Here is a 56,443-nt window from a genome sequence, read left to right as displayed (position 1 = left end):
TCGGGTCGCCCTCGACTTTCCAGATGCCGTCTTCCTGACGCAGTTCCGCGTCGTTGCAGAGCACCGAGACGCGTCCCATCAGATCGAGCACAGGATCCTGCGGCGCGGGTTTGCCGTCGTGCAGGACGCGTCCTTCCAGTGCGTAGCCCTGGCCATCGACCTCGTAGGCGGCGTCGGCAGTCACGGCGGAGACGACCATCATTTCCATCAGCGTCAGTGTGCCGGTCTTGTCCGAGCAGATCCGCGACACGGAGCCCAGCGTTTCGACTGCGGGCAGATGCCGGATGATGGCGTGGCGCTCCGCCATGCGCTGCACGCCGATGGCGAGCGTGATCGTGATGATGGCGGGCAGGCCTTCCGGAATGACCGAGACGGCAATGCCGACGACCGCCTGGAAGATGTCGACGAACGGCAACCGCTCGATCCAGTGACCGTAGGCAAATACGAGCGCGCTGACCACGAGAATGACGGCGGTGATCGTATGGCCGAACTTCGTGATCTGGCGCAGCAGCGGCGTTTCGAGCTTGTCGACGGAAGCCAGCATCTGGTTGATGCGGCCCAGTTCGGTGTTGCTGCCGGTTGCGACGACTACGCCAGTGGCGCGCCCCGACACGACGAGCGTGCCCGAATACGCCATGCTGTGGCGGTCGCCGACGGTCGCATTCGCGGCGGCGGGATCGACCGACTTGTCGCTCGGCACCGATTCGCCCGTGAGCGCCGCTTCTTCCGTGCGCAGGTTCTTGATCTCGACGAGCCGGAGATCGGCCGGCACCTTGTCGCCCGATTCGAGCAGCACGATGTCGCCGGGGACGAGATCTTCCGATGCGATCATGCGCGCCTCGCCGTCGCGCAGCGTTCTCGCTTCGGCGGACAGCATGTTGCGAATCGAATCGAGCGCCTTTTCGGCCTTGCCTTCCTGGACGAACCCGAGCACCGAATTGATGACGACGACGCCGAGGATGACCGATGCGTCGATCCACAGACCGAGCATGAGCTTGACGAAGCCGCAGCCGAGCAGCACGTACACGAGCACGTTGTGAAACTGGTTCAGCAGCCTGCGCAACTGACTTTGCTTGCCGGTTGCCGGAAGCCGGTTCGGACCATATTGCCGAAGCCGCGCAGTGACGTCCGCGGTGGCGAGCCCCGCCGCCGCATTCGTGCCGAGCCGCTTGATCGCCTCGTCACCGGTCACTGCATGCCAGGCTGATGCCTCGCCCTGCTGAATCCCGCTTGCCGCGTCGTTCATCGCTCTCTCCACAAGACTGTTGCGGATGCGATCCTTCGAAACCGCGAAGCCACTCACCGAACCCCGTCACGGCGAGCTTGCGGCCGTTCGCTTGCCGTTCCGGCTGGGTCTGCTGAATTCGGGGTCTGCGGGGGCGAGCGCCGTCCGCTTGAGAAGGGTGCGCGCTTATTCTGACAGACAGTCAGGGTTGTCGCTCGCTGGCGTGGTTTTGGGTGCTGCGCGTTCTGCCGTGAATGCGTTTATAACCCCGTCTGCGCGCGCTGGCGGCAGAAGCGATGGGGCGCAGATTGTCGATGGGGTGGTCGTAGCTGCGCGTGCGTTATCGATGCGCACACAAGGATTCGGAGCGCGGAAGTTGTGTGCAGGCGCAACGCTTTCGGGAGCCGCAAGCCGCATGCGCGGCGATGGGTCCGATGAGCGGCATCGAATCGGTCATCGCTATCGCCGCAGTTTTTGCAACCGGCTTTCGCAACTAACTGTCCAACCCCGTCCCACCAGCCGGGCAGGCGTTCGCAGCACATTGAGCTGCGAACGCCTGTGAGTCGAAAGCGTCGGCCAGAAAGGTGAAGCGGGGTGAAGCAGAGCGAACGGTTGCGCCTGCGCGCGCTTAACCAGCCTTGCGCACCGGGGGGAATCGTCGCTTGCTGTTGCTCATGCGAATCCGGCGAAACCGCTCTTTCTTGTGCTCTTCCTCGAAGTGCGCGAGCGAAAGCTTGACCAGATCGCTGCGCGAAACGATGCCGATCAGCTGCATCGTCGTGCGGTCGGCGACCACGGGCAGCCGCTCGAGGTCGTGGATCGCGAGCCGCGTCGCAATCTGCCGGCAGGTTTCCTCGGGCAGCGCCACGTCGGGCACGCGGGGCGCCAGAAGCGCGCCGAGCGTCGTGCCGGCGGCGTTGCCCTGCAGCCCGTCGAGCATCGCGCGATCCACTACGCCGAGCACCGCGCCGTCTCGCACGACGGGCCATGCGCGGCGCGTCTGCGTTGCGCCGAAGAAGGCCGTGAGCGCGTGATCAACGGTGGTGTTCGCATCGATCGTTTCGACGTTGTGCGACATCACCTCGTTCACATAGTGACGCTCGAGCGGATCGACGCCGTACTCGCGGTAGATGTGATAGCCGCGGCGCGCGATCTTCTCGGTCATGATCGAGCGCTTCATGACGATGGTGGCGAAGCTGTGCGCGATCAGCGTGGCCGCGAGCAGCGGCAGCAGCGCGTTGCTGTCGTGCGTGAGGCCGAACGCGAAAACGATAGCCGTGAGCGGCGCGCCGAGCGTCGCGCCGAGCGTGGCCGACATGCACACGAGCGGCCACAGCGCCGGATCGCCGCCGGGCAGCACGTGGCCGAGCACGGCGCCGAGTCCCGCGCCGAGCATCAGCAGCGGGGCGAGCACGCCGCCCGAAGTGCCGGAGCCGAGTGCGACGACCCAGATGATGGCTTTCACGACGAGGATGCCGATGGCGGTCTCCCAGAAAATATGCTGGTGCAGCAGGTCGCCGATGACGTCGTAGCCGACGCCGAGCGCGCGCGGCTCGAAGAAACCGCCGATACCGACCACGAGGCCGCCAAGCGCGGGCCACCAGCTCCAGTGAAGCGGCAGGCGTCCGAACAGATCTTCGATCTTGTAGAGCGAGACCGACAATCCCGAAGCCAGCGCGCCGGACAACAGGCCCGCGATGATGCACGAACCGAGTGCGAGCGCATGAGGCGGCGGCGTCTGGAGGGCGAACAGCGGCTCGACGCCGAAGAAGGCGGCGCGTGCGAATCCCGCGACGGCGCACGCGAGCGCGACCGGCAGGAAGCTGCGGGGCCGCCATTCGAACAGCAGCAATTCGACGGCGAGCAGCACGCCGGCGACGGGCGTGCCGAACACGGCGGTCATGCCGGCTGCCGCACCTGCGACGAGCAGCGTCTTGCGTTCGGCGGAGGTGAGCCGGACGCACTGCGCCAGCAGCGAGCCGAGCGCGCCGCCCGTCATGATGATCGGGCCTTCGGCGCCGAACGGTCCGCCGCTGCCGATTGCGATGCCGGACGAAAGCGGCTTGAGCACCGCGACTTTCGGCGACATGCGGCTTTTGCCGAACAGGATCGCTTCGATGGCTTCGGGGATGCCGTGACCGCGGATGCGATCGGAGCCGAAGCGCGCAATCAGGCCGACCAGCAGCCCGCCCAGGGTCGGGATCAGGATCACCCAGGGGCCGAGCGTGTTGAGCGCGGGCGAATGATCGGCGAACGAAAAGCGGCCGAAGAAGAACAGGTTCGTGAACAGGTGAATCAGGCTCAGCAGCGCAAAGGCGGCGAGCGTGGCGAGCAGGCCAATGACGGCCGCTAGCGCGGCGACGCCGGGCAGGCGGTTATTGGCGGAAAAGTCGCGCTTGTGTGAATCGGCATGCATGGTGGTCAAAGATCGATTTGCGGAATCGTAAAGGTCCCGTCGAGCGAGTTCAGCTCGGTGCGGTGCAGTTCGGCGAGGCGCGCCAGTTGCTTCTCGCCTTCGGCGCGCAGATGGACTTCCACCTGGCGGCGATCGTGCTCGCTCACCCGGCGCTCGACGAGGCCGTGTGCCTCGCAGCGCGTCACGAGCGCGACGACGCCGTGATGGTGTGCCTGCAGGCGCTCGGCCAGTTCGCCGACCGTGGCCCAGTCGCGCCCCGGGTAGCCCTTGACGTGCAGAAGCAGCAGATACTGCAACGGCGTGATGCCATCGGCGTGCGCGGCTTGCTCGGAAAAGCGCTCGAAGCGCCGCATCTGATAGCGGAACTGCGACAGCTGCTCAAAATCGCGCTTGTCGAGTGCGCGGGTACTCTGCTTCATCGGACGGTCCTGGAAAGCTGGTGAATCGGTTAATACATCATAATATGATATATAGGCCCGCATGAGGGCAACAGATTGGATTGTGGGGTTTCAGGCGGTGAGCGGCCTGCCGGGCTGCGACTGGCGATAGAGACCGGAAATGAGGTCTGCCTGCGTGACGATGCCTGCGAGACGTTTCTGGGCGTCCACAACCGGCACGTGGTGATGGCCGCGGCCCGCGAAGATCGACATGAGTTCGGCGACCGGCGTGGTGGCGGTGACGGTGCGCACGGGCGCGCTCATCAACGTGCGCACCGCTTCGCCGGTGCCGGTGCGCGGGGCGAACCGGCGCGCGATGCGGGTGAACAGCAAGCGGCCGGGCCAGGCGTCGCGGCCCGTGTCGGCGAGATCGGTGCGCGTGACGATGCCCTTCACGTGACGCTGCGCATCGACCACGGGCAGCGCCTTGATGTCGTGGCGCCGCAGCAGGCGGCGCGCGTCGCGCACGGTGGTGTCGGGCGAGATGCTGACGACATCGTGGGTCATCACGTCGGCGCAGGTCAGCTCGCCGAACGTGCGTGCATAGGCACGGATTTCGGTCGCGCGCAGGATCGCCTCGAGATCGGCTGGATCGACGTCGAGCATTTCGTTTTGCTCGCGCAATACGGCTTCGAGGTCCGCGCGCGAAAAACCGCGTTGCGCGGGGCCGTGATGGCCCGCGCGTTTGGAGGGCCGGTGCGGATAGCGGTGCCCCGTCGCGGTGTGAAAGATGAGTGCTGCGCCGAGCAGGAACGCCGACTGGAGCGCGACAGGTTCGAGCACGAACCGGTAACCGAGCGCGTGCACCGCCGGTCCTCCGACCACGGCCGTGAGCGCGACCGCGCCTGATGGCGGGTGAACGCAGCGAAACGCGAACATGACGGCAATGGTGAGGGCAATGGCGACCGCGGCAGCGGCGATGGGATTGTGCAGCAGCAGTGCGCTGGTTACGCCGACTGTCGCCGCAATCAGATTGCCGCCGATGATCGACCACGGCTGCGCGAGCGGGCTCGCCGGCACGGCGAAGAGCAGCACGGCGGAGGCGCCCATCGGCGCGATCAGGTACGGCGTGGTCGAGGCCGATCCGAACAGCCAGTGCGCGAGGCTTCCCGTCAACGCGACGCCGAACAGTGCGCCTGCGCTTGCGCGCATACGCTCCTGCCAGCGGATGAAAACACGCGCGGGGGTGAAGCCGGTGAACCAGCGGGCGGATGTCGAACTTGACACAATCAAAAAGGGGTCTGGAGAGAGGCGGAATTCAGCGGCGGTAGAAGAAAATGGGCTGCGGCATTATATCGCAACGTGATATATATTGCGACGGTCAATTCGTTTTAACCCTGATTTCAGGGCCGTTCATGCCCGATGCCGTTCCCTGCAATGACAAAGCCACGCTGATTCAAAACCTGAAATTAAAAAGGACTGCAAATAATAAAGCCGTGAGTATTGGCTGAATAATCGATTGGGGCGGCGGGTAAGGTTGCGCGTGACCGGTGCGGGCAACCGGTCACGCGAGACTCATCTGTGGTTCAGCGACGGCTCAGGTGTGCGACTGCGGGCGCTGGTTCGCGGCGGCCGTGCTGTTCGGCGCGGGCGTCGGCTTGCCCGGTGCCTGATGATGATGCTGGGGTGACTGACGCGCCTGCTGCGATCTGGACCGCGCGGGTGACGAATGCAGCTGATGCGTCTGGTGCGTCTGGTGTGTCTGGCGCGCCTGATGCGCCTGATGCGCTCGCGCCTGCCGTACCGGCGGGGCGTGCCGCGTGGGTGGCGGAGTCACGTGCGCCTTCTGCATCGGCAGATGGCCTTCGTGGTGAGCCATGACGAGCCGCAGTTGCGAGCGCCGGTGGAGCAACTCGCCGCGCCGGTCGCCATGGGCGTAGAGGCGGCGATGGCGTCGGCCGTCGTGGCCGACGTACCAGAAGTACGTATTGCCGCCTGCGAAGACGATGTCGCTGTCGAGGGCGACGGAAATATACGCGTCGTAAGGCTCCGGCACGTAGACGGGCTCCGCGGCGACAACAACCGGTTGCGGCGGGGGCGGTGCAGCGACGACTGCCGTGGGCCGCGCAGGATGAGCGGCGACACGTGAATCGGACATGCAGCCGCTCAGCAGCAGCGTCGCGGCCAGGGCGCCGAGGGCGAGCGTTTTACCGTTCAAACAAGACTCCATCACGATGGTTGATACCTCAACCGGTTAACGGCACGTTCGGACGGCTGCTTGAGAACATGATTACGCGTGACGGGTATTCGCGAGCCGCGCGATCCGGCCCGTTCGGGCTGCGATGGATGCGGCTGCGATTGAGCGCTGCCGCACTGCAGCAACCGCTGCTCTGTGTTGTAGTTCTTACCGGCGGCTGTATGAAGAAGACGCAGCGAAGACGAGGCGGCACGCCGGATACCGCGATTGCTATCCGTGCGTCGGGCGAGACCGTGGCGACGAGCTTCGGCCAATTCCCGGTTTGGTATGGGCCTTGCTTTGCATGAAGACGCAATCGCGCTTTTCTTCGTGTGCGCGCCGCAGCGCGTGCGGCGGGCCGACCCTGTTCGTTCCGAACTTCTAGACTGGAGGATATCGGGCTTGCTCAGTCAAGGTTCGCCCGCGCGTGCACATGTGCGCGCCTGTGCGATTCAACTTCCGAGGCAACAATGAAAAAGCTGCTGCTCGTTTTCGCGCTGTTCACATGGGTCGCGTCTGGCGTGCCCGCGCTCGCGCAGACTGCCGTGGATCAGTCGGACCCGCAGGCGCTCATCAAAACCGCCACCCAGCAGGTGCTGGACGAAGTGCGGGCGCAAGCCATCGCGCCGGAAGATATCGCGCGTATTCGCGACATCGTCGACCGGGACATCCTGCCGTACGTCGATTTCAATCGCACCACGCGGCTCGCGATGGGCCGTCACTGGCGCACGGCCACGCCGGAGCAGCAAAAGCGCATTGCGTCGGAATTCCAGTCGCTGCTCATTCATCTGTATTCGGGTGCGCTCGCGCAACTGAAGCCCGACCAGCAGATCAACTACTTGCCGATGCGCACGTCGCCGGGCGACACCGACGTGGTCGTCCGAACGCTTGCACAAACGAACAGCAAGCCCGTCGAGATCGATTATCGTCTGTACAAGACACCCCAGGGCTGGCGGCTCTATGATCTGAACGTGCTGGGCGCGTGGCTCATCCAGACCTACCGGCAACAGTTCAACGAGAAAATCCAGGAGAGCGGCATCGATGGCCTTATCCAGTTTCTCAGCGCGCGCAACCAGGAGCTCGTCCCGGGAAAATCGTGAGGCAGGCCGCGTGTGGCTTGTACACGGCTTGTGTATTTCGTGCGCCGCGTGCCCGATTGACTCATGAAACCTCCGCGCTACGACATGAATTTCCCGATGCCCCCGCAGGGCAGGCGCAATCGTGTCTTTCCGCCGACCCCGCCGACGCTGCATAGCCTCGCCGCCGTGATTACCGGCGTGATTGTCGTGTGCGGGCTGTACTTCGGGCGCGCAGTGCTGATTCCGATCACGCTTTCCGTGCTGCTGAGCTTCCTGCTCGCGCCGCTCGTGACGATGCTGCGCCGCCTGCATCTGGGCTCGTTTCTGTCGATCTTCCTTGCCGTGCTTGCCACGGTGCTCGCGCTGGCGGGCATTGGCACGCTGATCACGGCGCAGATCGTTCAGCTTGCAGCCGATCTGCCGCAATATCAGGAGGCGATCGAGCAGAAGGTGGAGACGGTGCAGGAAAAGACCGTGGGCCGCGCCGATCTGCTGATGAGCCGTGCGGCCACCGCACTACAGCGCGTGACGCCTGCGCCGCCGCCCGCACCGCCGTTGCCGCACGGGCACGCGGCGCGCAATGCGCCTGGCGTGCCGACGCCGGTCGAGGTCCACCCGCCCGCACCCACGCCGATGCAACTTGCGCGACGGGCATTCGCGCCCGTCATCGCGCCGCTCGAAACGGGCTTTATCGTGCTCGTGGTGACGATCTTCATCCTGCTGCAGCGCGAAGATCTTCGCGACCGGCTCATCAGCGTATTCGGTTCCGAAGACCTGCATCGCACCACGACCGCCATTAACGATGCATCCGAGCGCCTCTCGCGCTACTTCGTCGCGCAACTGGGCGTGAATGTCGCGGTGGGCGCGATCATCTCGATCGGGCTCGCCATCGTCGGCGTGCCGGGCGCGCTGCTGTTCGGCGCGGTGGCCGCGTTGCTGCGCTTCGTGCCGTACATCGGCATCTGGATTGCCGCGGCGCTCGCGACGGTGCTCGCCGCCGCCATTCAGCCGCAATGGACGATGGCGGTTTCGACGCTGATTCTCTTTATCGTCGTCGACGTGGTGGCTGGGCAATTCGCGGAGCCGATGCTCTACGGACGCCGCTCGGGCCTTTCGCCGCTCGCGGTCGTCGTGGCGGCGATCTTCTGGACCTGGCTCTGGGGGCCGGTCGGACTCGTGTTGTCGACGCCGCTTACACTGTGCATCGTCACGCTCGGGCGCTATGTCGACCGGCTCAACTTCCTGACCATCCTGCTCGGCGACCAGCCCGCGCTCACGCCCGCGCAGATGTGCTATCAGCGGCTGCTCGCAGACGATCCGCGCGAAGCGTTGCTGCAGGCCGACCGGCTGCTCGCGGGCATGCCGCTCATCGATTACTACGAGCAGGTGGTGTTCGAAGGCCTGCGCTTTGCGCGCAACGATGCGCTGCGCGGCGTGCTGCCCAGCGAACAGGTCGCGCGGATCAATCAGGCGCTGCGGGATATCGTGGAGGACCTCGAATCCGTCGACGATTCGCGGCATGTTACGGGTGACGAAAGCAGCGGTGACGGCGCCGCCACCGTTGCAGGGGCAACCGCTTCTGACCCGGGCGCGGTGCTGTGCGTGCCGGGACGCGGCGCTTTCGACGAAGTGGTCGCCGCGATCGTCGCGCAACTGCTCGTGCGGCGCGGCATTGCCTGCGCGACGACGAGCTATGAGCAGGTGCGCGCCACGCGCGCCGCGATGGTGGATGCGCAGCACCCCGCTGTGATCTGCGTGGTGTCGCTCGATGCGCCCGAATCGCCGCCGTATTTGCGCAATCTCGTGCGACGGCTGCGCGAGCGGACGGCGCAAGCGGTGATCGTTGTGGGTGTGTGCGGATCGCGCGGCGAGGACATGCCCCTCACGTCCGACGATCCGAATGCGCGGATGGCGGCCACGTTAAGGGATCTGATCGACGAGTGCGCGGGTGCGCGCGTGACGTGATCCTTCTCCAGGATGACGCGGCACGCAGAACGCCGCTTTGGCGTTGATTGTGACATTCATGAAGATGTCACGGTAAACCGCGAACATACGAGGCTCCGTGCCTATTGGCGCGGCATGATAGTTACTGGAAGACGACACGTTGCTGAGTCCGCACGAAATTGCCACGCTGATGCTGGTCCGCCATTCGCCGGACCAGATCGATATGAATCGAACTGAACTCGACACGCTGATCGAGCGGCGGCTGCTCGCGCTGGAGCAGCGCACCGAAGGTCGCCTGAGGCTTTCGCTGACGAAAACCGGCCGTCAGTTGCTGGAAGCGGTCGGGGGTCTGGATCCCGCTCTGCCGAGGGCGCGCGACGCCATCGGCTTCGGTCGCTGCATCGCCTCCGTCTAAATTCTTTCCCGCCTGATTTTCCGCACGCATTCATTCGCGCATTCAACCGCGCATTCATCCAATATCGCAAACAGAATCGGATGAGATGCCGAATGCGCACAGCATGGCTGCCCGAGTGCAGCCATTTGTATTTGTATCTTCGCTTTGCGCGACGCGCCGACATTCACTGCGCGACTCAAACCAAAACGCTGCCTCGCCTGGCTGAGCATATTTCCTCGCATCTTCCCGTTACCGCGCGTCGCCTTCCTGTACGGCGGAGCGTGTAGTCGTGCATCGGCCGGAATCGCATGACATCCACGCGAGATTCGCGAACGGTATGGATTACTTCATACAAAAAGCGCACCGTTCGCGCTGTTTCTATTCACCAGGAATTTATCCTGAAATTTAGCCAAACCGTATGGACGTGTTTGGTAACCATGTGTTTTACTGCTTGCTCGATACACCACATGGCGCACCATGCATGGCGCATGACAATGTCTGTCGTACAAACGTCACGTCACCTGGGTAAGCTCAAGCGTCCGCGACGCCCACGCGCGAGTGGTGAGTCGAGCGACTGTACTTTTGTGCGGAAGCGTCCTTTATACGGAGCCCGTATTTTGATTCGCATTTCTGAGGATTATGTCGTTTCAAAAGCTGCGCGTCCGGGCAGCGCCAGGCTTTGCGATTGGCGCGCCTATACGGCGGCCGTCATTGCTCCGAAGCCCCACATCGACGCATTATTTCCCGTACGCGGCGCGCTTCACTGGCGCAGACGCCTCGTTCGCACAGGATTGCATTCGCTTCCCGCAGAGCGGGCGGATCTATCCTGATCCGCCCCACGGTTTTCTTGCCGACCCTGATCACGTGATGCCCCCAAGGGCCACAACTATCGCAACGCGGCGCGTTTGCACGGCGCGATAGTCGACAGCGGCGGATTTCAGTAAGAGGTTGAAGCCAGCGCGCCGCCGGCATGAGACACCGGCGCGCTTCACGTCCGTTTTGATGTCGCGCGTTTTCACGTACGGGTTAATGCCCATCGTAGGGCGTGCGGCCGGTCGTCAAACTGGTTCACCCTCCATGGTTTTTGTTAGCTGGCTTATAACCCTAAAATGAAAGGAGGACATATGGCGAAGCGTATTGCTTATGTGACCGGCGGTATGGGTGGCATTGGAACCGCAATTTGTCAGCGGTTGCACAAGGACGGCTTTACGGTGATCGCAGGCTGTGGGCCGAATTCGCAGCGTCGCGTGAAGTGGCTCGAAGACCAGAAAGCCGCGGGTTATGAATTCATCGCATCCGAAGGTAATGTGGCCGACTGGGAATCGACGGCTACGGCTTTCGAGAAGGTGAAGAAGGACGTTGGCGAAATCGACGTGCTGGTCAACAACGCGGGCATTACGCGCGACGTCGTGTTCCGCAAGATGACGCACGAAGACTGGACCGCCGTCATCGATACGAATCTCACGAGCCTTTTCAACGTCACCAAGCAGGTCATCGACGGCATGGTCGAGCGCGGCTGGGGCCGCATCATCAATATTTCGTCGGTGAATGGGCAAAAAGGCCAGTTCGGTCAGACCAACTATTCGACGGCGAAAGCCGGCATTCACGGCTTTACGATGGCGCTCGCGCAGGAAGTGGCGACGAAGGGCGTGACCGTCAACACGGTTTCGCCGGGTTACATCGGCACGGATATGGTGCGCGCGGTGAAGCCCGAGGTGATGGAGAAGATTGTTGCGAGCATTCCGGTGCGTCGGCTCGGCGAGCCGCACGAAATTGCATCGATCTGCGCGTGGCTTGCGTCGGATGAGTCGGGTTTTTCGACGGGTGCCGACTTCTCGTTGAACGGTGGCTTGCACATGAGCTAAGTGCACGCCGCGTGCGTGCCGTAGTTTTGTCTCAGTGCGGGAGCGGGCGGCAGCCTGCTCCCGCATTTTTCATGATGCGGCCGCGCGGCGAGGTACCGGGCAAAAAGAAAGCGCGCCGGAAACAGGGATTCCGGCGCACAAGGTTGGCTTTGCGTGTAAAACCGGACTGCAGTGACACAAGACAGGGTATGGATCAGGGCGCGGGGGCACTTCATTTCCCCGTTGTCTCGTTCCATGACTGCTTTAACGGCAGACGCGGCACAAAATTGAGTGTGGAGAATCACGGTTTTTCGATGCGCATGCAGGCAAGCCGCGCCACCGCATCACGCGTACGGTCGTGCAATCAGGTCTGGCGGCTGGAATGAAAAGTGCCGCATCATGGCGCCGACGCATCCGGCAATGCGGTGGCCATGCGTGCCGCGGTGTCCACAGCGCCTGAGGCATCGGCAGTATCGATCCTGCATCGGCACGAGAAGCAATATCCGGCGGGTGGGCTCCCTGAAACGGAGGCAGCAAGTGCAAACCGGCATGTCTTCCCGATCAACGCATCAAGGACGAACGCGGGCTTTTGCGCGCGTCATCGGCCCGTGTCTCATCATCGAGACGAGTGCGATCATTATCCGGACGCCCGCAATGGGCGACTATGCAACGTCGTTTTTCAATTCCCCCGCGCTGGTTTGGGTCACCGGCAGCCTTTTGCTGTTTGGCGGCGTGGCGATCATCGCATTTCATCCATACTGGCGCGGCCTTTCCGCTGTTTTGATCTCGTTGCTTGGCTGGTTCCTCGCTGCGCGGGGCATTGCACTTCTGGCCGTGCCCGGGTTGTATGCCGCGGCGGCCAATGCGGTCACGTCGCTGTTGTTGATCCGCCTCATCTTCGCGGCGCCATTCGCGATCGGCGTGTGGCTGACTTATACGGGCTGGATCGCACGAACGGAATCGACTTGATGAATTCGTCCGGCTCGCGTGTGCTCGCGCTGTTTGCGTGCACACGCGCGGCCGAAGCCAGGATTCATGTGTTACGAGGGATTGAATCGGATCGACGCAGTGCTTGCCTGCAGGGTTTCGAATCGCCAGATAGCGATTCGGCTGCGATTGAAACTGCTGGATGGTTGCGTCAACAACGTTGCGGCGCGCAACTTTCACCGCGGCCCACGATCGACAGTTCCACTGTAGTCAGGCGCTCCCGGTCTTGCGTGCCGTGCGCTTATGGCTTGTCGATTCCTTGCATGGCCCAGCCGACTGCCCAGAATGCAATCGCGGCCGTGCCGAATAACAGGCCGCCGGACCCAAAGAATGCCGCCGAGCCTGCCACCAACAGCCAGACACAGCCAAGAATTTTGAATAGCGTGCCGAGGTGCATCAGTCCGGTAGGTGTTCGCATACCGTTGTCTCCGTCTTCGTGTGCACAGTCAAAGATATTTCAAGTCAATCTATCGATACGAGCGACCCGCCAATGAGCACCTTGATTTGTGATGAGAATTTTCAACGTGTTCAGTGAGGGATGTGTGCCTCTACAGTAATCGGCCATTATGTCCGGCGAAATCAAGATGCCTGAAAAACCAGTTTTTCTCTTTCTGTTTTGAGCCGTGTCATATGGCGCATGCCTCCCTGCAACAAGCTAATCGGATTGAGCGACACTGCCGGTGACGGTCGGCTAATCAATCTGCATTGAACCTTGCGTCGATCGAGGTGCAGGGTGATCACGGCCGCACCGCGCTTCGTGCATGACGTGCCGCTATTCGCGTGTTTTCTGTCGCCAGCCATCAAACGTTTGCATGCTCGATAACCCTTACTGATTTAAATTCCACTTCTTGTTTTTCGTAACGTGCCGAAATCGACATGGTTGAAGTGTAGCGGTGTACGAGCGCCCATAAGGTGTACGCCGTTGTGATGATTGACAAAGCGGGTAATAAGGAACCGCATTGTGGTTGCGCGTATGAGCCGTGAAATTCACCCGGTTTCAGGAACAATTTCAATCGCCGTCATATGCGTGAATGCTTTGCGCAAATTGCTGCCGGTTACGATTTTTTTTGGACCGTCCACCACGTAATGGAGAGGTGATGGAGAAGTGATGGAGAAGGCGGGGCTGCGAACTTTGCCGTGCGCGTCCACGCCAATCCTCACCCCACCTCTAACCGGGTTTAGCCAGAATGCACGTGGTGTATGATGCGTGCGCGATCCGGCGCGGAATGTTCCACTTGGATCGTGGAACGGCGGCGATACCATTCGCGCCGGATTGCACCTGAGCGCCAGTTTCTGTCAGTAGAACTTGAAATATAAGAATAACTAATAGCGTTCAGCCCTGTGCGCACGGATCGTTTGATGGCGCTTTCATTTCAAGATCTGGAAAACGGCCGATATCAGACCGCGCCTACGCCCGCACGTTGGCAAACTTGCATGAATTCGGTCCGACGCGATAACGGGGGTGAGATCCGAATTAAACGGATCTGCGCGCGCCATTGTTCTGCCACGTCAAATCACTGCGAGCGCTCGGCGCGCGCGAGCGATCACCGCATCGGGCGCCCGAAGACCGAACCCGCTGGATCAGCTCTTTCTCGATGTCTGCGGAATGAATGTTGTAGGCACGTGTTGAACCTTCTCGCTTCCGCATTTGGGGCAGCGCGGGTGAGCCGATTGATGTTCTGCAAGATGCTCGACGCTCTCGAACGTTTCACCACACTTTTCGCAGCGGTATTGGTAGGTCGGCATGGCAATCCTCCGGTATCGACTATGCGTCTGCGTATTAGTATGGCTCATGGTGCCGGGAACTCAATGAAGTCGCCAGATTGAATGGCACGTTCGCCGTGGCCTGACAAGAATGGCCTCATCGTGACTTAAGGGCGGCTTGAGGGACGCGACTGGCGCCGAGTGTAGGGTGATGCCGATGGTGATCGAGGGTGCGCTCTTTCCATCCAACGTACACATACCGCTTTCAAGAGGGAAGACATGCCAAAGGATGTGATTGTCTGGGGTATCCTGGGCACGGGAAAGATCAACGACAAGGTTGTGGTGCCCATGAACAGCGCGCCAAAATGCCGGGTCAAGGGCATTGCATCGCGAGATCCGAAGAGGGCTCGAGAAGCCGCCGCGAAATACGGGTTGCCGGTGGCGTACGACAGCTACGAAGCACTGTTGGCCGATCCGGAAATCGATGCGGTGTATATCCCGTTGCCCAACCACATTCACGTGGAATGGGCGATCAAATCCGTCGACGCCGGCAAGCACGTACTGTGTGAAAAACCGATTGGGCTAAATGCCGATCAGGCCGCGCAACTGGTCGCCGCCCGCGACAGGAGCGGACGATACATACAGGAAGCGTTTATGGTCCGCACGCATCCGCAATGGCTCAAGGTGCGCGCGTTGATCGACGAAGGCGCCATTGGCGAACTACGGGCGATAACCGGCGGCTTCACCTATTCCAACACCAACCCGCACGATATCCGCAACCAGAGCGAACTGGGCGGCGGCGGGCTGCTGGATATCGGCTGTTATCCGATTACGACTTCGCGTTTCGTCATTGGGCGTGAGCCACGGCGGGTAGTCGCCTTGATGGAGCGCGACCCGTCGTTCGAGGTGGACCGGCTGGGTTCCGTGATGATGGACTTCGACGGCGTACAGGCGAGTTTCTTTTATTCGACCCAGATTTACCCCTACCAGCGCATGCAGTTTCACGGCACGGCAGGGCGGATCGAAGTTGAAATTCCGTTCAATGCGCCCAACGACCAGCCGACGCGCCTTCTCGTGAGTGAACGCACAAGCGCGGGAGCGATCAACGATCGGCGGGTGGAACTGCCGGTATGCGATCAATATGGCGTGGCCGCCGCGGTGTTTGCACAGGCGATATTGAGCGGCGCTTCACAGGCCATTCCGCTGGACGACGCGTGCGCGAATATGCGGGTGATCGATGCCGTTTTCCAGTCGGCGCAATCGGGCGGCTGGGTGAGCATTCCGGAAAGTTAAGGCAGCCGCGAGCACCCGCGCGCGGGTGTTCGCGCGGGTGCTCGCGGCTGCAACTACCCCATCTTCTGCGGTCCAGCCGCTTTTCACTGTTTCAATGCGCGATCCGATGATCGATCAAATCGTTGACGACGCGCGGATCGGCCAGCGTCGAGACATCGCCCAGCTCGCCGTAATCGCCGTCGGCGATCTTGCGCAGGATGCGGCGCATGATCTTGCCTGAGCGCGTCTTCGGCAGAACCGGCGCCCATTGAATGAAGTCGGGGCTGGCGATTGGGCCGATTTCCCGGCGGACGAGCGCCACCAACGCATTCCGCAATGCCTCGGTCGGCTCGACGCCGACCTTGAGGGTCACGTAGGCGTAGATGCCCTGGCCCTTGAGCGAATGCGGATAGCCGACCACGGCTGCTTCGGCGACGTCGGGGTGCGTGACCAGCGCGCTTTCGACTTCGGCGGTGCCGAGCCGGTGCCCCGAGACGTTCACGACGTCATCGATCCGACCGGTGATCCAGTAGTCGCCGTCCGCATCGCGATAGCAACCGTCCCCTGTGTAGTATTTGCCTTCGAACTGGCTGAAGTACTGCAGCCGCATGCGATCAGGGTCGCCGTACACGTAGCGCATCTGTCCGGGCCACGAATCGAGCATGCACAGACTGCCTGTCCCTTCGCCCTCGATGACTTCTCCCTTTTCGCCGACAATCGCGGGCTGCACGCCGAAGAACGGCCGCGTGGCCGCACCGGGTTTGAGCGTCGTGGCGCCCGGCAGCGGCGTGATAAGAATGCCGCCGGTTTCCGTTTGCCACCAGGTGTCGATCACGGGACACCGTTTTTCACCGACGATTTCGTAATACCAAAGCCATGCCGCCGGATTGATCGGTTCGCCAACGGTGCCGAGCAGACGCAGCGATTTGCGCGACGTCTTCTTGACCGGGCCGTCGCCGTCGCGCATCAGGGCGCGAATTGCCGTAGGCGCGGTGTAGATGATCTGCACGCGATGCTTATCGCAGACCTGCCAGAAACGCGAGCTGTCCGGGTAATTCGGCACGCCTTCGAACATGACCGTGGTGGCGCCATTGGCGAGCGGGCCATAGACGATATAGCTGTGCCCCGTCACCCAGCCAACGTCCGCCGTGCACCAGTAAACCTCACCGTCGTGATAGTCGAAAACATACTGATGCGTAAGGGTGATGTACGTGAGATAGCCGCCTGTGGTGTGCACGACTCCTTTGGGTTTGCCGGTCGATCCGGACGTGTAGAGGATATAGAGCGGATCCTCCGCATTCATTTCTTCGGGCGGGCAGTCGGCGGAACTCTTGCTCATCAGTTCCTCATACCAATGATCGCGGCCTTCGCGCCAGTTGACCTTGCCTCCCGTACGCTTGACCACCACGCATGTGCCGACTGCGGGGCATTTTTCCATCGCCGCGTTGGCGCTTTCTTTCATCGCTATCGTGCGGCCGCCTCGGACGCCCTCGTCAGCGGTGATGAGAATGCTGGAAGCACAGTCGTGAATGCGATTCGCGAGCGCCTCGGGAGAGAACCCACCGAACACGACCGAGTGGATTGCGCCGATGCGCGCGCACGCGAGCATCGCGACGGCGATCTCGGGAATCATCGGCATGTAGATGGTGACGCGGTCGCCGCGTTTGACGCCGAGCGATTTCAGCACATTGGAGAACTTGCAGACTTCCGTATGCAGCTCGCGATAGCTGAGGGTGCGGCTGAAAGACGGATCATCGCTTTCCCAGATAATTGCGGGCTGATCGCCGCGCGTCTGGAGATGGCGGTCGAGGCAATTGCTGCTGGCGTTGAGCGTGCCGTCGTAAAACCACCGGATGCGCAGGTCCTGGCTCGCGAAGGAAACGTCTTTCACATGCGTGTATGGGCGGATCCAGTCGAGACGTTTGCCGTGCTCGCCCCAGAATCCTTCCGGATCTTCCGTCGAACGGCGGTACATCTCTTCATAGCGGGCCGCATCGGCCCAGGCACGCCTGGCCCGGTCTGCGGGCACAGGAAAGGTCTGATGCTCAGACATGGTTTCCTCCTTGAGGACGTCGCGCTGTCACGCGGGCGGCGGTGTGCCCATTCAGCCAGGCCGGCACGCCGCCGTCCAGGTACTGGCCCGTTACGCGGCTTGTGGGTGTGGTTCTGCGTAGGGGTGCGTGGGCAGCACCGTGCGCCCGAAGCTCTCATTGATCACCATTGCCGCGGACGCGTAGAACGCCAGCAAAGCGGTAATCAGGCCCGTATAGCCGCCGAGATGCGTCGCGAGCGCGGACCCGGTCCACACGCCGATGGCGAGGAGCAGATAGGTGATCCAGAGTGCGAGGAACACAAGTTGCACGGACGTGCTGGTGTGCATCGAGCCGATCCACATGTAGAACGTGAACACGCCCCATACCAGTAGATACCAGCCGACGAACGCTGCCGGCACCTTCGTGCCGAGGAATGCGACGAACAGCGCGAAAGACCACCAGAACGCGCCATAACTGAGGAATGCCACCGTCCCGAGCGTATTGCCGCGCGGAAATTCGAGTATGCCCGCAATCATTTGCGCCGTACCGCCGAACGCGAACGCGAGCGCCAGCACGAGCCCCATCGCGTCGGCATTGAACCAGCCGGCGTTGACCATGCTGAGCATCCAGGTTGTGAATGCAAACCCGGCGAGTCCGAGGGGCGCCGGATTGGAAAGATTGCCACCCATGATTTGCCTCCATGGTCATTGTTTCCAATTGCCAACTGCCAACTGCCGAGCAATCGGCGGCGGCATGACGGGCGGCCCGTCGCCGGTTTACTCGACCACATGCCGTGGACGACACGGCATTTACTTCACTGTTGCTCGGTGCGCAAAACGCGTGCCGGATGCGGCACGCGATTGTCTGAAGTTTGATTCGGGCCGCGCACCGGGATGAGCCCGCGTGCGCTGCACAATCACAGCGCTGCCGCGACGCGCACTGATACCCGCAGTAAAAGCGGAATGGTTGATGCTTATTATAGGTCGTCCATCATGGCGCGATATTTCGTTTCGCGCGCGGATTGGCTGGGAATATCAAGCCTGAATGGCGTATTTGCAGCGTTGTCGCCGATTGGATCGGAAGGCGAAGATACGACGTAATCCTGATGGAATTGAAATGCGTGGCGGGCCACGCGTAACGTGATAAACGGCCGGTGTTAATGCGGAAAATCGGCGCACTTCGCGTCAATTACGAGAATGCCTTGGCACGCGCGGTGCGATTTGAGAAGATAGCCCGTCGCGCCAGCGCGCCAAAAAAATCGATGGAGACAGGACGATGACTGCGAGCCGCATGCCCCGCCATGAGGGCATCTTTCCCGTCGTGCCGACCACGTTCACCGAAACCGGTGAACTGGATCTCGAAAGCCAGAAACGCGCGGTCGATTTCATGATCGACGCGGGCTCGGATGGGTTATGCGTATTGGCGAATTTCTCCGAGCAATTCGCGCTGTCCGACGACGAACGCGACGTGATCACACGCACCGTGCTCGAACATGTCGCGGGGCGCGTGCCTGTAATCGTGACCACGACGCACTACGGCTCGCAAGTCTGCGCGGCGCGCAGCCGGCGTGCGCAGGAACTGGGCGCGTCGATGGTGATGCTGATGCCGCCGTATCACGGCGCGACGTTCCGCGTACCGGAAACGCAGATCTACGAGTTCTACGCGCGTGTTTCCGATGCTATCGATATCCCGATCATGATTCAGGACGCGCCTGCCGCGGGCACGGCGCTTTCAGCTGCGTTTCTCGCGCGCATGGCGAAAGAAATCGAGCATGTGGGGTACTTCAAGATCGAAACGCCCGGCGCGGCGAACAAATTGCGCGAACTGATTCGCATCGGCGGCGAGGCCGTGGTGGGTCCGTGGGACGGTGAAGAGGCGATCACGCTGCTGGCGGACCTCAACGCGGGCGCGACCGGATCGATGACGGGCGGCGGCTTTCCGGACGGCATTCGCCCGATCATCGTCGCGCACCGCGAGGGCCGCTTCGACGACGCCTTCGCGCTCTATCAGCGCTGGCTGCCGCTCATCAATCACGAGAACCGCCAGGCGGGATTGCTCGCCGCGAAATCGCTGATGCAAGAGGGCGGCGTGATCGCGTGCGAGCTGCCGCGCCATCCGTTGCCGCCCATGCATCCCGAGACGCGCGCCGAACTGATCGCCATTGCACGCCGGCTCGATCCGCTCGTGCTGCGCTGGGCGCATTGATGTCTTCGCAACTTCATGCACCCATCGAGGAAATCACCATGAATGCGTCGTATGCGTTGGCTGTCGTCGGCGTCGGCAAGATTGCGCGCGACCAGCATCTGCCCGCCATCGCGGCGAATCCGGGCTTCACGCTCGTCGCCGCTGCGAGCCGCAATGCGCAGGTCGAGAGCGTGCGCAATTACACCGATATCGGCGCATTGCTGGCCGCCGAACCCGGTCTCGATGCGGTCTCGCTCTGCGCGCCGCCGCAGGTGCGCTACGCGCAGGCGCTGGCCGCGCTTCGAGACGGCAAGCACGTCATGCTGGAGAAACCGCCGGGCGCGAGTGTGAGCGAAGTGGAAGCGCTGCGCGATCTTGCCCGCGCGCACGGCCGCACGCTCTTCGCGACGTGGCATTCGCGCTACGCAAGCGCAGTTGAACCCGCACGCGCCTGGCTCGCGACGCGCACGATCCGCGCGGTGCACGTGCGCTGGAAAGAGGATGTGCGGCGCTGGCATCCGGGGCAGCAATGGATCTGGGAGCCGGGCGGCCTCGGCGTGTTCGATCCGGGCATCAACGCGCTTTCTATCGTGACGCGCATGTTGCCGCGCGAGGTGCTGCTGCGCGGCGCGACCCTGCACGTTCCCGCCGATTGTTCGACGCCGATCGCAGCCGAACTGGACTGCATCGATACCGATGGCGTGCCCGTGCGCGCCGAATTCGACTGGCGGCACGGCCCGGTCGAGCAATGGGAGATCGACGTCGAAACGACGGATGGGCTATTGGCGCTGAGCGAAGGCGGCAAGCGCCTCGTCATTGCGGGCGAGCCCGTTGCGCTTGCACCCGAGCGCGAATATCCGGCGCTTTACGAGCGCTTTCACTGGCTGATCGCGCACGGCGCGGAAGATGTCGACGTGCGCCCGCTGCGTCTCGTGGCCGATGCGTTCCTGCTCGGCCGTCACGTCGAAGTCGAACCTTTCGGTGTTTGACAAGTGGTTGATCAACCAACCATCAATCGCCGATCAACCAGCAGTCAACCACCAGTCAATCACCGGTCAACCACGAACCGGCCGCTCCGGTTCGAGCGCCGCACCGCCGAGGATCGTGTTGGCGTCGGCGCGCGCGTTGTCGAGCTGCACGACGCTCGCCTGGCGCGCGGCCAGCGCGTCGTGATGCTCGATTGCCGTGAGAATCGCCTTGTGGCGCGGCAGTGAAAGGGCGTGCGTATTCGGGTGCCGGCTCGTGAGCTTGATCGATTCAGAAAGCGCGAGCGAGAGCATATTGCCGATATACGCGAGCATGTCGTTATGCGTGGCCGCCATGATCGCGCGGTGAAATTCCAGATCGGGTTCGAGCAGTTCGGCTGCGGTGCGCGCACGTTCCATGCGCGCGTAAGCGGTGCGGATACGCGCGACGTCTTCCTCGCTGCCCGAGATGGCGGCGAGCGCGGCGGCGGCGGGCTCGATGATCTGGCGCACCGTCATGAGCGACTGGAAAAACGCGCCTTCGGGAATGCTGTTGACGGTCCAGTAGAGCACGTCCGGGTCGAGCATGTGCCACTCTTCGCGCGGCCGCACCACGCTGCCCACGCGCGGCTTGGAAACGACAAGGCCTTTGGCCACGAGGACGCGCGTCGCCTCGCGCAGCACCGGACGGCTCACGCCGTACGCTTCGCAAAGCGTCGGCTCGGGCGGCAAGCGCTGGCCCGGCGCGAACCGGCCACTGACGATTTGCATGCCCAGTTCCTGCACGATGCGGCCGTGCATGCTCTTGCGATTCTGCAGATTGCGATAATTCATTTTTTCCCGGCTGGTGCGGTCTGGCCGGTTACCCCCTCGTTGGTGGTCAGTGCGCGCCGTTGGAGCGCATCGCGCGGTATTCCCGCCGCACGATGTCCATCAGCTCCGGCACCGACGTTTGTGCGCTGTGCTGCTCGAACGTCACGCGGCCGCGCTGCATGAGCATGATGCGGTCGGCGATGTCGAGTGTCTGCGCATAGTTGTGCATGATCATAATAATTGAGAGCCCCCCTTTTTCCTTGAGGCGCAACACGAGATCGATGATGAGTGCGGCCTCGCGCGCGCCCATCGCGGCGAGCGGTTCGTCGAGCAGCAGGATCTTCGCATCGGAATGGACGGCGCGCGCCACCGCGATGGCCTGGCGCTGGCCGCCCGAAAGGCGCTCCACGGGCAAATCGACCGAAGGTACATGCACGCCGATGTCGTCGAGACACTGCGCTGCGAGTTCGCGCATGCGGGCATGATCGAGCAGACGGAACGGGCCGCGCCGCACGATTTCTCGGTTCAGGAACATGTTGTGATAAATGCTGAGCGAATTTGCGAGCGCGAGATCCTGATACACGCACTCGATGCCGAGCGCGCGTGCGTGATCGACGGAGCGCATCAGCATTTCCTGGCCATTCACGTAGAGCGTGCCGCTCGTCTGCTGATGAAACCCGGTCAGGATCTTCACGAGCGTGGACTTGCCCGCGCCGTTATCGCCGAGGATGCCGAGAATCTCGCCTTTGCCGAGCGTAAACGACACGCCGTCGAGCGCCGTCACCGCGCCGAAGCGTTTGACGAGGTGGTCGCCGCGCATCGCAAGCGCGGCGCTTTCCGCAACGTTTGCTGCCGCGTTTGCAGACGCGTTAGCTGACGCGGCTGCGTCGGGTTGCCGCTCGACCGGCTCGACCATTAGCTGCTCCCTTTGCGCCGGATTCGTCCGACGTGAATGTTGAAGACCATCGCGGCGAGAATGGCGGCGCCGAGGATGATGTTGAACGTGAACGCGTTGATGCCGATGAGCGTGAAGCCGTCGTTGAGAATGCCGAGCACCGCCGCGCCGATCAGACCGCCGATGATCGTGCCCGAGCCGCCCGTGAGCGGCGTGCCGCCGATCACGGCGGCGGCGATGGCGAGAAAGGTGATCTGGTTGCCGCCGGCCTGCGGATCGATGGAGGTGATGCGAAAGCCTTCGAGAATGCCGGTGAGGCCCGCGAGCATCGCGGCGATGATGAAGTTGCCGAGCCGCAGCCGGTTCACGTGAATGCCCGCCTCGCTCGCGCCGAGCGGGTTCGCGCCCGCCGCCTGCGTATGCAGCCCCCAGCGCGTGTGGCGCAGCAGAATATGCATGGCGATCGCGAGCCCGAAGGTCCAGAGTATTTCGCTGTAGCCCCACGCGCCCATGATGTTCGCGAAGGTCGTCGATCCCGGCGCCTCGACCGGCGTGCCGCGCGAGACCGTGAGCGTGATCCCGTTGATCAGAAAGAGCGTGCCGAGCGTCGTCACGAACGAGGGCAGACGCAGCCACACGGTGACCGCGCCGTTCACGAAGCCGACGAGCGCCGCCGCGGCGAGTCCCGCGATCAGCGCGAGCCACATGGGTGTGCCCGCATCGTTCGCGAACACCATCATGAACGGCGCGAACGCGAACACCATGCCCGCCGAAAGATCGATATCGCCGCCGATCATCAGCATGATTTCGCCGAACGCGATGATCGCGACCGGCGCGACGAATTGCGAGAGATTGACGAGACTCGCATTCGTCAGAAGGAAATCATGATTGGCGAACTCGAAGTACGCGGCGAGCAGCACCGCGACCAGCAGAATGCGCAGCTCCGCTGACCACTGTGCGAGGAGGAGCCCGCGCGGCCGCGCGGGCCGCGCCGGGACTTCGACTTTGCGGGGTTCGTCCACAGTACCCATCACGATTTGATCGGGCCTCTCATTTGAAGGATCTGCGCCTTGGTGCTCTTGCCTTCATAGCGCGTCGACGTGTTGAGGTACGGCTCGACCGTGTCCTTCGTCACGAATTTCAGGCCCGTGTTGACGTTCGCCGGTCCGACGAGGCCACCCGAAGCAAGCGTCACGAACGCCTGCATCACCGTATAGAAGCCCTGCACGTACGGCTGCTGGTCGATGGTGAAGTCGAGGAAGCCTTCGTGGATGAGCTGGACGGTGGTCGGCAGCAGATCGAAGCCGCCGCCGTGCACGCCCTTCGCAGGCAGGTTCTGTTCCTTCATCACCTCCGCGACGCCCTGCGTGCTGCCCGCGTCGACCGCGAACATGCCCTTCAGGTCCTGGTGGCCGAGGTAAAACGCCTTGATCTTCGAGAGTTCCTCGTTGACGGTCGCGCCCGTCGCCACGGTCTGGATGTCGATCTTTTTGCCCGACTTCTTGATCGCGTCGGATGCGCCGTCAAGACGCGGCTGGATGTTCAACTGGCCCGGCGTCGCGATGAAGAGGCCGACAAGGCCGCTGTCGATGAGGCTCACGATGCGCTCGCCCATCTGGTAGCCCGAGAGATACAGGTCCTGGCCGATATACGAGAGACGCGGGTTGCTCTTGCCGCGCGGTGCATCGGCGTTATAGGCGAACACCGGAATGCCCGCGTCAAGCGCCGCCTGGATCGGCTTGTCGAACGCAGTGGGGTCGACGATGGGGACCGCAATCGCGTCGGCCTTGGCGGCAATCGCGGCGTTCACGGCGCGCACCATTTCGCCCGCATCCGAGGTGGCCGACCCGGTCCACTGATAATCCATGCCGAGCAGCCCGCACGCGTCCTGAATGCCGTATTGCGTGGGCACGAAGAACGGGTTCGTCGTGACGTGGTTCACGAATACGACCTTCCACTTCTTGTGCGCGGGGAATGGCGCTTCGGCAGCCTGTGCCGCCGAAATCAGTCCGCCCGATCCCGCGCCGAGCGTGCCGAGCAGCGAAAGCGCCGCGCCGAGTCCCGCACCCTGCAACAGGCCGCGTCGGCCTGCACTTACGTCGTCCTGCCGGTCTTGCCCGCCTTCCCGTTCTTGCGCCATGTCTTCCTCCGGTTGTTTTCGTGGATCAAGTGCATGCACATTCACGACGGCACCGGGCGGCGCGCCGACGTCCCTGGAGACGCCGCGGATTGAAGGATGTGGAGACCGTGCCGAACGGTACGTCGAAAATGGTAATGCAGCGTTTTCACGGGGCCTAATGCACGTATACCCGTAATAAGTCGGACTATTGTCAGGTGCGGCAGGATCGATTCGCGTGCGCCATGCGTGCCATAGATGCCATAGATGCCATACGCGCCGTACGGCACGCCTGCCGCGGCCCGCCGATGCGCGAGCGGACCCGCCGCGCCGATCCGTATGTCCATTGGTGCGACGACGTAGCTCATGCGCGTGGCGGCGCCGAGGCGAGCTTCGCCTGGTCGAGCGGCGCGGCGTTGCGCGTTCGCGTGCCACGGTTCATGGGCGCGCCCATGCCGGTTCCCGCCGACTTGCGCCGCGCCGCGTGCCGCTCGGTTGCGCGTTGGAGCAGACAAAACGCGCAGAGCAGCGCGCCGATCACGATACGCGTCCACCACGAACTGAGCGTGCCGTCGAACGTGATGAGCGTCTGAATGGTTCCGAGAATCCCCACGCCGAATACGGAGCCGATCACATAGCCCACGCCGCCCGTGAGCAGCGTGCCGCCGATCACGGTGGCGGCGATGGCGTCGAGTTCCATGCCTTGCGCCTGCAGCCCGTAGCCCGAAAGCACGTAAAGCGTGAATACGACGCCGCCGAGCGCGGAGCAGAAACCCGAAAGCGCGTAGACGCCGATCTTCGTGCGCGCGACGGGCAGGCCCATGAGCAGCGCAGAGCGCTCGTTGCCGCCGATTGCATAGACGTTGCGGCCGAAGCGCGTGAAGTGGGCGATGACGATGCCTGCCGCGAGCATGGCGAGCGCGATCAGCGCGCCCGTGTTCAGCGAGCCGCTGCCAATGGGGATGTTGAACTCCGAAAGCGCATGAAAATCCGCGCTGTTGATCGGGATGGACTGCGTGGTGATCAGAAAACAGGTGCCGCGCGCGAGGAACATGCCCGCGAGCGTGACGATGAACGGCTGCAGCCGGAAATAGTGGATCAGTGCGCCCATGCCGGCGCCGTAGAGCGCGCCGCAGGCGAGCACGATCGGCACGATGACGGCCACGGGCCAGTGCAGGCGTTCGGACATCACGGCGCAGAGGATCGTGGCGAGCGCAACGACCGCGCCCACCGAAAGATCGATGCCGCCCGAGATGATGACAAACGTCATGCCGATTGCGACGATCAGCAAGAACGCGTTATCGACCAGCAACCCGAACAGCACCTGCAGCGAGAAGAATCCGGTGTACATCACCGAGCCGAAGCCGAACAGGGCGACGAACAGCAGCACCGTGACGGCGATGGGCAGCACGCGCGGATCGGCGAAGCGCGCGGCGCTGCGGCGGCAGGCGGCGAGCGGTGCGAAGGGCGGGGCGAAGCGGCTCATGCGTTCGGTTCCTCTCTTTCTCAGGCACGCGCACGCGCTCGCGCGCGGCGCACATTGGCGGCCCGCCGCAGTTGCTGCGCGGCAAACGCACGGGCCGCCGGCGACTGGATCAGCGTCACGAGCAGCACGACGACGGCCTTGACGACGAGCGTGGCCTCCGGCGGCACGCCGATGGAATAGGTCGTATACGTGAGCGTCTGGATGATGAGCGCGCCGAGCACCGTGCCCGCGAGGCTGAAGCGCCCGCCCGCGAGCGAGGTGCCGCCGAGCGTGACGGCGAGGATCGCGTCGAGTTCGAGCAGCAGGCCCGCGTTGTTGCCGTCGGCGCTGCGCACGTTCGAGCTGATGAGGATGCCTGCGATGGCGGCGGTCAGGCCGCAGAACGCGTAGGTGCCGAACACCACGGCCTGCGACGACAGACCGGCGAGCCGGGCCGCCACGGGATTCACCCCGATCGAACGGATGAAGAGTCCGAGCGCGGTCTGGTTGACGATGAGCACGGTGACGATCGTGACGGCGAGCGCGATCCACACGTCGCACGGTACGAGCGCGAAGTAGCCGCCGCCCGCGAACAGATAACCGGGCGCGCCGATGGGAATGATCTGCCCGCCGGTGAGCAGTTGCGCGACGCCGCGCCCGGCCACCATCAGGATCAAGGTGGCGATGATCGGCTGCATGCCGACGAAGGCCACGAGCAATCCATTCCACATGCCCGCGAGCAGGCCCACGGCGAGCGCCGCGCCGAAGGCGGCGGGCACGCGCGACGGATCGTCGGCGAGCACGGTCGCAGCAGCGGCGCCTGCGATGGCCACCACGGCGCCCACCGAAATGTCGATGCCGCGCGTGGCGATCACGAGCGTCATCCCGAGCGACACCACGACGAGCGGTGCGGCGTTCATCAGAATGTCGATGGGCGCGCCGAACAGGTGCCCGGAGAGCAGGGTGATCGAGAGGAAATTCGCGCGGTGCGCAACGTCGATGGCGAACAGGCACACGAGCGTCGCCGCCGGCCATACGAGCGGATTCCGGAACAGCGTGGACAGGCGCATCATCGGCGGCCTCCGGCGATCAGGTCGTAGACCTCGTCTTCGGAGCGGCCGTGACCGTTCAGCTCGGCCACCTTGCGGCGGTCGCGCAGCACGGCGATGCGGTCGCTCACGCGCACCACTTCGCCGATCTCCGACGAGATGAACAGAATGCCGAGCCCCTTCGCGCACAGCGCGCGCACGCGATCCATGATTTCGAACTTCGCGGCGACGTCGATGCCGCGCGTGGGCTCGTCGAGTATCAGCAATTTAGGCTCCGTCGCGAGCCAGCGTGCGAGCAGCACCTTCTGCTGATTGCCGCCCGAGAGCAGGCCGATGGGCTGCTCGGCGTCGTGCGCCTTGATGCCGAGTTGCGCGATGTATGCGTTGGCAAGCTCGCGTTGCCGCGCGCGGCTGATCATGCGCCACCAGCCGCGTCGCGCCTGCAGCGCGAGCACGATGTTCTCGCGGATCGAGAGGTCCGCGACGACGCCTTCCTTCTTGCGGTCCTCGGGACAGTACGCCATGCCGTGGCGCACCGCATCGCGCGGCGAGGACAGCTTCACGGTTGCGCCGCCAATCGATACGTCGCCCGTGTCCGCGCGCTCCGCGCCGAACAACAGGCGCGCGGTTTCCGTGCGCCCGGAGCCGAGAAGCCCCGCGAGACCGAGTATCTGGCCAGGCTGCACGTCGAGGTCGAGCGGACTGAGCACGCCGCGGCGCGCCACGCCGCGCGCGCTCAGATAAGGCGCGGCCTGTGCGCTGTTCGCCGGGGCCGATTGCGTTTCGACCGGTTCGAGCCGTTCGCGCGCAAGCTGCTGGCCGACCATCTTCGCGACCAGCGTTTGCACGGGCAGATCGGCTGCCGGATATTCGCCTTCGCGCTCGCCGTTGCGCATGACCGTGATGCGATCGGAGATCGCGTAGGTCTGTTCGAGAAAGTGCGTGACGAACAGAATCGCGATGCCCGCGTCCCTCAGCTTGCGCAGGACTTCGAAAAGCCGCGTGACTTCGCTGTCGTCGAGGCTCGAAGTCGGTTCGTCGAGAATCAGGATGCGCGCATCCACCGACATGGCGCGTGCAATCGCCACCATTTGCTGCATCGCGATGGGATACGTGTCGAGCGATTGCGTGACGTCGAGCGCGAGATTCAGTTCGCCGAGCGCTTCCTCCGCGCGTCGGTGAATCGACTTCCAGTCGATCAGGCCGTGCCGCCGTGGCTGACGCCCCGCGAAGATGTTTTCCGCGACCGAGAGATTCGGGCAGAGATTCACCTCCTGATAGAGCGTCTGAATCCCGGCCGCTTCCGCTTCAAGCGGCGTCGAGAATTGCACCGGCGCGCCAGCGAGCCGGATTTCTCCTGCTTCGGGCTGATGCACGCCGGTCAGGACGTTGATGAGGGTCGATTTACCGGCGCCGTTCTGACCCATCAAGGTGTGGATCTCGCCGGGAAAGAGCCGGAAATCGACGTTCACGAGCGCGCGCACGCCCGGAAACGTGCGCGACAGCCCGTGGGTTTCAAGAATCGGAGAGGCGCTCATAAAGTGACCGGTACGCAAGAGCGGGTGGCACGCACGAGGCGTGTCACCCGCCGCCTGCGGATTTCAGTACTTGCGCGACGGCAGCACCTGCGCCGCCACGTTCATCGGGAACACCGTCTCGTTCGTCACGATGCGCTTGGGCAACTGCTTGCCCGCCACGACGTCCTTCACGGCGGACATCAATTGCGGCCCGAGCAGCGGGCTGCATTCGACGTCGACGTTCATCTTGCCCGCGATCATCGCCTCGAAGCCGCCCTTGGTCGCGTCGAACGACACCACGCTGATGTCCTTACCCGGCTTCAAACCGGCTTCCTCCATCGCCTGGATCGCGCCGAGCGCCATGTCGTCGTTATGCGCGTAGACCACGTTGATCTTGTTGCCGTAGGTCTTGGCGAACGCCTCCATCACCTGCTTGCCGCCCGCGAGCGTGAAGTCGCCGCTCTGCGACGCGATGATCTTGAACTTCGGATCGTTCTTGATCACTTCCATGAGGCCCGCATGGCGATCGTTGGCGGGCGCGGAGCCCACTGTGCCCTGGAGCTCGACGATGTTGACCGGACCGGCGTCGTTCTTGTAGTGCTCTTCAAGCCAGTGGCCGCCGCGGTGGCCTTCCTCCATGAAGTCGGAGCCGATCATCGTTACGTAAAGCGAAGTGTCCTTTACGTCGATATTGCGGTCGGTAAGGATCACCGGAATATGCGCGCGCTTTGCTTCCTGCAGCACCGGCTCCCAGCCCGATTCGACCACGGGCGAGAACGCGATCACGTCCACTTTTTGCGCGATGTACGAGCGGATCGCCTTGATCTGGTTTTCCTGCTTTTGCTGGGCGTCCGAGAATTTCAGGTTGATGCCCGCATCTTTTGCCGCCTGTTTGACGGACACTGTATTGGCGGTCCGCCACGCACTTTCCGCGCCGACCTGGGCGAAGCCCAGTGTGATCTGCTTGTCCTCGGCGTGGCCGGGGCCTGCCGCGAATGCGAACGCGGCCGCCATGAGCCCGCCCGCGACCATGCGAGTTGCCAGTTTCATGCGTGTCTCCAATGTAGCTTGCGTTGTATTCGTTTAATTCAGGGCGCTACACCCATCGTCCAATACGGCCGGAAACTTCCACGAGCGTGGCGCGCCTTTGAGACTGCCAACATCACTACCGAGGTCAATAGTCAAACCATATACACGGAGTATTGGGGTTTCGATGGGTGTTTACCCGGTCGCTTCGGTGCATATAGTCATGCTATTTATAGTACATCGTCACCAAAAAGGCACTGCCATGAACGCGCATACGAAGAAGCTTCGCTCGGCCGCGTGGTTCGGTACGGTCGACAAAAACGGCTTCATGTATCGAAGCTGGATGAAGAACCAGGGTATCCCCGATCACGAGTTCGACGGCCGGCCGATTATCGGCATCTGCAACACCTGGTCCGAACTCACGCCTTGCAACGCGCACTTTCGCCAGCTTGCCGAGCGCGTGAAGCGCGGCGTCTACGAAGCCGGGGGTTTTCCCGTCGAATTTCCGGTGTTCTCCAATGGGGAATCGAATCTGCGGCCTACCGCGATGTTCACGCGCAATCTCGCCTCGATGGACGTCGAAGAAGCGATACGGGGCAATCCGATTGACGCCGTCGTGCTGCTTGTGGGCTGCGACAAGACCACGCCCGCACTGCTGATGGGCGCCGCGAGCTGCGACGTGCCCGCAATCGTCGTGAGCGGCGGGCCGATGCTCAACGGCAAACACGAAGGGCGCGATATCGGCTCGGGCACCGTGGTCTGGCAGTTGAGCGAGCAGGTGAAAGCCGGGCGCATTTCGATTCATGAATTCATGTCGGCGGAAGCGGGCATGTCGCGTTCGGCGGGCACCTGCAACACCATGGGCACCGCTTCGACCATGGCCTGCATGGCCGAGGCGCTCGGCGTGACGCTGCCGCACAACGCGGCGATTCCCGCCGTCGATGCGCGCCGTTATGTGCTCGCGCAACTTTCCGGCATGCGCATCGTCGAGATGGCGCTGGAGGATCTGCGCCTCTCGAAGCTGCTCACACGCGAGGCGTTCGAGAACGCGATCCGCACGAACGCGGCCATCGGCGGCTCGACCAACGCGGCCATTCATCTGAAGGCGATTGCGGGACGTATTGGCGTGCCGCTAGAACTCGACGACTGGACCCGCATTGGGCGCGGCACGCCCACCATCGTCGATCTGCAGCCCTCGGGCCGGTTTTTGATGGAAGAGTTCTACTACGCGGGCGGCCTGCCCGCCGTGTTGCGCCGTCTTGGCGAAGCCGGGCTGCTGCCGCACCCGGACGCGCTCACCGCCAACGGCAAATCGCTCTGGGAGAACGTGCGCGAAGCGCCCATTCACGACGCGGAGGTGGTCCGGCCGCTCGACAAGCCGCTCGTGCACGACGGCGGGCTGCGCGTGCTGCGCGGCAACCTCGCGCCGAACGGCGCGGTGCTGAAGCTATCGGCGGCGACGGCTTCGCTGCTCAGGCATCGCGGACCCGCCGTGGTGTTCGAGGATTTCGACGACTACAAGCGGCGCATTGCCGATCCCGGTCTCGACGTCACGCCCGACTCGGTGCTCGTGATGAAGAACTGCGGACCGAAGGGTTATCCGGGCATGGCCGAGGTCGGCAACATGGGCTTGCCGCCGAAACTGCTCGAAGCGGGCGTGACCGACATGGTGCGCATTTCGGATGCGCGCATGAGCGGCACCGCGTATGGCACCGTGGTGCTGCACGTCGCGCCCGAGGCGCGCGCGGGCGGACCGCTTGCCGTCGTGCGCGACGGCGACTGGATCGAGCTGGACTGCGACGCGGGAACGCTGCGCGTCGATATCGGCGACGACGAGATTCGCGCGCGTCTCGCGCAGTGGGCGAAGACGCAGGAGGATGAGCCCGTGCAGCTCGGCGGCTATCGCAGTCTCTACATCGACCACGTGCTGCAAGCCGATGAAGGCTGCGACTTCGATTTCCTTGTCGGCTGCCGCGGCGCCGACGTGCCGCGGCATTCGCATTGAAGCGGGCTGCGGCTCGTATCGACGCGATCCGGATCAGGAGGACAAACCGTGAATGCACATGACGGTTCACGAACGCATCGAGCGATGGACCGCGCAGCGTCGGCATGCGCGAAGGCCCGTTTTTAAGGGCGATGTGAAGGTGAACAAAACGAAAATGGCCCGCACTGTCTGCGGGCCATTTCGGGGCGCGGGCGCCGGGTCGAAACCACCGGAATACCCACGTCAGAGCGCTTCGAAGCGCAACGGCGATTCATCAGCTCAATAGCTTACTGGCCTTGCTGCGACGAACCGTTCGCCACGCCGCCGACTGCGGCGTTTTCAGCAGCGACGCGGGCTTCGGCAGCCTGAATGTTTGCCGGGTAGTCATACGGGTTCGCGCGCGACGGGTTGTAGCCGGCCTTTTCGATCTGAACCAGTTCTGCACGCACTTGCGCGCGGGTCATCGGCTGGTTCGATTGGGCGAAAACAGCAACCGGAGCGGCAAGGGTAGCGGCGATAACAACAGCTTGAACGAGCGATTTCATGACTATTACCTCCAAGATTTGTCTTTTTCGGCTGCCGAAAGGGTTGTATGCAGCACTGAGGCAAGTGTAGGAGTCTGTAGGATTAGGGTAAATACCTAAAAAACGAATTCACTGTTCTCCGCGCGTAAACAATCCGGACTGAACAGGGCTGCTGAGCATCGATTTTTGACCGGATCCGCGGCAATACGGCCAATGAGGCGGAACCGCCGGCCCATGCGGCGCGCGAGCGCGGCAACAGCGGAGCGCCACGGGCGCCGGAGCCGGATTTCGATGCTTTTGTCTGATGATTAAACCGACCAGGGTGGCCGGCTTGCGCGTCTGGGCGACGGCGAGGCGCACACCGGCCGGAGCCGGTGTGGCCTGCGACGAGAGAGCGGGTTTGCGTCAGGGAATGCGGCGACGGGCCGTCGCACAGGCACAGGCGGCCAAGGCGCGACGCGTCACTTCACGGTCTGGACGACTTCGAAACCTTCGAACTCCGGATGACCGAGATACAGCGTGCGGCTCGTGCTACCCGCGGTGCGATGCGCCGCGCGAAACGCGTCCGAGCGGGTCCAGTCCTCGAACGCCGTGCGGCTCGCCCACACGGTGTGGCTCGCGTAGAGCACGTGGTCGTCGCGCTGCTGGCCTTTGAGCAGATGAAATTCGACGAAACCGGGCACGTCCTTGAGATGCGTGTCGCGGTTGAGCCACACGTCCTCGAAGGCGGCTTGCTCATCCAGCGCAACCTTGAAGCGATTCATGGCGATATACATGCCGTGGTCCTCTTCTGTTTCGATGTCGGTTCAATGCCGGCTCGATGCGCCGCGCGCGCTCACGCCGGACGGACTTCGATTATAGGCGCGCGATGCCTGGCTCAAGCCATCTCGCCGACCATCTCGTTCACCTCGACCGGCACGCGGCGTGCAAGCGCGCACATGAGTTCATAGCCGATCGTGCCCGACGCCTCGGCGACTTCGTCCACCTTCACCCGATCGCCCCAGAGTTCGACTGTCGAGCCAATGGCCGCTTGCGGGCACGGCGTGAGATCGACGGTCAGCATATCCATGGAAACGCGCCCGACGATGCGCGTGCGCACGCCATCGACGGCAATCGGCGTGCCGCTCGGCGCGTGGCGGGGATAACCGTCGGCGTAGCCGCATGCGACCACGCCGATTCGCATCGGCTGGTCGGCCCTGAACGTGCGCCCGTAACCGACGGTTTCTTGCGGCGCGAGCGTTTGCACGCCGATGATGCGGCTCGTGAGCGTCATCGCCGCGCGCAGTCCGAAGCCCGCAACGTCGCGCGCGACGCCCGTGGGCGACGCGCCGTAGAGAATCGTGCCGGGCCGCACCCAGTCGCGGTGCGCGCGCGGATGCCAGAGCACGCCCGCCGAGTTCGAGAGCGACTGCTCGCCGGGCATGCCCTGCGTGACGGCATCGAATTCGTCGAGCTGCCAGTCGATGGCGCCGTCATCGGCCGTGGCGAAATGGTTCATGAGTCCCACGGAGCCGACCGACGGCAGCGCCTTTGCACGCTCCCACGCGTCGCGGAACACCTGCGGACGAAAGCCGAGCCGGTTCATGCCGGAGTTCATTTTCAGCATGATGTCGATGAGCCGGCGCGGCCTGGCCGCCGCGAGCAGTTGCAACTGCTCGTTGCAGTGGATAGCGACGGTGAGGCGATGGCTGTCGGCGAGTTCGACGTCGACGGGCTCGAAGATGCCTTCGAGCAGCAAGATCGGCTTCGTCCAGCCGAGTTCGCGCACGCGCACCGCTTCGTCGAGATCGAGCAGGGCGATGCCGTCTGCCTGCGCGAGCGCGGGGTAAATGCGCTCGATGCCGTGACCGTAGGCGTTGGCTTTAACGACGGTCCAGACCCGGGACGTCGGCGTCATCTGCTTGATGAGTCCGATGTTGTGGCGGACGGCTTCGGGATGAATACGGGCGGTGATGGGACGCGGCATGACGGTTTGTGATTCGGAGATGATTGGCCTGCGCCGCCCGTTTTGCAGGCAGCGCACTTAGCTTGGGCTAGTGGATTGCGCAATCATATTGATCTTCTGGTAGTTATATCTAATGTATTTGAACAAATTTTTAGACGAATAAACTGCTTCGGTGCGTGTGGACGAGAAATCGTCTCAGCGCGCCGCATCGGCACGCGTACATCAGGCGCGTTTCGTCGCTCGCGTCGCTTTCGAGTTCCAGCGCGTAATCGATGAACAGTTCCTCGCCCGCATCGATATCGCAGATCGCGTCGATGAATACGCGATCGCCAATTTCGATCGTTTCGCAATTCGCCGCGCACGCGTGATTGAGCCAGCGTGCGCCGTTGCCGCCACGTCCGCCATCGATCACGCGGCCGTTGGAGAGTCCGAACAGAAACGTATGCGCGCAGTCGGCGCGCGATTGCCAGTGGCGCGCCGCCTCGCGCCACGTGGTCACCTTGCCCCGGTATTCGAAGATCCGCTCGCCCGCGCGCAACGCGCACAGGGCAAAGACGCCCCGGCCATGCACGGGGGAGTGTCGCACTGAAACTCGTCTCATGATGATCGCGCTCGTTTGGATGGCGCGCAGTATAGGCGTCCAATATTCGCGCGGTGTGAATGTCGCGTGACGCCGCTTTTGTTGGACGATTGAATTCGCGCACGTACAATCGCGCATTCATCGAATGCGACACGGCATCTTAGCGATGCTAAAGATTGGTGAGAAAATTCGCGCCTTAAGCGCCATTGCTTTGACGCACGATTTACGCTTGATTCACGCGTGATCGGCTCGCAAGACGTCAGCCGATCGCCCCACTCACCACCCTCGCGGGAGCAGACCTTGACACAGCGCCTCAACGAATTCGGGCAACCCATTGGCGAGCCGGTTGCTGGCTGGACACCGCGCGAGCGGCCCGCCGATGTCACCCTGACCGGAACCTGGTGCCGCCTCGAGCCGCTCGACGCGGCGCGCCACGCGGACGAGCTGGATCGCGCCTTTCGCGCCGCGCCGGATCAGCGGAACTGGACCTATCTTTCCGCCGGCCCGTTCGACACCAGCGAGGATTACCGCCGCTACGCCGAAGGCGCGGCGCGCAGCACGGATCCGAAGCACTATGCGGTGATCGACCTCAAGACGGGCCGCGCGGTCGGCACGCTGGCGCTGATGCGGCAGGACCCGGCCAACGGCGTGATTGAAGTCGGCAGTGTGACGTTCTCGCCGCAGCTTCAGCAGACGCCGCTTTCCACCGAAGCGCAGTACCTGCTCATGGCCTACGCGTTCGATACGCTCGGTTATCGCCGCTACGAGTGGAAATGCGACAGCCTCAACGCACCTTCGCGCAAGGCGGCGGCGCGTCTGGGCTTTCGCTTCGAGGGGGTTTTCCGCCAGGCCGTGATCGTCAAGGGGCGCACGCGCGACACGGCGTGGTTCTCGATCATCGATACGGAATGGGCGCCGCTCAAGCGTGCGTTCGCCGCGTGGCTGGCGCCGGAGAACTTCGACGGGCAGGGGCGGCAGCGCGTGTCGCTCGCCACGCTCCGGGGAGCGTGACGTTCCACATGACGTGCGGCGTGCCGCGCGCGCTGCACCGGCCTCCCGCCGCTACCCGCTGATCAGCTTCAGCCCCGCCGGTAGCGCCTCGCCGAATACGCGCCCCGTATCGGCAGCGTCGAGCGACACCACTTCGCGGACCATCGCGATCCACGCAGGCGGCGCGTTCGCCGATTCGAGCCGCCGGACGACGGCGTCGCGCACCGCTTGCGGCAAATCCCGCGAGCGGTCGCCGGTCATGCTGGCGATCTGCACGGCGGCGAACATCGCAGGTTCGACCTTGCGCCAGTTCACCGCGAGGATGACGTCGAGCCAGCGCGCCGCCACCTCGGGCGGCACGACACTGTGCGCGCTGCCGTAGAACGGCTGGCGCGCACCGATCCGGCCGACGGCCCACCAGCTTTGCGGGTTCGCCGAGGGCTGCTGAAGCCGCGCGAGCAGGCCCTCGCCAATCTCGATCTTGCGCTCGACCGCAATGTGTTCGAGCGAGGCGTACAGCCGGGCCATGTCGGCCTGGCTCAGCTTCGCCGGATCGAACGGCAGTTTGTGGCGCTTGGCGCGCGCCGCGGCTTCGAGCCAGTCCATCGCTTCGAGCGCCTGCTGCTGCGCCGTTTCGGCGAGCCCGCCCGCCGCGCGCCGCCACAGCGTCCACCACTCCGACCACACCTGGCTGTCGTTGACATGCTGAATGCCGTCGTCGAAGAGCGTCCATAGCTGCTCGACGCGCCACGCGTCGAGCGGATAGCCGAAGCCAGGCCGCACGCAGTAGCCCGCGAGATTCAGCCAGAGCCGTTCGTGATCGGCTGAGCGCCTGCGCTTGCCCGCGCGTTCCCAGAGCGCACCGAACAGTTCGCGCAGCAGCGCGCTGTCCCAGTCCTCGCGCGGCCCGAGGCGCTGTTCGAGTTGCGTGCGCAGACGTTTCACTTCCTTCGGATCGACGCTTGCCGAGCGCGGCCCGAATACCCGATCGATGAGCCCGATGGCTTCGTCGAGCAACGGATGACGCTGCGCCGTTTCCGCTTTGTCGCCAGTCTCACCGCCGTTCTCGCCGCGCCGAAGCTGGAATTCCAGCAGCCATCGTTGCGAAGGATCGTCGGTGGCGATGCAATGCACTTCCAGCGTGCCGAGTTCCGTAAGCGATGTCGTGAGCCTGACTTCGCGCTCGCTCGGTGCGTTTGCGCCCGCCCGCTGCACGACGGTCGCGAGCGGCGGCAGGCGCACGAAGTCGCCGCTCGACAGATCGGCAAGCTCGCCGGGCTGCCATGCCGTATCGGCGACCGTGGAGACCAGATGGAACTGCACGGGGTGCCCGAGCCGCAGCGCGAATACGCGGTCGTCGAGATGGATTTCGTGCGCTTCCTGGGTGCCGCGCGGCAGCAGACAGACGCCGCGCGGTGTCTCGTTTGCGTCGTCCAGCACGAGGAAGTAGCTGCGCGGCGAGCCGCCGCCAATGCGCGGCGCTTCGCCCGAGCGGGCCAGCGCATAGGCGACCGCGCCGCGCGCCACGGCGACGTCCGGCTGATCGTTTTGCAGGACGTGCAGAGCGTGCCCGCGCCAGTTGCCGAGCGTGTCGGCGAGGCGCGCGGAAAGCGCCTGCGCGCGAAAGACGCCGCCGTTCAGGAGCAGCGTATCGGGGACCGGCACGGACTGCGCCTGTGCATCATCCGACGCATCGCTCTCCGCTTCTCCCAACGCTTCGCGCGACGGCGCGGCGAAGCGGTCCAGAAACGCCGCAATGTGCCGCGTGATCGCCGGATCGGCGGCATAGGGCAAGCCGAATTCGACCAGCGCCGCACGCGAGCGGCGCGGCAATTCGCGCACGCCGGTCTGCGGAAAGAAGCCGTCGACGACCACCTGCTCGACTTCCTCGCGGTGCAGTTGCGTCGTGCGCGCGCCGCCCACGAGCCGCGCGCCCGCGCCGAGCAGCGTGATCGGAACGCTGGCGGGCGCTGCTGCGTCGAGCAATTGTTCCTTCGCGGCGCGGCATCGTTCGACCAGCTGCGACAGGCTTGCCGCCGACAGCCGCGTCTCGCCCGATTGCGCCGCGGCAAGACGCGCCTCCACGAGATGCGCCAGTGCGAGGTCCATGTTGTCGCCGCCGAGCATCAGATGGTTGCCCACGCCGATGCGCGTCAACTGCGGCTTGCCGTCCTCCACCTGCACCTTGATGAGCGTGAGGTCGGTCGTGCCGCCGCCCACGTCGCAAACCAGCACGAGGCGCGTGCCGGCGAGTTCGGCGTCGAGCGTCGCGCGATGGTGGAACAGCCAGTCGTAGAACGCGGCCTGCGGTTCTTCGAGCAGGCGCAGTGCGGGCAGCCCGGCGAGCCGCGCGGCTTCGAGTGTCAGCGCGCGCGCGCCGTCGTCGAACGAGGCGGGCACGGTGAGGACCACATCCTGATCTTCGAGCGGCGCATGCGGGAAACGCCGGTTCCACGCGGCGCGCACGTGCGCGAGGTAGCTCGCGCTGGCGGTGACGGGCGAGACCTTGCGCGCGTCGTCGGGCGCGCCCCACGGCAGGATCGGCGCGAGACGGTCGACCGATGCGTGTGAGAGCCAGCTCTTTGCGCTGCTCACGAGCCGCCCCGGCACCTGCGCGCCGAGCGTGCGCGCGAACTGGCCGATCACGGCCTGCGGCGCTTCGGTCGAATCGGCGGCATTGGCAGTATCGGCGACGCCCCACGGCAGACGCAGATCGTCTGCCGCCAGTTCGCCCTGCGCCGGGTGATAGCGCGCGGACGGCAACAGCGGCCGCGGGTGCACTTCGCCCGGCCCCACGAGCTGATCGACGTCGAAGACGCGGATCTGCTCGCCGCCCGCCTTGCCGCCCGCCTTGCCGCCCGCCTCGACGTACGCTACGACGGTGTTGCTCGTCCCGAGGTCGATGCCGACGAGGTATGACTTCATCGGACTCAAGCGTTGACGCCGCCGCGCACGTCGAATTCGACTTTCCAGCGCTCGTTCGTGCCGCTCGATACGGCTTCGAGTTCGAGCGTGCCCGCTTCGGTCACGCGCGCGTGCAGCTTCACCGGCACGACTTCGCCGGCCGTGCGGCCTTCGGGCGGCAGCGTGGCCTGGATTTCCTCGAGTTCCTGCAGTTCGTCGGACGACCAGTAGTCGAGCATCGTGCCGACCTGATCCTGCCGACGCACCGACGATCCGAAGAAGCGGAAATGCACGGGCTCGCCGACCACGAGGCCGAATTCCTGCGGCGGCAGCGCGGCGTCCGTGCCTTCTTCCATGCCGAACGGTGCGACGCAGAGTGCCGAAACCGGCGGTTCGAGACCGGGGACGGCAGGCATCGCCGATTCGATTGCGATGTAGTACGCGCGCGCCGTGCCGCCGCGAATGCGCACGCCTTTGCCGCGCTTCACGTAGCCGTAGTACGCGGCGCCGCGTGCGACCGCGAGATCGAGGTCGGCGCCGCCGAGCAGACGCGCGGGCGCGGCGCCCTCGGCCGCGAGCCAGCTGTTGAGCACGCCGAGAATGCGCTCGGTCAGCAGGTCGGACTTGAACACGCCGCCGTTGAACAGCACGGCGGTCGGATGGAGGAAGCTTGCGCCCGGGGCGGCGGACACGCCGCCGAGTTCGGCGAGCGCGGCGACCTGCCTGCCGAGGAAGGCAGCGAGATGCCGCGTGATGCCCGCGTCCTGCGCATACGGCAGGCCGAGCTGCGTGAGGCCTGCGCGTGCGCGGCTCACCGGCCGCGCGGCGGCGTCGGCCTGCGGGAAGAAGCCTTCGAGAATGGTTTGCGTGAGTTCGTCGCGGGTCAGCTCGGTGCGGATCGAGCCGCCGATCAGCTTCGAGCCGCGGCTCGGCACGACGAGCGGCACGGCGGTCGCGGCCGGGTCGCTCAGCAGCGTTTCCTTGGCGGCGCGGCACGCGTAGGTCAGCGCACGCAATTGCCACGGATCGGCCTGCGTGCCCTGCGCCGCGAGCTTGCGCGCGACGACGTGCGCGAGCGCGAGGTCCATGTTGTCGCCGCCCAGCAGAATGTGTTCGCCCACGGCGACGCGATGCAGTTCGAGATTGCCTTCGCGCTCGATGACGGCGATCAGCGAGAGGTCGGTCGTGCCGCCGCCCACGTCGACGACCAGAATGATGTCGCCCACCTTCACTTCCTTGCGCCACGCGCCGCCGCTCTTCTGGATCCAGCTATAGAGCGCCGCCTGCGGCTCCTCCAGCAGCGTCATGCGCGCATAGCCGGCCGCCTGCGCGGCCTCGGCGGTCAGTTCGCGTGCGGCCGGATCGAACGAGGCCGGAATCGTGACGGTGATGTCCTGGTCGCCAAACGGCGCCTCGGGATGCGCGTGGTCCCACGCTTCGCGCAAATGCGTGAGGTAGCGCACCGAGCTTTCGAGCGGCGAAACGCGCGCGACTTCGGGCGGCGCATCGCTCGGCAGGATGGCCGCGCGACGGTCCACGCCCGGATGGCACAGCCAGCTCTTGGCGCTCGACACGAGGCGGATCGGCGTGCCCGCGCCGCGGCTGCGCGCGAGTTCGCCCACGGCATAGTCGCGGCTCGCGGTCCACGGCAGGCTCAGGTCGCCGGGCGTGAGTTCGCCCGGATGCGGCAGATAGAGAAACGACGGCAGCAGATTCGGCGATTCGAGCGTGCCGGGCGCGGTGAGCTGCGCAACCGGCAGCACGCCCTGGCTGGCCTTGTCGCCGTCACTCGCGGCGAGATCGACGTAGGACAGCGCGCAGTGCGTCGTGCCGAGATCGATACCGATGGAATAGCGCGGGTCGCTCATAGCTCCACCTCGGCCGGGGCGATCACGGTCACGTCGTGGGTCTTGACGAGCTTCGGCAGGCGGACATCGGCGACGCGCCAGCCGCGGTGCGCGATGCTGCCGTTAAACGGCGCCTTGCCGACGACGTTGCCGGTGAGGCGGACCGCGCCGGCGTCGAAGCCTTCGGCGAGCGTGATGCGGCTGCCTTCGGCTTCGTTGCGCACGGGCTCGATCGTGAAGTGCTCGCGCAGCGTCGTGCGGCAACCTTCGTGAACGAGGCGGGCGGCGGCGCCGATATCGGCATCGGAATAGCCCGCGATGTTCTCTTCGACGAAATCGACGAAGCGCGCGTTGCGCTGGAGCAGGCCCAGCAGTTGAAGGGCAGAATCAGGGCTCGCCGCCGCGATGGCGGGCGCGGGTTGCACGGCGACGGGCGCAGGTTGCACAGCGGGCGCAGTAACGGGTGCAGCAGCGGGCGCAGCAGCGGGCGCAGCAGCGGGCACGGCGGCGGATTCCGGCAGCGGCGCGCCTTCGCGCAGGCGGCGGACATTGGCGGCGAGGTTGCTGTCGCCGAGAATGGCGAAAAACGAGCCGACGGCGACGGAAAACCGGCCGACGAACGAGAGATTCGATTCGGTCATGAAAAACTGCTCCTGGAGGCTCGCCTGAAGGGCGAGCAGGCCGGCCGGGGCTCGATGCGAGCCATGCAGGCGGCGGCCAGCGTGGAAAATCCGGGCCCGGTGAGGGCTCAAAACCGCTATTTTGCCTTGTTGCGGCCGCAAGCCGGACAAAATCCGGCTGCGCTCCCGGACGACGGCGCTTTTGCGCGCGTGCCGCAGTTGGACATTTCGGTGTGATTTGCTCGCCTGGCGACGATCTGTCGACCGGCTTGGTTGACGCGTTGCTGACGCCTGGTTAATGCCTGGTTGATGCCTGGCTGATGACTCGCGCCGCCGCGCGGACGTTGTCCCGCCACGGTCGAGCGAAGCCGCCTGGCGGACTCAGGACCGCCGGATATATAACGGAGTACGAATCAAAATGGCGCGCAGGCTGCGGTGAACGCAGCCTGCGCGCCTGCTTCGACGATCTTCCGGAAAGCGTTGCGTCGAACGCCGTTGCCGGCGTTACGCCTTCTTCACATAGGCATTGCACCAGCCGGTGCTGTTGACCATCTTGCCGCCGAAGATCGGGCAAGGCCCGCTCGCGGCACCCGCCTTACCCTGAAACAACTGGCAGTTCGAGCACGACTGGCCTGCCTGAAACTTGGGGAACTTTGCCTTATCCACCTGCGCGGCATGGGTCCGGTAGCCCATCGCCTGGGCCTGAGGATCGCTCTCGGAGAGCGCCGGGGCGTCGGCGCGCGCCTCCTCGGTGAGGATCGACGACGAAGCGAGCGTAGCGGCGATAGCAATGAACTTACGACGTGAGCATGGCATCACAAGACTCCCTCTAATGGAGCGCGCCTTGGGGAAAGGATCGCGCGAGTTGGTGTTTGGGTCGAATGTTGCAGTAACGAGCCTAAAACTTGCCGAAGGCTGCCGCAAGAAATTTTGCAACGTTTTCGAATCGACCGGCGCGCAACTGCGCACCGGCGCACCGCATCGCGACCTTGTCGCACGTCGTTTCAACGCCCGCGAATGTCACTCGTCCATCATGCGGGCCTTGACCTTCTTGCCCTTGACCTTGCCGGCATTGAGCTTGCGCAAAGCGTCGCGGGCGATGCTGCGCTCGACGGCCACATAGGTCGAAAAGTCGGTCACGTTGATTTTGCCGATCTGCTCGCCCTTGAAACCCGCTTCGCCAGTCAGCGCGCCCAGCACGTCGCCGGGGCGGATCTTCTCCTTGCGGCCACCCAGAATCTGCAGCGTTTCCATCGGCGGCAGCAAGGGTGCGTCGCTCGCGGGTTTGAGCGAGGCGAGCGGTTGCCATTCGACTTCGCGCTTGAGGGCCGCTTCGATGCCGCCCACACGCCCCATTTCGTCCATGCTCGCGAGGCTCAGCGCCCAGCCGTCCTGATCGGCGCGGCCCGTGCGGCCGATGCGGTGCACGTAGGTCTCGGGGTCGGGCGTCACGTCCACGTTGATGACCGCTTCGAGCTGCGCGATGTCGAGGCCGCGCGCGGCGACGTCGGTGGCGACGAGCACCGAGCAACTGCGGTTGGCAAACTGGATCAGCACCTGGTCGCGCTCGCGCTGGTCGAGCTCGCCGTGCAGCGCGAGCGCGTGAAAGCCCTGTGCGCGCAGCACGTCGAGCAGATCGCGGCACTGCTGTTTGGTGTTGCAGAAGGCGAGCGTGCTGACCGGGCGATAGTGATTCAGCAGCATGCCGACCGCGTGCAGGCGTTCGTCCTCGGCGACTTCGTAGAAGCGCTGGCGAATCTTGCTGTCGTCGTGATGTTCCTCGAACCGCAGTTCCCTGGGATTGCGAAGGAAGCGCTGGCTCAACTTCGTAATGCCTTCCGGCAAGGTCGCCGAAAAGAGCAGCGTTTGACGCTCTTTCGGACATTGGCTCACCACGCGGGCGATGTCGTCGAAGAAACCCATGTCGAGCATGCGGTCCGCTTCGTCGAGCACGAGGGTGTTCAGCGCATCGAGCGAAAGGCTGGCGCGCTCCAGGTGATCCATGATGCGCCCGGGCGTGCCGACGACGATGTGCGCGCCGTGTTCGAGGCTTGCCGTCTGCGGCCGCATGGGCGTGCCGCCGCACAGCGTGAGGACCTTGATGTTTTCCTCGGCGCGCGCGAGGCGGCGGATTTCCTGCGTGACCTGGTCAGCCAGTTCGCGCGTGGGGCAGAGGATCATGGCCTGCACGACGAGACGGCGCACGTCGAGCCGCGACAGCAGCGCGAGCGAAAACGCGGCCGTTTTGCCGCTGCCGGTTTTCGACTGTGCGATCAGATCGTGCCCGGCCAGCGTGATTGGCAGGCTTTCGGCCTGGATGGGCGTCATGTCGACATAGCCGAGGCGCGTGAGGTTCTCGATCATGGCGGGCGCAAGCGGGAGCGCGCTGAAGGGCGTGGCAGTGGTTGGGTTCGTCATACGGGTCTCGCGCCAGATGGCTGGAGGCGACGCGGCTTGTCGGCCGGTGTCGCGTCGGGGAGAAAGGTGGATCGGGAGGCGAAGGAAGATCGCGCGTGCCGCGATTTTAGCGGAAGCGCGCGCGTGTCCGGGGAATCGTGCGCCGCAGCGCGCGCCGAGTTGTGCATGAACGGGATCGCGGCTTTGATGGCGCATACGTGCGACGTCGACGCAAATGCCGGCGGCCATTGCGGCCTCATGGTGCCGCGAGACGGCTTCGCGAACCGATGGCACAATGGGTGCGTCCTCCACCTTCCTGGCTCCGGCACGGAAAAAAACATGCGCGAAGGCGACGTATCAAGCGTGGCAACGAAGCAGATGGCCGGAAAGGGAGCGCGTTTTGTGGAACGTGTCTATCGCCTGCGTATCGCGGGTCTTGGGCTGGGGGTTTTCTGCGTCGCATCGGTGCTGGCCCAGCAGGAACGCGGCTTTGTGCTGTGGGCGCTGCTGGTTTTTCACGGCTTCCTGTGGCCGCACGTGGCGCGCCGTGCCGCGCTTGCCTGCAACGTGCCGTATCGCGGCGAGCGCGTGAATCTCATGATCGACGCGGTGTTCGGCGGCTTCTGGGTCGCCGCGATGCGTTTTAACGTATTGCCGTGCGTGCTGATTCTCACGATGCTCAGCATGGACAACATTGCTGCGGGCGGCCTGGGCTTTTTCGCGCGCGGCATCCTCGCGCATCTCGCCGGTCTCGCTGCGGGGCTGCTCATACTCGGCTTCGCATTCGAGCCGATGTCGCTCATGCCGACCATTCTCGCCTGCCTGCCGTTTCTCATCGTTTATCCCATCGCACTCGGCTGGTCCACTTATCGCACCTCCCGCAAGCTTGCCGAGCAGGCCCATGCGCTCGACCGCCTGAGCCGTACCGACGGCCTCACCGGACTCCTCAATCGCCGCAGTTGGGAGGGCGTTTTGGCGGGCGAATTCGCGCGCAGCCGCGCGAGCCGCTATGCGTCGTCGCTGCTGCTCGTCGATCTCGATCACTTCAAACGCGTGAACGACACGCACGGCCATCCGGCGGGCGATGTCGTATTGCAGACGTTCGCCACCACGTTGCGCGCGCACTTTCGCGAGTGCGACCAGATCGGCCGTTACGGCGGCGAAGAGTTCGGCGTGGTGCTGCCGGGCGCGACGCTGGCCGAAGCGCGCGCGCGTGCCGAACAGCTCGTCGCGACGGTGCGCGGGCTGGCGTCGCGGGCAGATGCCGGATGTCCGTGCACGATCAGCGTGGGCGTGGCGCAGTGCGACCTCGTCATGCGCGATCACATCGCGTGGTTGCAGAAGGCCGACGCGAGTCTCTATGACGCGAAACTCGGCGGGCGCGATCGCGTGGTGGTTGCCGAGGTGATGACCGTGGACGCCGACTGAGCGCGTTACACAGTGTCTACAGTCTCTGCAGTTGCGTGCGCCGCAGCCGGTCGATCGGCGCGCTGGCGGCTATTTCGACTAAAGCGCGAGGGCGGCGCGCGCGGGCGATCCGAGGCAGCCGAGTCCCGCCAGGGTCGCTTCCACCGCCGCGTCGAGCGGCGTGTGCGGCTCGCTGCCGAGCGTAGCGACAAGACGCGCGTTATCGAGCCGGAGCGGCTCGCGCCACAGGTAGCGCATTTCGAGCAGCTCGCGCAGCGTCGTCACGAAGGGCGCGGCGGCGTAGATGAGCGGCCACGGGAAGCGGCGCTGCGTCGCCTTCAGGCCGTGGCGCTCTGCGACGCGGATAATCGCTGCGGCCATCTGCGTGCCGTCGGCGTCCCAGTGACCACCAAAGTGAAACAGCGCGAAGGGCGGCAGTGTCGCACGCCGCCCGATCAATTCGACCATCGTCCGCGCGACGTCCGGCAAATACGCCCACTGATGCCCGACTCCGGCCCGGCCCGGCACGCTGACTTTGCGCACCGGCTTGCCCGCCTCGACGAGCCCCTGCGAGAACCAGCTGTTGCCCGTCACCCGCGCGCCGAAGAAATCGCCTGCGCGCACAACGATCGTTCGCACGCCGCGCGCGGTGGCGGCCTGCAAATGCCGCTCCATTTCGACGCGTATTGCGCCCTTGCGCGTGCGGGGCCGCTGCGGTGCGTCTTCACGCACGAACGGGAACGCTTCCGGTCCGTAGTTGTAGACGGTGCCGGGCAGCACGATGGTCGCGCCCGCTTCCGCGGCTGCCGCGATCGTGTTGTCGAGCATGGGCAGCACGAGTTCCGCCCAGCGGCGGTAGCCGGGCGGGTTCACGGCATGGACGATCACGGCGCACCCGCGCGCGGCGCGCACGACCGCTTCGCGGTCCATGGCGTCGCCCGCGCACCATTCGATGCCGTCACCCGCCGTGGCCGCGTTCGCGGGATGCCGATGCAACGCGCGCACGTGCCACCCCGCGTCGCGCAACTGGCGGGCGACTTCGCCGCCGATGCCGCCGGTTGCGCCGAGTATCAGCGCGCGCTGGTCGGTCATATGAAAGGAAGTGGGGGCCATACGGATTCTCCGGTTCAAACATTGCGACGGACCCATTCTGCGCGGGTGCGGGCTAAGAGAAAATTGGCTAATTTGCTCGACCGGCTATACATTTTTGTATGGCTCCAAACTTCAACGTGCGCGCAGGTACGGGAGGCACGGGAGACGCGAGCGGGGACGATGGGTACTTTGGGAAAGGGATGTCATGAGCGACAGGGAACCGAACTGGGAGTGGTACCGGAGCTTTCTGCATGTCCTGCAGACAGGTTCGCTTTCAGCCGCCGGGCGCACGCTGGGCCTGACGCAGCCGACGGTCGGCCGGCATATCGACAGCCTCGAAGCCGCGCTGGGGCTGAAGCTTTTTACCCGCTCGTTCGACGGCTACGCGCCGACCGACGCGGCGCATGAGTTGAGGCCATACGCTGTCGGCCTCGCCACGACCGCCGCCGCGTTGCGCCGGGTGGCCAGCAGTCACGGATCGGGGGTTCGGGGTACGGTGCGTCTGACCGCGAGCGAGGTGATCGGCGTCGAGGTTCTGCCGCCGATCCTGGCGGCGCTGCACGATACGTATCCGGAATTGACCATCGAACTGGTGCTGTCGAGTCGCGCGGACGATCTGGTGCGGCGTGAAGCGGATATTGCCGTGCGCATGTTCCGGCCCGTGCAAGAGGCGCTGGTGGCGCGACGCATCGGCGGAATCGAGGTGGGTTTGCATGCGCACGAACGCTATCTGGCACTGCACGGTGTGCCGGAATCGATGAGCGATTTGTCTCGCCATGCAGTGATCGGATTCGATCAGGAAACCGAATTTATACGATCGACGCAAGAGAAATTAAAGACGTTCACGCGCGACCGTTTTTCATTTCGGGCCGATAGCGACCTCGCGCAACTGGGCGCGATACGCGCCGGATTCGGTATCGGCGCATGCCAGTCGCCGCTGGCGGCACGAGACAAGCGGCTCGTGCGGGTTCTGCAGGGCGAATTCTCACTGACGATGGATACGTGGATCGCCATGCACGAAGACTTGCGCGGCAGCGCCCGCTGCGCCGTGACATTCGCCGCGCTTGTCTCGGGTTTGAACGCGTATCTGTCCGGCGCATAGAGCGTACGTGCTGCCTGCGTTGGCACACGCCTTCAGTGACTCATGACCCAGATGACCAGCGTGTGGGCGTCCTCGGGCGATAGTGGACCGCCGCGCTCCTCAGGCAGCCGCATCGACGTGTTGCCCCAATGCGCGCGGCCGCCGATCCGCAGTTTCTGTTCCAGCATCACGTTCGCGTCGGGCAACTTGCGGTAGTGCTCGGCGATCTGGTGAAACGACGGCGCGAGAAACGGCGCTCCCGGCGTGTGACAGAACATGCAGTGCTGCTGGTCGACGAGCGCGGTCGGCTCCGGCAGCGGCGTCTGGGCCTGTACGGTGAGTGCGCACGCACCGAGGATCGCCGCGAGCGGGAGAAGCGTGCGAATGGATCTGGTCATGATGCGGCCTCTCGATACGAGGATGGGAGAGGTGATGAAACCACCCCGGAAAGCGGCCGCCGCGGCGAATGCGGTGTCCTCGACGCGTGGGGCCTCGAAATTCAGTCTAGGCAGCGAGGCTCCCGCACGGTTGACCTGTATCAACGCAGGCCTCGGACGATGCCGTGCGTATGACCGTGCAATAGCGCCTCGATTGGCTCGCGCAGTAGCATCGAACGATGTGCGAGCACGGGATTGACTGCGAGATCGTCGAGCTTGTGCTGCCAGCGGCGCAACGACGCAGAAAGGCTGCGAAGCCCTGTGGGCGGCGTGTTGGCTCGTGTGTCGGAGCCGTCGTGACGCGCATCGCCGCGGCGCAGTCCGGCTTGCTTGATGCAGGTCAACGCGTTCCGCGCGGGTAGTTCGATGATGAGCATGTCGAATCACCGGATTGCGCGAAATTCGCCCATTCCGGAATGTGAATAAGGCCGGAAAGGAGGTCAACGATGTATCAGAAGATCCTGGTGGCAGTGGACGGCAGTGACACATCGAAGCATGCGCTGGCAGAGGCGCTGCGTGTCGCGCGCCTCACGGGTGGAAGCATCCGCGTGTCGCTTGTCATCGATGTCGTGGCGCCCTTTGGGTTCGGCATGACGTATGTGCCTGCGGAGCTGATCTCGGGGTTTCGCGAAGACGCCCTGAAGCGTCTCGAAGCGGCGCGTTCGCAAGTCGAGGCGGCGGGTGTGCGGTGCGATACGGAACTGCTCGAATTGCACGAACTCGCCGACGACATCGCAGGTTGCCTCGTGCGCGACGCCGAGCGTTATGGCGCGGATCTGGCGGTGCTGGGCACGCATGGCCGCCGTGGCGTGCGGCGTGCCGTGGTCGGCAGCGTGGCCGAGAGTTTCGTGCGACAGGCGAATTGTCCCGTGCTGCTGGTGCGCGGCGCGGAGCCGGAGGCCGAGCCCGATTAGACGTCGCATCGGTAATGCAGTGCCTGAGAAGGACAGGCGAGCTGGTGTTGAACGGGTTGTGCCCGGATAACGCGGGCGCGGGTGCCTGATTTGCCGCGCAGCATGCATGCATGCAACCTGCATCGAGCGCACGCTACGCGGTGTCCGGGTCGTCCGTTGCGTTAGCCGGTCCGGCGTGCGCCTTGCCGTCATGCGGGCCGAGCGCGCGCGCGGGCCAGTCGTCCCAGCCATCGTTGCGGCTCGCCTGGAACGCCTCGTTCAGCGGATAGCGAATCCGGTTTTCCGGCTTCGACGTCTCGCCGATCACCAGCAGCCGCACGTCCTCCACCGTGTTGTTGATAAACGTGTGGCAGATGCCCGTACCGGCGGGAAACGCGACCGAATCGCCGGGCCGCAGCCGGTACAGATGGCCGTCGATCCAGACGTCCGGCGTGCCTTCGAGCACGTACGCGAATTCTTCCTCGGCGCTTTCGGCATGCGGATACGAGCTGCGGCATCCTGGCGGCAGCCGCTTGTGATGAATGCCGATGCGCGTGAGCCCGAGCTTGCGCGCAAGCGGCGCACCGAAGCCCATCGGTTCGCTGTCGCCGCGATAGTGGCCGGGCTGCTCGTCTTCGAGTTCGGTCCAATGCCTGATGAAGTCCGGGCGTCGCATGCTGCGCTTCTCCTCCTGGTTCTCCGCGTATTTCTCCGCGAATTTCCCCTCGTAACGCACTCAATCCGGCCCGGAATCCACGTCCGCGACCGCCGCCTGGCGCGCGGGCCGACGCACGGCCCGCACCTTGCCGCTGTCGCCGCCGCCGCAGTAGAAACGGTCGCCGCCATCGGATTCGAGTCCCGACACGCCGGTTCCCTCGGGCATCGCGAGCTGTTCGAGCACTTCGCCCGTGCCCGGGTCGATATGGCGCAACTCGCTTTCGTGGTTCTCCCAGGTGCCGTGCCAGAGTTCGCCGTCCACCCAGGTCACGCCCGTGACGAAACGATTGGATTCGATGGTGCGCAGTATCGCGCCGGTCTGCGGATCGATCTGGTGGATCTTGCGCTCGTGATAGCGCCCCACCCACAGGCTGCCTTCCGCCCACGCGAGCCCGGAATTGTCGCTACCCGCAGGAGACGGAATCGTCGCGACGATGCGTCCGCTCGCAGGGTCGATCTTCTGGATGCTCGCGCCGTCGATCTGGTACAGATGCTGGCCGTCGAAGGCCGTGCCCGCGTGCGAGGGCGCCGCGATCGAGCGCACGGGTTCGCCGCTGGCCGGATCGAAGGCGCTCACCTTCTCGCCGGATGCGAACCAGACGTGCTGGCCGTCATACGTGACGCCGTGAACGTTCTCGCTGTCCGCGAAGGGGCCATATTCGCGGACGATTTCGGCGGGCATCGGTTTCATGTTTGCTCCTGGTCGGTCGGGATGGCGGTGGGGAGTAACAAGGCTGTCGCGAATCCGGGCGTGGGCGGCGTGGTCCAGCGGCGCGCGCGGGCACGGCCGAACGATTGCACCTTGCTGGCGGCGGCGAGCGTATCCAGCGCGCGCTGGACAGTGCGCTGGCTCGCGCCCAGCGCGAGGGCGAGCGAAGAACTCGACCACGACTCGCCGTCGGCGAGCAGCGCAAGCACGGCCGCATGCGGTTCCTCGACCGGGCGCGCGAGCACCACGACTTCGCGCGCGGTGTGGGGCGCGAGCGTGAAGCCGTGCTGGGTGGCGCGAATGCCGGCGAGCGGGCGCAGCGCCGTGCGCAGACGGCCCATTTCGACGCGCAGGCGCGCGCGGTGCGATTCGTCGGCGTGCCGTGTGCGAAAGGCGCGCTCGATGAGCGCGTCGCGCGGCACGTCGGCCGGCCATGCTTCGGCCAGCGCGCGGGCGAGCACGAACAGCACAGGACGGCGCGTGAGCGCGACCACGGTGCCGGCTTCGCGCACGGCATGGCGGCATGCGTCGACGACGAATGTCTTCGACATCAGCAGCGCTTCGACTTCGTCGAGCCGCAGCGGGCGCTGCATGCCGCCTGCCACAAGCCGCGCCGCGGGCGCGTTCAGGACGCCACGCGCCGTGTCGATCTCGGCGGCCAGTGCGGGGATGCCCGCGCGGCGAGCGGCCTCCACGGCGCGTGCGAGCGCGGTGCGGGCAACGTGGGTCTGGATGCGGCGCATCGCGATACCTGCAATGGCCAGTTCGTGAACGGCGCGCAGTGCGGGGGGTAAATCGGAGGGATCGATTGCGGCGATCCGGTCCTCGGCGTCGTCGAGGCGGCCGATCAGAACGAGACGGCGGATTTCCACTTGCCGCGCGTGCGCGGCGTTCGTCCGGTCGCCGTGGGTTTCGAGCGCCGTGCGCGCGGCGTCGAGCGCGCGCTGCGGCCAACCGAGGTCGCGCGAAGCGAGCGCGATTTCGGCTTCGGCGACCACGCAACGCGCGCGTGCCACGGGCGCTTTGGCGCCGAATGCGCGCGCGGCATCGCGCACGAGCGCTCTTGCGCGTTCGAAGTCGCCGAGCTGCGCCATCGCGATGCCGCGCAGTGCGAGCGCGGGCGCATCGTCGCGCAGTGCGACGCGGTTCAGCGCGCCGAGCGGATCACCGGCCGCGAGCGCGCGCGCGGCAGCCGAGATCAGCGTATCCATTCGAATCCCGCCACACTTGTCACTCCCTGCGTCGGAAGCCGGCAACTAATCTAGCACACGAGTACCGGCGCGCTTGACCGTATCGCGAGCCGGACTCTCGACGATACCCCTCTCATGGAGGCAAGCATGGGCACGATGCACAAAACCGGAACGCGCGAAGAATGGCTGGCGGCGCGCCTTGAACTTTTGAGCGCCGAAAAGGCGCTGACGCACCGCAGCGACGAGGTTGCACAGCAACGTCAGGCGCTGCCGTGGGTGCGTATCGACAAGACATATCGCTTCGACACCGACGAAGGGCAGGCGACGCTCGCAGATCTCTTCAAGGGCCGCTCGCAATTGCTCGTCTATCACTTCATGTTCGGGCCGGATTACGCCGCGGGCTGCCCGTCGTGCTCGGCGATTGCGGACGGCTTCGACGGCTTCGTCGTTCACCTCGCGAATCACGATGTCACGCTGATGGCCGTCTCTCGCGCGCCGCTCGCCAAACTGCACGCGTACCGGCAGCGCATGGGATGGACATTCCCCTGGGCGTCCTCGCTCGACGGCGACTTCAATTTCGACTTCAACGTGTCGTTCACCGAAGCGCAGCAGCGCGACGACACCGTGGAATACAACTACCAGCGCGGCGGACATGCGATGGATGCGAAGCCCGCCCCCGAACCCGTCGCGCAGTTCGCGGCCACCTGCGGAACCGATGCGCCCACCTATGCGCGCGAGCGGCCCGGAATCAGTGCGTTCGCGATGGAGGACGGCGCGGTCTATCACACGTATTCGGCCTATGCGCGCGGCGTCGACGGCTTGTGGGGCATGTATCAGTGGCTCGACCGTGCGCCGCTCGGGCGCAACGAGGCGGGCATCTGGTGGCGCCGCCACGACGAATACGTCGCGCGCTGAGTTTGCGTCGAGGTTGCGTTGAAGTTGGGTTGAAAACATTGAAACAGCATTGAAGCCGCATCGAGGTGAGCCATGCGTGCCCTGCCTGTCCCTGTTGCCAGCGTGCGCCAGCAGCGGCGTGCGCGTGCCGTCGCCTGGATTGCCGTCGCCGCGCTGCTCTTTTGCGCGGCCACGACGCTGACGATTGCAGCCTGCGCGTCGATGTCGTCGAAGGGCGGCATGCCGATGCCGGGCGGCTGGACGATGTCGATGGCGTGGGCACGCATGTGCGGACAAACCTGGCGCGGCGCGGCGGCTTCGTTCCTCGGCATGTGGTCCGCGATGACGGTCGCGATGATGTTACCCGCGCTCATGCCTGCGCTCTGGCGCTGCCGCGCCGCAGCGGCGCGTGCCGCTGCGGCGCAGGCGGAATGGTTCGCGGTGCGGGTGGGCGCGGGCTACTTTGCCGTGTGGATCGCGCTCGGTGTCGTGGTGTATCCGCTGGGCGTCGCGCTCGCCATGCTGGAGATGCGCTGTCCCATGCTGGCGCGCGCGGTGCCCTTCGCGACGGGTGCTGTCGTGCTGCTCGCGGGCGCGTTTCAGTTGAGTGCTTCGAAGGCGCGTTATCTCGCGTGCTGCCGCGCGGCGGCGCCGCGAGATTTCGCGTGGCGCGAGGGCGTACGGCTCGGCTGGCATTGCATCGGCTGCTGCGCGGGGATCACGGCGATGGTGCTCGTCATCGGCGTCATGGATTTGCGTGTCATGGCGTTCGCCGCTGCCGCCATCACGGGTGAGCGTCTCGCGCGTAACGGCGAGCGCGTGGCGCGGATCGTCGGCTTCGTCGTCATGGCCGTGGGCGCGGCGCTGCTTGCGCAGGCCAGTGGCATCGCGTGATGTTTGCAACTTTGCGCGCTGCACGACCCCGGTTCAAAGCGCGTCGGCTTTTTCTATACTGGGCCCGGCGAGTCCATGCGATGGCTTCGCGCCTCGACTCATTCGTTACGAACCTACCGGGAGAACGACCATGATGCTCGACTGGGATGAATACCTGACGCAGTTGAAGACCACGATCGGCGAGATCGGCAAGCTCAGTCCGAAGACGCTGCACGGCTATCAGGAGTTGGCTACCGCCGGCAACGCGACCGGCCAGTTCGATCCGAAGTTTCGCGAACTGATTGCGCTGGCGGTGGCCGTGACGCTGCGTTGCGACGGCTGCATCACCACCCACACGAGCGCCGCGATCAAGCATGGCGCGACGCGCGAGGAAATTGCCGAGGCGCTTGGCGTGGCGATTTCCGTGAACGCGGGTGCGGCGCTCGTGTACTCCGCGCGCGTCATGGACGCGTATGCGCAGAAGTCGGCGTGATGCGTGCGGCGCAGCGAAGCCTCGCAACCGCGCTCAGGCGGCTGCGACGACCTCGATGCGCAAGGCGGCGGCGCCCGCGGCGATGGCGAGCAGGCGATCGACATTGGGATGCGCGCCCGGACGGTTACGTGCGTCCGCAGTGTGCTCGGCGAACACGGCGAGGCCATGTTCGGCGGCGCGCGCGTCGAGCGTGCCGAACGCCTGCTTCAGATAGTGGTAGACGGCAAGCGATCCCTGCTTGCCCGGCTTGTTTTCGATAGTCGCCACCACTTCGCCCCGAGCGTCGACGAGATCGATACGTTCGATCCCGTCGATGGCCGGAAGCTGCGCCAGGTTGTCCTTGAAGAGGTTGCCCGTTTGAATCACTCGAATCACTTGAAATACTCCGTTGAACGGAAATGCCGCAGGGCGCGCAGCGCGCCGCGGCAGATCGAATAGAGGAAGGAAGTCCCCGCGCGGGGGATATTGCGCTTTACACCTGTTTTACACCGACGGTTGCGTGATTTCCTCGGTCTTGAATGCGCGCACAACGGCCGGGCGTTCGAGCATGCGCTGAAGAAAGGCGCCGATTCGCGGCCATGTCCGCGCCGGACGCTGAAGGCCCCGCGTCCACCGGCAGAGCATCAGCGCATACGGATCGAGTGCGGAATAGGTTTCGCCGAGCAGCCACGGGCCGCCTGACGTTTCCAGTTGCGCTTCGAGCTGATCGAGCAGCGTGACGATCTTCGCTTCGGCCCGTGTCTGCACTTGCCGGGCGCCATCCGCGTTTTCCGCATCGACCCAGCGTTCCGGATAGAAGTAGGCGAGCAATGTGCTTTGCAGCGTGTTCGTGAGCCACATGAGCCACTTGTAGAACTCGGCGCGTTGCGGCGTGCCCAGTGCCGGGGCGAGGGCGCTGGCGGGATGCGTATCGGCGAGATGCAGGCAGATTGCAGCCGATTCGTAGAGCACGAAGTCGCCGTCGGCGAGCACGGGAATCAGGCCGTTCGGATTCAGCTTCAGATAGTCCGCGGATTTGTGCTCGTTATGCTCACGATCGACGAGCTTCAACTGGAATGGCTGCCCGATCTCTTCGAGCAGAATATGCGGGGCCATGCTTGAATTGCCGGGGTAATAGAACAGCGTGTTCATCGTGTCTCGACAGCGGTTGGAGAATCCGGTTGGAAGAAATTTCGCGCGCCTATTATTGCAGGAACGCCCGGGCGACGTATTCCGTTATTCGATCGCGATCTGCGAAGCACACTCATCCCGACTGAACCGCATCGCCTGCGGCGGCGATGGGCGGTCCGGCGCGCACGTAGCGTGCGAACTCGTCGGCGGGCATGGCCTTCGCGTAGAGCCAGCCCTGTGCATAGCCCACGTTGTGGGTTCTGAGCCAGCGCGCCTGGGTTTCGGTCTCGACGCCTTCTGCAACCGTCAGGAGGTTGAGGCTCTGCGCGATCGCGACGATGTGCGGGAGGATGGCGTTGACTTCCGAGCCGGTCACGAGCGCGTGCATGAACACCTTGTCGATCTTGATGCCGTCGACGGGCAGTTCCTGAAGATAGGCGAGACTCGAAAAGCCGGTGCCGAAGTCGTCGATGAGAATCTGAAACCCCGCCGCGCGATAACGCTCGAGCACGGGCGCGAAGCGTTTGGCGTCGAGGAACGCGCGCTCGACGGCCTCGAACCAGATCTGATCCGGATGCACGTCGTATTTGACGAGACAGGCCTCCAGGGTTTCCATCATGCGCGAGGTTTCGAGATCGTCGCGGGTGAGATTGATCGAGACGTGCAGATCGCGGCGCTGCGCGAGCAGGTTGCCCGCGCCTTCGAACACGGAGCGGATCACCTGATCGGTGATGGGCTGGATCAGTCCGACCGATTCCGCCATCGGAATGAACGAGTCCGGCGCGATGATGGTGCCGTCCGCGAGCTGCCAGCGCACGAGCGCTTCCGCGCCGATGCAGCGCCCGCTGGCGAGTGCGACGATCGGCTGGAACCAGACGACGAACTGGCGACGCCGGATCCCTTCGAGGAGCGAGTTGCGCGGCGTGCGCAGCTCGCGCCGCCAGGTCAGGATGAACCAGGTGGCGAGGCCGCCGATGACGAGCGCGGGCACGATGAACACACTCATCTGCCGGAACCAGTTGGGGCGAATGCGCTGCTCCGGTTCGTACGCGACGATGGCAAGCGGATAGCGGTGCGAGCGCTCGACCACGTAGTAGCGGCCGCCCTCGTAGCCTGTCGTCAGATCGCGCTGGACCGCGGCGCGAACGAGGCTCTCGCTGGTTCGCGGCCAGCGTGTGATGACCGTTGAGTCCTGCGTCTCCACCACGCCGAGTTCGAGCGTGTCGTTGAGCGGCACGATATCGACGTAAAACCGCGGGTCGATTACGACGAGATTGTTGCCGTAGCGGATATTGAGCATGCTCTGCTTCGCACCGCGACGGCCCACTTCGGAATGCCACGCGGAGAAACCGTAGGCATCGGTCCATTCGGGCGGCGGCATGTTGCCGCCGCCCGTTGCGCTGAGTGTCGAGCAGCGCAGCGTCTGGCCGTCCGTGTATCCCACGTCGCGGATATAGCGATGCGCCTCTTCGGTTTGCTTGAGCACGCGCAGGTGGGCATCGGTGCACGGGGGATCGCCGTAGCGCGCGACTTCGCGCAGCGCCGATTCTGCTTCGTCGGTCACGCGTTCCGCACGCAGCAGCGCGCGCTCCGAATAAGAGTCGACCTGCTGGCGTTGACGCTGTTCGATGACCACATCCGCAGCGTAGATGGCGATGCCCAGGACCGCCACGACAGTCAGCGCGACGAGGCAGAACGTTGTCAACACGGTCGATCTGTTATCCATCGGGGACGGATGGCCTCTCGTGACTGCGACGATCAGGACGCCTTGTGCTTCGCGCGTGTGGGCTACACGATTCGCCACGATTCTGGCCGCTTTCCGGCCGTGCGCCGCCACGCGACAGACAGGTGCGTTTTGCCGTCGATAGCGCACAAGTGCTGCGCAACATTTGTGCAGAGTCGTGCGCAGAGAGCGGTGTTGCTGCGCCCGTTATGGCCTGCCCGTGTGGCGTGGAGCAGCGGGGCGCAAAGTACTCGGAGAGGATAGCATCGCGCGCGGCAGGCGTTGCGTACGGTGGCGCGCGCGGCGTTCGCGAATGGTGTGCCGCGTGCCGCCTGGCGAAGTGCGTTTTGGTGCTCGTCAGAGGTATTCGCCGCGCTAATGCGGAGTTAATGCGGTGCTAATGCGGTGTTAATCGGACGAATGGAATTTTCGGCCACTATACGCACCAAACGCACGATACGCACGATACTCACGATACGCACGATACGCACG

General features: G+C 64.6%; 52 protein-coding genes (1 of these 52 cut by a window edge). 16 read left to right on the top strand and 36 right to left on the bottom strand.

The features are described 5' to 3' along the window. The 5 genes from Q0L30_RS20680 to Q0L30_RS20660 all read right to left on the bottom strand — a co-directional run. On the bottom strand, positions 1-1,246 hold the 5' portion of the coding sequence (locus Q0L30_RS20680; RefSeq protein ID WP_296660484.1) for an HAD-IC family P-type ATPase. It extends 1,490 nt beyond the left edge of the window; 1,246 of the gene's 2,736 nt are visible here — the first part of the coding sequence; it begins with the start codon at positions 1,244-1,246; its stop codon lies beyond the left edge, outside the window. A gap of 607 nt (positions 1,247-1,853) precedes the next feature. Then, a complete protein-coding gene (locus Q0L30_RS20675) occupies positions 1,854-3,641 on the bottom strand; it encodes a chloride channel protein (protein ID WP_296660481.1) in 1,788 nt (595 codons plus the stop codon). Between the two features lie 5 nt (positions 3,642-3,646). Then, the gene (locus Q0L30_RS20670; protein WP_296660479.1) at positions 3,647-4,060 is read right to left on the bottom strand and encodes a MarR family transcriptional regulator; all 414 of its coding nucleotides are present in this window, start codon (positions 4,058-4,060) and stop codon (positions 3,647-3,649) included. A gap of 90 nt (positions 4,061-4,150) precedes the next feature. Continuing rightward, positions 4,151-5,230, bottom strand: coding sequence for an HPP family protein (locus Q0L30_RS20665; protein WP_296660476.1), 1,080 nt, complete (start codon positions 5,228-5,230; stop codon positions 4,151-4,153). A 385-nt stretch (positions 5,231-5,615) separates the two neighbouring features. Beyond that, positions 5,616-6,236, bottom strand: coding sequence for a hypothetical protein (locus Q0L30_RS20660; RefSeq protein ID WP_296660474.1), 621 nt, complete (start codon positions 6,234-6,236; stop codon positions 5,616-5,618). A 488-nt stretch (positions 6,237-6,724) separates the two neighbouring features. On the opposite strand from Q0L30_RS20660, the gene Q0L30_RS20655 reads away from it, so the two are divergent. From Q0L30_RS20655 to Q0L30_RS20635, 5 genes are all read left to right on the top strand, one after another. Then, positions 6,725-7,354, top strand: coding sequence for a phospholipid-binding protein MlaC (locus Q0L30_RS20655; RefSeq protein ID WP_296660471.1), 630 nt, complete (start codon positions 6,725-6,727; stop codon positions 7,352-7,354). Between the two features lie 84 nt (positions 7,355-7,438). Then, on the top strand, positions 7,439-9,298 hold the full coding sequence (locus Q0L30_RS20650; RefSeq protein ID WP_296660525.1) for an AI-2E family transporter: 1,860 nt from the start codon (positions 7,439-7,441) through the stop codon (positions 9,296-9,298). A 139-nt stretch (positions 9,299-9,437) separates the two neighbouring features. Beyond that, on the top strand, positions 9,438-9,692 hold the full coding sequence (locus Q0L30_RS20645) for a hypothetical protein (RefSeq protein ID WP_296660469.1): 255 nt from the start codon (positions 9,438-9,440) through the stop codon (positions 9,690-9,692). A 1,103-nt stretch (positions 9,693-10,795) separates the two neighbouring features. After that, positions 10,796-11,536, top strand: a complete 741-nt coding sequence (locus tag Q0L30_RS20640; RefSeq protein ID WP_296660466.1) for a 3-ketoacyl-ACP reductase — start codon at positions 10,796-10,798, stop codon at positions 11,534-11,536. 378 nt (positions 11,537-11,914) lie between these two features. Beyond that, positions 11,915-12,484 carry a hypothetical protein gene (locus tag Q0L30_RS20635; RefSeq protein ID WP_296660463.1) on the top strand — a complete coding sequence of 190 codons (570 nt, stop codon included), beginning with the start codon at positions 11,915-11,917 and terminating at the stop codon, positions 12,482-12,484. A gap of 259 nt (positions 12,485-12,743) precedes the next feature. Here the strand turns inward: Q0L30_RS20635 and Q0L30_RS20630 are convergent, their stop codons facing one another. From Q0L30_RS20630 to Q0L30_RS20620, 3 genes are all read right to left on the bottom strand, one after another. Further along, entirely contained in the window at positions 12,744-12,920 is a 177-nt protein-coding gene (locus tag Q0L30_RS20630) for a hypothetical protein (protein ID WP_293037650.1), read from the bottom strand. A 569-nt stretch (positions 12,921-13,489) separates the two neighbouring features. Next, the gene (locus tag Q0L30_RS20625) at positions 13,490-13,651 is read right to left on the bottom strand and encodes a hypothetical protein (protein WP_296660459.1); all 162 of its coding nucleotides are present in this window, start codon (positions 13,649-13,651) and stop codon (positions 13,490-13,492) included. A 432-nt stretch (positions 13,652-14,083) separates the two neighbouring features. After that, entirely contained in the window at positions 14,084-14,248 is a 165-nt protein-coding gene (locus Q0L30_RS20620) for a zinc ribbon domain-containing protein (RefSeq protein ID WP_293037656.1), read from the bottom strand. A 237-nt stretch (positions 14,249-14,485) separates the two neighbouring features. Between Q0L30_RS20620 and Q0L30_RS20615 the strand changes: the two genes are divergently transcribed. Beyond that, a complete protein-coding gene (locus Q0L30_RS20615; protein WP_296660454.1) occupies positions 14,486-15,499 on the top strand; it encodes a Gfo/Idh/MocA family oxidoreductase in 1,014 nt (337 codons plus the stop codon). A 91-nt stretch (positions 15,500-15,590) separates the two neighbouring features. On the opposite strand, the gene acs is transcribed toward Q0L30_RS20615, so the two are convergent. Together acs and Q0L30_RS20605 are read right to left on the bottom strand one after the other, a co-directional pair. Continuing rightward, on the bottom strand, positions 15,591-17,531 hold the full coding sequence (gene acs, locus Q0L30_RS20610; RefSeq protein WP_296660451.1) for an acetate--CoA ligase: 1,941 nt from the start codon (positions 17,529-17,531) through the stop codon (positions 15,591-15,593). A gap of 90 nt (positions 17,532-17,621) precedes the next feature. Further along, positions 17,622-18,200, bottom strand: coding sequence for an acetate uptake transporter (locus Q0L30_RS20605; protein WP_296660449.1), 579 nt, complete (start codon positions 18,198-18,200; stop codon positions 17,622-17,624). 586 nt (positions 18,201-18,786) lie between these two features. On the opposite strand from Q0L30_RS20605, the gene Q0L30_RS20600 reads away from it, so the two are divergent. Further along, entirely contained in the window at positions 18,787-19,716 is a 930-nt protein-coding gene (locus Q0L30_RS20600) for a dihydrodipicolinate synthase family protein (RefSeq protein ID WP_296660446.1), read from the top strand. Between the two features lie 38 nt (positions 19,717-19,754). After that, the gene (locus Q0L30_RS20595; protein ID WP_296660444.1) at positions 19,755-20,684 is read left to right on the top strand and encodes a Gfo/Idh/MocA family oxidoreductase; all 930 of its coding nucleotides are present in this window, start codon (positions 19,755-19,757) and stop codon (positions 20,682-20,684) included. 66 nt (positions 20,685-20,750) lie between these two features. Here the strand turns inward: Q0L30_RS20595 and Q0L30_RS20590 are convergent, their stop codons facing one another. From Q0L30_RS20590 to Q0L30_RS20555, 8 genes are all read right to left on the bottom strand, one after another. Beyond that, positions 20,751-21,494 (bottom strand): FadR/GntR family transcriptional regulator, encoded by a 744-nt coding sequence (locus tag Q0L30_RS20590; protein ID WP_296660441.1) that lies wholly within the window; start codon positions 21,492-21,494, stop codon positions 20,751-20,753. 46 nt (positions 21,495-21,540) lie between these two features. Further along, positions 21,541-22,293, bottom strand: a complete 753-nt coding sequence (locus Q0L30_RS20585; RefSeq protein ID WP_296660523.1) for an ATP-binding cassette domain-containing protein — start codon at positions 22,291-22,293, stop codon at positions 21,541-21,543. Between the two features lie 95 nt (positions 22,294-22,388). Continuing rightward, entirely contained in the window at positions 22,389-23,399 is a 1,011-nt protein-coding gene (locus Q0L30_RS20580) for an ABC transporter permease (protein ID WP_296660522.1), read from the bottom strand. Then, positions 23,399-24,508, bottom strand: a complete 1,110-nt coding sequence (locus Q0L30_RS20575; RefSeq protein ID WP_296660438.1) for a sugar ABC transporter substrate-binding protein — start codon at positions 24,506-24,508, stop codon at positions 23,399-23,401. Before Q0L30_RS20575 ends, Q0L30_RS20580 begins: the two co-directional genes overlap by 1 nt. A gap of 340 nt (positions 24,509-24,848) precedes the next feature. Then, complete coding sequence (gene yjfF, locus Q0L30_RS20570) at positions 24,849-25,970, bottom strand: galactofuranose ABC transporter, permease protein YjfF (RefSeq protein WP_296660436.1); 1,122 nt, start codon at positions 25,968-25,970, stop codon at positions 24,849-24,851. Positions 25,971-25,990: 20 nt separating this feature from the next. Then, complete coding sequence (locus Q0L30_RS20565) at positions 25,991-27,022, bottom strand: ABC transporter permease (RefSeq protein ID WP_367277846.1); 1,032 nt, start codon at positions 27,020-27,022, stop codon at positions 25,991-25,993. Then, on the bottom strand, positions 27,019-28,536 hold the full coding sequence (locus Q0L30_RS20560) for a sugar ABC transporter ATP-binding protein (RefSeq protein ID WP_296660432.1): 1,518 nt from the start codon (positions 28,534-28,536) through the stop codon (positions 27,019-27,021). Before Q0L30_RS20560 ends, Q0L30_RS20565 begins: the two co-directional genes overlap by 4 nt. 63 nt (positions 28,537-28,599) lie before the next feature. After that, a complete protein-coding gene (locus Q0L30_RS20555; RefSeq protein ID WP_296660520.1) occupies positions 28,600-29,547 on the bottom strand; it encodes an ABC transporter substrate-binding protein in 948 nt (315 codons plus the stop codon). 256 nt (positions 29,548-29,803) lie between these two features. Between Q0L30_RS20555 and Q0L30_RS20550 the strand changes: the two genes are divergently transcribed. Then, positions 29,804-31,546 carry an IlvD/Edd family dehydratase gene (locus Q0L30_RS20550; RefSeq protein WP_296660429.1) on the top strand — a complete coding sequence of 581 codons (1,743 nt, stop codon included), beginning with the start codon at positions 29,804-29,806 and terminating at the stop codon, positions 31,544-31,546. 266 nt (positions 31,547-31,812) lie between these two features. Here the strand turns inward: Q0L30_RS20550 and Q0L30_RS20545 are convergent, their stop codons facing one another. From Q0L30_RS20545 to Q0L30_RS20530, 4 genes are all read right to left on the bottom strand, one after another. Beyond that, entirely contained in the window at positions 31,813-32,070 is a 258-nt protein-coding gene (locus Q0L30_RS20545) for a DUF4148 domain-containing protein (protein WP_293037673.1), read from the bottom strand. Positions 32,071-32,510: 440 nt separating this feature from the next. Continuing rightward, complete coding sequence (locus Q0L30_RS20540; RefSeq protein WP_296660425.1) at positions 32,511-32,825, bottom strand: antibiotic biosynthesis monooxygenase; 315 nt, start codon at positions 32,823-32,825, stop codon at positions 32,511-32,513. A gap of 101 nt (positions 32,826-32,926) precedes the next feature. Beyond that, positions 32,927-34,015, bottom strand: coding sequence for an alanine racemase (gene alr / locus Q0L30_RS20535; RefSeq protein ID WP_296660422.1), 1,089 nt, complete (start codon positions 34,013-34,015; stop codon positions 32,927-32,929). A 130-nt stretch (positions 34,016-34,145) separates the two neighbouring features. Then, positions 34,146-34,595, bottom strand: coding sequence for an SET domain-containing protein-lysine N-methyltransferase (locus Q0L30_RS20530; RefSeq protein WP_296660419.1), 450 nt, complete (start codon positions 34,593-34,595; stop codon positions 34,146-34,148). Positions 34,596-34,814: 219 nt separating this feature from the next. Between Q0L30_RS20530 and Q0L30_RS20525 the strand changes: the two genes are divergently transcribed. Beyond that, entirely contained in the window at positions 34,815-35,585 is a 771-nt protein-coding gene (locus Q0L30_RS20525; protein ID WP_296660417.1) for a GNAT family protein, read from the top strand. Positions 35,586-35,636: 51 nt separating this feature from the next. Here the strand turns inward: Q0L30_RS20525 and Q0L30_RS20520 are convergent, their stop codons facing one another. From Q0L30_RS20520 to dbpA, 5 genes are all read right to left on the bottom strand, one after another. Next, complete coding sequence (locus Q0L30_RS20520) at positions 35,637-38,489, bottom strand: Hsp70 family protein (protein ID WP_296660415.1); 2,853 nt, start codon at positions 38,487-38,489, stop codon at positions 35,637-35,639. Between the two features lie 5 nt (positions 38,490-38,494). After that, positions 38,495-40,336 (bottom strand): Hsp70 family protein, encoded by a 1,842-nt coding sequence (locus Q0L30_RS20515; protein WP_296660413.1) that lies wholly within the window; start codon positions 40,334-40,336, stop codon positions 38,495-38,497. Then, complete coding sequence (locus Q0L30_RS20510) at positions 40,333-40,956, bottom strand: DUF2760 domain-containing protein (RefSeq protein WP_296660410.1); 624 nt, start codon at positions 40,954-40,956, stop codon at positions 40,333-40,335. Before Q0L30_RS20510 ends, Q0L30_RS20515 begins: the two co-directional genes overlap by 4 nt. 483 nt (positions 40,957-41,439) lie before the next feature. Next, positions 41,440-41,751, bottom strand: a complete 312-nt coding sequence (locus Q0L30_RS20505) for a high-potential iron-sulfur protein (protein ID WP_296660408.1) — start codon at positions 41,749-41,751, stop codon at positions 41,440-41,442. A 204-nt stretch (positions 41,752-41,955) separates the two neighbouring features. After that, positions 41,956-43,353, bottom strand: a complete 1,398-nt coding sequence (gene dbpA, locus Q0L30_RS20500; RefSeq protein WP_296660403.1) for an ATP-dependent RNA helicase DbpA — start codon at positions 43,351-43,353, stop codon at positions 41,956-41,958. A 318-nt stretch (positions 43,354-43,671) separates the two neighbouring features. On the opposite strand from dbpA, the gene Q0L30_RS20495 reads away from it, so the two are divergent. Further along, positions 43,672-44,760 carry a diguanylate cyclase gene (locus Q0L30_RS20495; RefSeq protein ID WP_296660400.1) on the top strand — a complete coding sequence of 363 codons (1,089 nt, stop codon included), beginning with the start codon at positions 43,672-43,674 and terminating at the stop codon, positions 44,758-44,760. Positions 44,761-44,838: 78 nt separating this feature from the next. Here the strand turns inward: Q0L30_RS20495 and Q0L30_RS20490 are convergent, their stop codons facing one another. Next, positions 44,839-45,852: an NAD-dependent epimerase/dehydratase family protein gene (locus Q0L30_RS20490; protein WP_296660397.1), complete on the bottom strand. Its 1,014-nt coding sequence runs from the start codon at positions 45,850-45,852 to the stop codon at positions 44,839-44,841. Positions 45,853-46,036: 184 nt separating this feature from the next. On the opposite strand from Q0L30_RS20490, the gene Q0L30_RS20485 reads away from it, so the two are divergent. Next, on the top strand, positions 46,037-46,933 hold the full coding sequence (locus Q0L30_RS20485; RefSeq protein ID WP_296660518.1) for a LysR family transcriptional regulator: 897 nt from the start codon (positions 46,037-46,039) through the stop codon (positions 46,931-46,933). Between the two features lie 32 nt (positions 46,934-46,965). On the opposite strand, the gene Q0L30_RS20480 is transcribed toward Q0L30_RS20485, so the two are convergent. Next, positions 46,966-47,310, bottom strand: coding sequence for a cytochrome C (locus Q0L30_RS20480; RefSeq protein ID WP_296660396.1), 345 nt, complete (start codon positions 47,308-47,310; stop codon positions 46,966-46,968). A gap of 140 nt (positions 47,311-47,450) precedes the next feature. Then, positions 47,451-47,726 (bottom strand): hypothetical protein, encoded by a 276-nt coding sequence (locus Q0L30_RS20475; RefSeq protein ID WP_296660395.1) that lies wholly within the window; start codon positions 47,724-47,726, stop codon positions 47,451-47,453. Positions 47,727-47,795: 69 nt separating this feature from the next. Here Q0L30_RS20475 and Q0L30_RS20470 point away from each other — a divergent pair, with 69 nt between their 5' ends. After that, complete coding sequence (locus Q0L30_RS20470) at positions 47,796-48,263, top strand: universal stress protein (protein ID WP_296660393.1); 468 nt, start codon at positions 47,796-47,798, stop codon at positions 48,261-48,263. Positions 48,264-48,396: 133 nt separating this feature from the next. On the opposite strand, the gene Q0L30_RS20465 is transcribed toward Q0L30_RS20470, so the two are convergent. Genes Q0L30_RS20465 through Q0L30_RS20455 form a run of 3 tightly spaced genes read right to left on the bottom strand, consistent with a single transcriptional unit; the run spans position 48,397 to position 50,879 of the window. Next, positions 48,397-48,918: a cupin domain-containing protein gene (locus tag Q0L30_RS20465; RefSeq protein ID WP_296660388.1), complete on the bottom strand. Its 522-nt coding sequence runs from the start codon at positions 48,916-48,918 to the stop codon at positions 48,397-48,399. 60 nt (positions 48,919-48,978) lie between these two features. Continuing rightward, positions 48,979-49,650, bottom strand: a complete 672-nt coding sequence (locus tag Q0L30_RS20460; RefSeq protein WP_296660385.1) for a glutamine cyclotransferase — start codon at positions 49,648-49,650, stop codon at positions 48,979-48,981. Continuing rightward, positions 49,647-50,879: a helix-turn-helix domain-containing protein gene (locus Q0L30_RS20455; protein WP_296660383.1), complete on the bottom strand. Its 1,233-nt coding sequence runs from the start codon at positions 50,877-50,879 to the stop codon at positions 49,647-49,649. Before Q0L30_RS20455 ends, Q0L30_RS20460 begins: the two co-directional genes overlap by 4 nt. A 126-nt stretch (positions 50,880-51,005) precedes the next feature. Between Q0L30_RS20455 and Q0L30_RS20450 the strand changes: the two genes are divergently transcribed. From Q0L30_RS20450 to Q0L30_RS20440, 3 genes are all read left to right on the top strand, one after another. Continuing rightward, positions 51,006-51,773 carry a DUF899 domain-containing protein gene (locus Q0L30_RS20450; RefSeq protein ID WP_296660381.1) on the top strand — a complete coding sequence of 256 codons (768 nt, stop codon included), beginning with the start codon at positions 51,006-51,008 and terminating at the stop codon, positions 51,771-51,773. A 72-nt stretch (positions 51,774-51,845) separates the two neighbouring features. Further along, entirely contained in the window at positions 51,846-52,646 is an 801-nt protein-coding gene (locus Q0L30_RS20445) for a DUF2182 domain-containing protein (RefSeq protein WP_296660379.1), read from the top strand. A 133-nt stretch (positions 52,647-52,779) separates the two neighbouring features. After that, positions 52,780-53,118 (top strand): carboxymuconolactone decarboxylase family protein, encoded by a 339-nt coding sequence (locus tag Q0L30_RS20440; protein ID WP_296660516.1) that lies wholly within the window; start codon positions 52,780-52,782, stop codon positions 53,116-53,118. 33 nt (positions 53,119-53,151) lie between these two features. Here Q0L30_RS20440 and Q0L30_RS20435 read toward each other — a convergent pair whose 3' ends face one another. The 3 genes from Q0L30_RS20435 to Q0L30_RS20425 all read right to left on the bottom strand — a co-directional run bounded on the left by Q0L30_RS20435 (position 53,152) and on the right by Q0L30_RS20425 (position 55,954). Then, positions 53,152-53,484 (bottom strand): DUF2322 family protein, encoded by a 333-nt coding sequence (locus Q0L30_RS20435; protein WP_296660514.1) that lies wholly within the window; start codon positions 53,482-53,484, stop codon positions 53,152-53,154. A gap of 117 nt (positions 53,485-53,601) precedes the next feature. After that, positions 53,602-54,249 carry a glutathione S-transferase family protein gene (locus Q0L30_RS20430; RefSeq protein ID WP_296660376.1) on the bottom strand — a complete coding sequence of 216 codons (648 nt, stop codon included), beginning with the start codon at positions 54,247-54,249 and terminating at the stop codon, positions 53,602-53,604. Positions 54,250-54,361: 112 nt separating this feature from the next. Then, a complete protein-coding gene (locus tag Q0L30_RS20425) occupies positions 54,362-55,954 on the bottom strand; it encodes an EAL domain-containing protein (protein ID WP_296660373.1) in 1,593 nt (530 codons plus the stop codon). Between the last annotated feature and the right edge of the window lie 489 nt (positions 55,955-56,443).

The organism is Paraburkholderia sp. (assembly GCF_024281035.1).
Taxonomy (GTDB): domain Bacteria; phylum Pseudomonadota; class Gammaproteobacteria; order Burkholderiales; family Burkholderiaceae; genus Paraburkholderia.
This window is presented reverse-complemented; position numbering and strand designations above follow the sequence as displayed.

Excerpts from the sequence above, each read along its gene's own strand:
- Q0L30_RS20675 (WP_296660481.1), bottom strand. The coding sequence starts at position 3,641 with ATGCATGCCGATTCACACAAGCGCGACTTTTCCGCCAATAACCGCCTG.
- Q0L30_RS20670 (WP_296660479.1), bottom strand. The coding sequence starts at position 4,060 with ATGAAGCAGAGTACCCGCGCACTCGACAAGCGCGATTTTGAGCAGCTG.
- Q0L30_RS20665 (WP_296660476.1), bottom strand. The coding sequence starts at position 5,230 with ATGCGCGCAAGCGCAGGCGCACTGTTCGGCGTCGCGTTGACGGGAAGC.
- Q0L30_RS20655 (WP_296660471.1), top strand. The coding sequence starts at position 6,725 with ATGAAAAAGCTGCTGCTCGTTTTCGCGCTGTTCACATGGGTCGCGTCT.
- Q0L30_RS20650 (WP_296660525.1), top strand. The coding sequence starts at position 7,439 with ATGAATTTCCCGATGCCCCCGCAGGGCAGGCGCAATCGTGTCTTTCCG.
- Q0L30_RS20640 (WP_296660466.1), top strand. The coding sequence starts at position 10,796 with ATGGCGAAGCGTATTGCTTATGTGACCGGCGGTATGGGTGGCATTGGA.
- Q0L30_RS20635 (WP_296660463.1), top strand. The coding sequence starts at position 11,915 with ATGGCGCCGACGCATCCGGCAATGCGGTGGCCATGCGTGCCGCGGTGT.
- Q0L30_RS20630 (WP_293037650.1), bottom strand. The coding sequence starts at position 12,920 with ATGCGAACACCTACCGGACTGATGCACCTCGGCACGCTATTCAAAATT.
- Q0L30_RS20620 (WP_293037656.1), bottom strand. The coding sequence starts at position 14,248 with ATGCCGACCTACCAATACCGCTGCGAAAAGTGTGGTGAAACGTTCGAG.
- Q0L30_RS20615 (WP_296660454.1), top strand. The coding sequence starts at position 14,486 with ATGCCAAAGGATGTGATTGTCTGGGGTATCCTGGGCACGGGAAAGATC.
- acs (WP_296660451.1), bottom strand. The coding sequence starts at position 17,531 with ATGTCTGAGCATCAGACCTTTCCTGTGCCCGCAGACCGGGCCAGGCGT.
- Q0L30_RS20605 (WP_296660449.1), bottom strand. The coding sequence starts at position 18,200 with ATGGGTGGCAATCTTTCCAATCCGGCGCCCCTCGGACTCGCCGGGTTT.
- Q0L30_RS20600 (WP_296660446.1), top strand. The coding sequence starts at position 18,787 with ATGACTGCGAGCCGCATGCCCCGCCATGAGGGCATCTTTCCCGTCGTG.
- Q0L30_RS20595 (WP_296660444.1), top strand. The coding sequence starts at position 19,755 with ATGAATGCGTCGTATGCGTTGGCTGTCGTCGGCGTCGGCAAGATTGCG.
- Q0L30_RS20590 (WP_296660441.1), bottom strand. The coding sequence starts at position 21,494 with ATGAATTATCGCAATCTGCAGAATCGCAAGAGCATGCACGGCCGCATC.
- Q0L30_RS20585 (WP_296660523.1), bottom strand. The coding sequence starts at position 22,293 with ATGCGCGGCGACCACCTCGTCAAACGCTTCGGCGCGGTGACGGCGCTC.
- Q0L30_RS20580 (WP_296660522.1), bottom strand. The coding sequence starts at position 23,399 with ATGGGTACTGTGGACGAACCCCGCAAAGTCGAAGTCCCGGCGCGGCCC.
- Q0L30_RS20575 (WP_296660438.1), bottom strand. The coding sequence starts at position 24,508 with ATGGCGCAAGAACGGGAAGGCGGGCAAGACCGGCAGGACGACGTAAGT.
- yjfF (WP_296660436.1), bottom strand. The coding sequence starts at position 25,970 with ATGAGCCGCTTCGCCCCGCCCTTCGCACCGCTCGCCGCCTGCCGCCGC.
- Q0L30_RS20565 (WP_367277846.1), bottom strand. The coding sequence starts at position 27,022 with ATGATGCGCCTGTCCACGCTGTTCCGGAATCCGCTCGTATGGCCGGCG.
- Q0L30_RS20560 (WP_296660432.1), bottom strand. The coding sequence starts at position 28,536 with ATGAGCGCCTCTCCGATTCTTGAAACCCACGGGCTGTCGCGCACGTTT.
- Q0L30_RS20555 (WP_296660520.1), bottom strand. The coding sequence starts at position 29,547 with ATGGTCGCGGGCGGGCTCATGGCGGCCGCGTTCGCATTCGCGGCAGGC.
- Q0L30_RS20550 (WP_296660429.1), top strand. The coding sequence starts at position 29,804 with ATGAACGCGCATACGAAGAAGCTTCGCTCGGCCGCGTGGTTCGGTACG.
- Q0L30_RS20545 (WP_293037673.1), bottom strand. The coding sequence starts at position 32,070 with ATGAAATCGCTCGTTCAAGCTGTTGTTATCGCCGCTACCCTTGCCGCT.
- Q0L30_RS20540 (WP_296660425.1), bottom strand. The coding sequence starts at position 32,825 with ATGTATATCGCCATGAATCGCTTCAAGGTTGCGCTGGATGAGCAAGCC.
- alr (WP_296660422.1), bottom strand. The coding sequence starts at position 34,015 with ATGCCGCGTCCCATCACCGCCCGTATTCATCCCGAAGCCGTCCGCCAC.
- Q0L30_RS20530 (WP_296660419.1), bottom strand. The coding sequence starts at position 34,595 with ATGAGACGAGTTTCAGTGCGACACTCCCCCGTGCATGGCCGGGGCGTC.
- Q0L30_RS20520 (WP_296660415.1), bottom strand. The coding sequence starts at position 38,489 with ATGAAGTCATACCTCGTCGGCATCGACCTCGGGACGAGCAACACCGTC.
- Q0L30_RS20515 (WP_296660413.1), bottom strand. The coding sequence starts at position 40,336 with ATGAGCGACCCGCGCTATTCCATCGGTATCGATCTCGGCACGACGCAC.
- Q0L30_RS20510 (WP_296660410.1), bottom strand. The coding sequence starts at position 40,956 with ATGACCGAATCGAATCTCTCGTTCGTCGGCCGGTTTTCCGTCGCCGTC.
- Q0L30_RS20505 (WP_296660408.1), bottom strand. The coding sequence starts at position 41,751 with ATGCCATGCTCACGTCGTAAGTTCATTGCTATCGCCGCTACGCTCGCT.
- dbpA (WP_296660403.1), bottom strand. The coding sequence starts at position 43,353 with ATGACGAACCCAACCACTGCCACGCCCTTCAGCGCGCTCCCGCTTGCG.
- Q0L30_RS20495 (WP_296660400.1), top strand. The coding sequence starts at position 43,672 with ATGCGCGAAGGCGACGTATCAAGCGTGGCAACGAAGCAGATGGCCGGA.
- Q0L30_RS20490 (WP_296660397.1), bottom strand. The coding sequence starts at position 45,852 with ATGGCCCCCACTTCCTTTCATATGACCGACCAGCGCGCGCTGATACTC.
- Q0L30_RS20485 (WP_296660518.1), top strand. The coding sequence starts at position 46,037 with ATGAGCGACAGGGAACCGAACTGGGAGTGGTACCGGAGCTTTCTGCAT.
- Q0L30_RS20480 (WP_296660396.1), bottom strand. The coding sequence starts at position 47,310 with ATGACCAGATCCATTCGCACGCTTCTCCCGCTCGCGGCGATCCTCGGT.
- Q0L30_RS20475 (WP_296660395.1), bottom strand. The coding sequence starts at position 47,726 with ATGCTCATCATCGAACTACCCGCGCGGAACGCGTTGACCTGCATCAAG.
- Q0L30_RS20470 (WP_296660393.1), top strand. The coding sequence starts at position 47,796 with ATGTATCAGAAGATCCTGGTGGCAGTGGACGGCAGTGACACATCGAAG.
- Q0L30_RS20465 (WP_296660388.1), bottom strand. The coding sequence starts at position 48,918 with ATGCGACGCCCGGACTTCATCAGGCATTGGACCGAACTCGAAGACGAG.
- Q0L30_RS20460 (WP_296660385.1), bottom strand. The coding sequence starts at position 49,650 with ATGAAACCGATGCCCGCCGAAATCGTCCGCGAATATGGCCCCTTCGCG.
- Q0L30_RS20455 (WP_296660383.1), bottom strand. The coding sequence starts at position 50,879 with ATGGATACGCTGATCTCGGCTGCCGCGCGCGCGCTCGCGGCCGGTGAT.
- Q0L30_RS20450 (WP_296660381.1), top strand. The coding sequence starts at position 51,006 with ATGGGCACGATGCACAAAACCGGAACGCGCGAAGAATGGCTGGCGGCG.
- Q0L30_RS20445 (WP_296660379.1), top strand. The coding sequence starts at position 51,846 with ATGCGTGCCCTGCCTGTCCCTGTTGCCAGCGTGCGCCAGCAGCGGCGT.
- Q0L30_RS20440 (WP_296660516.1), top strand. The coding sequence starts at position 52,780 with ATGCTCGACTGGGATGAATACCTGACGCAGTTGAAGACCACGATCGGC.
- Q0L30_RS20430 (WP_296660376.1), bottom strand. The coding sequence starts at position 54,249 with ATGAACACGCTGTTCTATTACCCCGGCAATTCAAGCATGGCCCCGCAT.
- Q0L30_RS20425 (WP_296660373.1), bottom strand. The coding sequence starts at position 55,954 with ATGGATAACAGATCGACCGTGTTGACAACGTTCTGCCTCGTCGCGCTG.